Origin of the sequence: uncultured Roseibium sp. (assembly GCF_947494555.1) — a bacterium.
Taxonomy (GTDB): domain Bacteria; phylum Pseudomonadota; class Alphaproteobacteria; order Rhizobiales; family Stappiaceae; genus Roseibium.
Genome location: NZ_CANLVF010000002.1, coordinates 401,068 through 458,738 on the forward strand (window position 1 = coordinate 401,068; position 57,671 = coordinate 458,738).

Annotated in this window: 48 protein-coding genes (2 of these 48 only partly in view); 22 read left to right on the plus strand and 26 right to left on the minus strand. The window is 56.2% G+C overall.

Annotated features, from left to right (window positions below; all coding sequences use genetic code 11):
• From Q0915_RS10395 to Q0915_RS10425, 7 genes are all read right to left on the minus strand, one after another.
• Nucleotides 1–271 carry the start of a nitrilase-related carbon-nitrogen hydrolase gene (locus Q0915_RS10395; RefSeq protein WP_299471059.1) on the minus strand. Its footprint begins 647 nt before the window's first position, so only the first 271 of its 918 coding nucleotides appear in the window; it begins with the start codon at nucleotides 269–271; its stop codon lies off the left edge, out of view.
• 81 nt (nucleotides 272–352) lie between these two features.
• Nucleotides 353–544 carry a hypothetical protein gene (locus Q0915_RS10400; RefSeq protein ID WP_299471061.1) on the minus strand — a complete coding sequence of 64 codons (192 nt, stop codon included), beginning with the start codon at nucleotides 542–544 and terminating at the stop codon, nucleotides 353–355.
• 84 nt (nucleotides 545–628) lie between these two features.
• Nucleotides 629–2,446 (minus strand): single-stranded-DNA-specific exonuclease RecJ, encoded by a 1,818-nt coding sequence (recJ, locus tag Q0915_RS10405; protein ID WP_299471063.1) that lies wholly within the window; start codon nucleotides 2,444–2,446, stop codon nucleotides 629–631.
• Between the two features lie 23 nt (nucleotides 2,447–2,469).
• Entirely contained in the window at nucleotides 2,470–3,465 is a 996-nt protein-coding gene (glpX, locus tag Q0915_RS10410; protein ID WP_299471065.1) for a class II fructose-bisphosphatase, read from the minus strand.
• 50 nt (nucleotides 3,466–3,515) lie between these two features.
• Nucleotides 3,516–4,838, minus strand: a complete 1,323-nt coding sequence (locus Q0915_RS10415) for a homoserine dehydrogenase (RefSeq protein WP_299471067.1) — start codon at nucleotides 4,836–4,838, stop codon at nucleotides 3,516–3,518.
• 27 nt (nucleotides 4,839–4,865) lie between these two features.
• Nucleotides 4,866–6,083, minus strand: coding sequence for an LL-diaminopimelate aminotransferase (locus Q0915_RS10420; RefSeq protein WP_299471069.1), 1,218 nt, complete (start codon nucleotides 6,081–6,083; stop codon nucleotides 4,866–4,868).
• A gap of 298 nt (nucleotides 6,084–6,381) precedes the next feature.
• Complete coding sequence (locus Q0915_RS10425; RefSeq protein ID WP_299471072.1) at nucleotides 6,382–6,624, minus strand: hypothetical protein; 243 nt, start codon at nucleotides 6,622–6,624, stop codon at nucleotides 6,382–6,384.
• A 349-nt stretch (nucleotides 6,625–6,973) separates the two neighbouring features.
• On the opposite strand from Q0915_RS10425, the gene phaC reads away from it, so the two are divergent.
• Nucleotides 6,974–8,779, plus strand: a complete 1,806-nt coding sequence (gene phaC, locus Q0915_RS10430; RefSeq protein ID WP_299471074.1) for a class I poly(R)-hydroxyalkanoic acid synthase — start codon at nucleotides 6,974–6,976, stop codon at nucleotides 8,777–8,779.
• A gap of 72 nt (nucleotides 8,780–8,851) precedes the next feature.
• Nucleotides 8,852–9,397, plus strand: a complete 546-nt coding sequence (locus tag Q0915_RS10435; RefSeq protein WP_299544270.1) for a hypothetical protein — start codon at nucleotides 8,852–8,854, stop codon at nucleotides 9,395–9,397.
• A 30-nt stretch (nucleotides 9,398–9,427) separates the two neighbouring features.
• Here Q0915_RS10435 and Q0915_RS10440 read toward each other — a convergent pair whose 3' ends face one another.
• Entirely contained in the window at nucleotides 9,428–11,749 is a 2,322-nt protein-coding gene (locus tag Q0915_RS10440) for an EAL domain-containing protein (protein ID WP_299471078.1), read from the minus strand.
• 317 nt (nucleotides 11,750–12,066) lie between these two features.
• Here Q0915_RS10440 and Q0915_RS10445 point away from each other — a divergent pair, with 317 nt between their 5' ends.
• The gene (locus tag Q0915_RS10445; protein ID WP_299471080.1) at nucleotides 12,067–12,672 is read left to right on the plus strand and encodes a DUF6653 family protein; all 606 of its coding nucleotides are present in this window, start codon (nucleotides 12,067–12,069) and stop codon (nucleotides 12,670–12,672) included.
• 59 nt (nucleotides 12,673–12,731) lie between these two features.
• Here the strand turns inward: Q0915_RS10445 and speB are convergent, their stop codons facing one another.
• Complete coding sequence (gene speB / locus Q0915_RS10450) at nucleotides 12,732–13,679, minus strand: agmatinase (RefSeq protein WP_299471082.1); 948 nt, start codon at nucleotides 13,677–13,679, stop codon at nucleotides 12,732–12,734.
• 290 nt (nucleotides 13,680–13,969) lie between these two features.
• Here speB and guaD point away from each other — a divergent pair, with 290 nt between their 5' ends.
• Nucleotides 13,970–15,295, plus strand: coding sequence for a guanine deaminase (guaD, locus tag Q0915_RS10455; protein WP_299471084.1), 1,326 nt, complete (start codon nucleotides 13,970–13,972; stop codon nucleotides 15,293–15,295).
• Nucleotides 15,296–15,300: 5 nt separating this feature from the next.
• Here guaD and Q0915_RS10460 read toward each other — a convergent pair whose 3' ends face one another.
• Entirely contained in the window at nucleotides 15,301–16,518 is a 1,218-nt protein-coding gene (locus tag Q0915_RS10460) for an MFS transporter (protein ID WP_299471085.1), read from the minus strand.
• Between the two features lie 67 nt (nucleotides 16,519–16,585).
• Here Q0915_RS10460 and Q0915_RS10465 point away from each other — a divergent pair, with 67 nt between their 5' ends.
• The gene (locus tag Q0915_RS10465; protein ID WP_299471087.1) at nucleotides 16,586–17,023 is read left to right on the plus strand and encodes a helix-turn-helix domain-containing protein; all 438 of its coding nucleotides are present in this window, start codon (nucleotides 16,586–16,588) and stop codon (nucleotides 17,021–17,023) included.
• Nucleotides 17,024–17,188: 165 nt separating this feature from the next.
• Entirely contained in the window at nucleotides 17,189–17,665 is a 477-nt protein-coding gene (locus Q0915_RS10470) for a hypothetical protein (RefSeq protein ID WP_299471089.1), read from the plus strand.
• A gap of 17 nt (nucleotides 17,666–17,682) precedes the next feature.
• Here the strand turns inward: Q0915_RS10470 and Q0915_RS10475 are convergent, their stop codons facing one another.
• The 5 genes from Q0915_RS10475 to Q0915_RS10495 form a co-directional block, all read right to left on the minus strand.
• Nucleotides 17,683–19,080, minus strand: a complete 1,398-nt coding sequence (locus Q0915_RS10475) for an MATE family efflux transporter (protein WP_299471091.1) — start codon at nucleotides 19,078–19,080, stop codon at nucleotides 17,683–17,685.
• A gap of 200 nt (nucleotides 19,081–19,280) precedes the next feature.
• A complete protein-coding gene (gene rpsI / locus Q0915_RS10480; protein WP_299471093.1) occupies nucleotides 19,281–19,757 on the minus strand; it encodes a 30S ribosomal protein S9 in 477 nt (158 codons plus the stop codon).
• A 2-nt stretch (nucleotides 19,758–19,759) separates the two neighbouring features.
• Complete coding sequence (rplM, locus tag Q0915_RS10485; RefSeq protein WP_299471094.1) at nucleotides 19,760–20,227, minus strand: 50S ribosomal protein L13; 468 nt, start codon at nucleotides 20,225–20,227, stop codon at nucleotides 19,760–19,762.
• Between the two features lie 237 nt (nucleotides 20,228–20,464).
• The gene (locus Q0915_RS10490) at nucleotides 20,465–20,890 is read right to left on the minus strand and encodes a PaaI family thioesterase (RefSeq protein WP_299472305.1); all 426 of its coding nucleotides are present in this window, start codon (nucleotides 20,888–20,890) and stop codon (nucleotides 20,465–20,467) included.
• Nucleotides 20,891–20,991: 101 nt separating this feature from the next.
• Nucleotides 20,992–22,335 (minus strand): ferredoxin reductase family protein, encoded by a 1,344-nt coding sequence (locus tag Q0915_RS10495; RefSeq protein ID WP_299471095.1) that lies wholly within the window; start codon nucleotides 22,333–22,335, stop codon nucleotides 20,992–20,994.
• A gap of 425 nt (nucleotides 22,336–22,760) precedes the next feature.
• Between Q0915_RS10495 and Q0915_RS10500 the strand changes: the two genes are divergently transcribed.
• A complete protein-coding gene (locus Q0915_RS10500) occupies nucleotides 22,761–23,258 on the plus strand; it encodes a hypothetical protein (protein WP_299471097.1) in 498 nt (165 codons plus the stop codon).
• Between the two features lie 66 nt (nucleotides 23,259–23,324).
• On the opposite strand, the gene bmt is transcribed toward Q0915_RS10500, so the two are convergent.
• Both bmt and Q0915_RS10510 read right to left on the minus strand, forming a co-directional pair.
• On the minus strand, nucleotides 23,325–24,356 hold the full coding sequence (bmt, locus tag Q0915_RS10505; RefSeq protein ID WP_299471098.1) for a betaine--homocysteine S-methyltransferase: 1,032 nt from the start codon (nucleotides 24,354–24,356) through the stop codon (nucleotides 23,325–23,327).
• A gap of 141 nt (nucleotides 24,357–24,497) precedes the next feature.
• Nucleotides 24,498–27,059: an FAD-dependent oxidoreductase gene (locus tag Q0915_RS10510; protein ID WP_299471100.1), complete on the minus strand. Its 2,562-nt coding sequence runs from the start codon at nucleotides 27,057–27,059 to the stop codon at nucleotides 24,498–24,500.
• Nucleotides 27,060–27,560: 501 nt separating this feature from the next.
• Between Q0915_RS10510 and Q0915_RS10515 the strand changes: the two genes are divergently transcribed.
• From Q0915_RS10515 to Q0915_RS10545, 7 genes are all read left to right on the plus strand, one after another.
• Complete coding sequence (locus Q0915_RS10515) at nucleotides 27,561–29,099, plus strand: trimethylamine methyltransferase family protein (protein ID WP_299471102.1); 1,539 nt, start codon at nucleotides 27,561–27,563, stop codon at nucleotides 29,097–29,099.
• 240 nt (nucleotides 29,100–29,339) lie between these two features.
• Nucleotides 29,340–30,524 (plus strand): AGE family epimerase/isomerase, encoded by a 1,185-nt coding sequence (locus Q0915_RS10520; RefSeq protein ID WP_299471104.1) that lies wholly within the window; start codon nucleotides 29,340–29,342, stop codon nucleotides 30,522–30,524.
• Nucleotides 30,525–30,664: 140 nt separating this feature from the next.
• On the plus strand, nucleotides 30,665–31,576 hold the full coding sequence (gene folD / locus Q0915_RS10525) for a bifunctional methylenetetrahydrofolate dehydrogenase/methenyltetrahydrofolate cyclohydrolase FolD (RefSeq protein WP_299471106.1): 912 nt from the start codon (nucleotides 30,665–30,667) through the stop codon (nucleotides 31,574–31,576).
• 372 nt (nucleotides 31,577–31,948) lie between these two features.
• Nucleotides 31,949–33,853, plus strand: coding sequence for an autotransporter assembly complex family protein (locus tag Q0915_RS10530; protein ID WP_299471108.1), 1,905 nt, complete (start codon nucleotides 31,949–31,951; stop codon nucleotides 33,851–33,853).
• A 138-nt stretch (nucleotides 33,854–33,991) separates the two neighbouring features.
• On the plus strand, nucleotides 33,992–38,341 hold the full coding sequence (locus tag Q0915_RS10535) for a translocation/assembly module TamB domain-containing protein (protein WP_299471110.1): 4,350 nt from the start codon (nucleotides 33,992–33,994) through the stop codon (nucleotides 38,339–38,341).
• 218 nt (nucleotides 38,342–38,559) lie between these two features.
• Nucleotides 38,560–38,913 (plus strand): helix-turn-helix domain-containing protein, encoded by a 354-nt coding sequence (locus tag Q0915_RS10540; RefSeq protein ID WP_299471112.1) that lies wholly within the window; start codon nucleotides 38,560–38,562, stop codon nucleotides 38,911–38,913.
• Between the two features lie 254 nt (nucleotides 38,914–39,167).
• Nucleotides 39,168–40,625 carry an NAD-dependent succinate-semialdehyde dehydrogenase gene (locus Q0915_RS10545; protein WP_299471114.1) on the plus strand — a complete coding sequence of 486 codons (1,458 nt, stop codon included), beginning with the start codon at nucleotides 39,168–39,170 and terminating at the stop codon, nucleotides 40,623–40,625.
• Between the two features lie 60 nt (nucleotides 40,626–40,685).
• Here the strand turns inward: Q0915_RS10545 and Q0915_RS10550 are convergent, their stop codons facing one another.
• The 5 genes from Q0915_RS10550 to Q0915_RS10570 all read right to left on the minus strand — a co-directional run bounded on the left by Q0915_RS10550 (nucleotide 40,686) and on the right by Q0915_RS10570 (nucleotide 47,501).
• Nucleotides 40,686–41,843, minus strand: coding sequence for an MFS transporter (locus Q0915_RS10550; protein ID WP_299471116.1), 1,158 nt, complete (start codon nucleotides 41,841–41,843; stop codon nucleotides 40,686–40,688).
• Nucleotides 41,840–42,643, minus strand: a complete 804-nt coding sequence (locus tag Q0915_RS10555; protein WP_299471118.1) for a DeoR/GlpR family DNA-binding transcription regulator — start codon at nucleotides 42,641–42,643, stop codon at nucleotides 41,840–41,842. Before Q0915_RS10555 ends, Q0915_RS10550 begins: the two co-directional genes overlap by 4 nt.
• Before the next feature lie 135 nt (nucleotides 42,644–42,778).
• A complete protein-coding gene (locus tag Q0915_RS10560; protein ID WP_299471120.1) occupies nucleotides 42,779–45,514 on the minus strand; it encodes an EAL domain-containing protein in 2,736 nt (911 codons plus the stop codon).
• A 98-nt stretch (nucleotides 45,515–45,612) separates the two neighbouring features.
• The gene (locus Q0915_RS10565; protein ID WP_299471122.1) at nucleotides 45,613–46,458 is read right to left on the minus strand and encodes a FecR family protein; all 846 of its coding nucleotides are present in this window, start codon (nucleotides 46,456–46,458) and stop codon (nucleotides 45,613–45,615) included.
• 320 nt (nucleotides 46,459–46,778) lie between these two features.
• Complete coding sequence (locus tag Q0915_RS10570; protein WP_299471124.1) at nucleotides 46,779–47,501, minus strand: glycerophosphodiester phosphodiesterase family protein; 723 nt, start codon at nucleotides 47,499–47,501, stop codon at nucleotides 46,779–46,781.
• A 382-nt stretch (nucleotides 47,502–47,883) separates the two neighbouring features.
• Here Q0915_RS10570 and Q0915_RS10575 point away from each other — a divergent pair, with 382 nt between their 5' ends.
• From Q0915_RS10575 to Q0915_RS10595, 5 genes are all read left to right on the plus strand, one after another.
• Complete coding sequence (locus Q0915_RS10575; RefSeq protein WP_299471126.1) at nucleotides 47,884–48,468, plus strand: YceI family protein; 585 nt, start codon at nucleotides 47,884–47,886, stop codon at nucleotides 48,466–48,468.
• 52 nt (nucleotides 48,469–48,520) lie between these two features.
• Nucleotides 48,521–49,105: a cytochrome b gene (locus Q0915_RS10580; RefSeq protein WP_299471128.1), complete on the plus strand. Its 585-nt coding sequence runs from the start codon at nucleotides 48,521–48,523 to the stop codon at nucleotides 49,103–49,105.
• Nucleotides 49,106–49,129: 24 nt separating this feature from the next.
• A complete protein-coding gene (locus tag Q0915_RS10585; protein WP_299471130.1) occupies nucleotides 49,130–49,687 on the plus strand; it encodes a YceI family protein in 558 nt (185 codons plus the stop codon).
• A gap of 140 nt (nucleotides 49,688–49,827) precedes the next feature.
• Nucleotides 49,828–51,465, plus strand: a complete 1,638-nt coding sequence (locus Q0915_RS10590; RefSeq protein WP_299471132.1) for a fumarate hydratase — start codon at nucleotides 49,828–49,830, stop codon at nucleotides 51,463–51,465.
• Nucleotides 51,466–51,608: 143 nt separating this feature from the next.
• The gene (locus Q0915_RS10595; protein WP_299471134.1) at nucleotides 51,609–53,288 is read left to right on the plus strand and encodes a DUF1963 domain-containing protein; all 1,680 of its coding nucleotides are present in this window, start codon (nucleotides 51,609–51,611) and stop codon (nucleotides 53,286–53,288) included.
• A gap of 15 nt (nucleotides 53,289–53,303) precedes the next feature.
• Here Q0915_RS10595 and Q0915_RS10600 read toward each other — a convergent pair whose 3' ends face one another.
• The gene (locus Q0915_RS10600) at nucleotides 53,304–53,498 is read right to left on the minus strand and encodes a hypothetical protein (protein ID WP_299471136.1); all 195 of its coding nucleotides are present in this window, start codon (nucleotides 53,496–53,498) and stop codon (nucleotides 53,304–53,306) included.
• Nucleotides 53,499–53,635: 137 nt separating this feature from the next.
• On the opposite strand from Q0915_RS10600, the gene Q0915_RS10605 reads away from it, so the two are divergent.
• A complete protein-coding gene (locus Q0915_RS10605; protein WP_299471138.1) occupies nucleotides 53,636–54,229 on the plus strand; it encodes a L,D-transpeptidase in 594 nt (197 codons plus the stop codon).
• A 93-nt stretch (nucleotides 54,230–54,322) separates the two neighbouring features.
• Here the strand turns inward: Q0915_RS10605 and Q0915_RS10610 are convergent, their stop codons facing one another.
• Entirely contained in the window at nucleotides 54,323–54,889 is a 567-nt protein-coding gene (locus Q0915_RS10610) for a TetR family transcriptional regulator (RefSeq protein WP_299471140.1), read from the minus strand.
• A gap of 341 nt (nucleotides 54,890–55,230) precedes the next feature.
• Between Q0915_RS10610 and Q0915_RS10615 the strand changes: the two genes are divergently transcribed.
• Together Q0915_RS10615 and Q0915_RS10620 are read left to right on the plus strand one after the other, a co-directional pair.
• Nucleotides 55,231–55,701, plus strand: coding sequence for a nuclear transport factor 2 family protein (locus Q0915_RS10615; protein ID WP_299471141.1), 471 nt, complete (start codon nucleotides 55,231–55,233; stop codon nucleotides 55,699–55,701).
• A 288-nt stretch (nucleotides 55,702–55,989) separates the two neighbouring features.
• Nucleotides 55,990–56,625, plus strand: a complete 636-nt coding sequence (locus tag Q0915_RS10620) for a pyridoxamine 5'-phosphate oxidase family protein (protein ID WP_299471143.1) — start codon at nucleotides 55,990–55,992, stop codon at nucleotides 56,623–56,625.
• A gap of 49 nt (nucleotides 56,626–56,674) precedes the next feature.
• On the opposite strand, the gene Q0915_RS10625 is transcribed toward Q0915_RS10620, so the two are convergent.
• Nucleotides 56,675–57,382: a DNA helicase gene (locus Q0915_RS10625; RefSeq protein WP_299471145.1), complete on the minus strand. Its 708-nt coding sequence runs from the start codon at nucleotides 57,380–57,382 to the stop codon at nucleotides 56,675–56,677.
• A gap of 181 nt (nucleotides 57,383–57,563) precedes the next feature.
• Nucleotides 57,564–57,671, minus strand: partial view of a DUF971 domain-containing protein gene (locus Q0915_RS10630; RefSeq protein WP_299471147.1) — the 3' portion only. 261 nt of this gene lie beyond the right edge of the window; 108 of the gene's 369 nt are visible here — the last part of the coding sequence; its start codon lies off the right edge, out of view; it ends in the stop codon at nucleotides 57,564–57,566.

Consider the following 57,671-nt stretch of genomic DNA (forward strand, 5'->3'; position numbering starts at 1 on the left):
GCGAGACACCGTATTTCGTCGGCAGGGGCGCCAGAAGGTCCAAGAGCTCCTGGCCGGTTTCAGCAAGAAAATCCATTTCCTGATCCGCCGGCAAACCCTCCGGTTTGAAGGCAAGGCAACACTCGACGAAATATTCGGGAAGCATCAGCAGCTTTGCGCCCTCGTCGGACGCCTTCGCGAGGCCCTGTTCCAGCTCATCTGCAAGCGCGGCAACACTGGCAGGAGCGCGGCTCAGGTTGTAAGACCATAGCGATATTGAATAATTCGTCATGGAATCGATGTTCTCCGCCGATCGTAACACCAGACTTAAGGCGGAGTTTCAGTCAATTTCAAGCGTTTTGTGTTTGTGATTTCAGTCGAGGAAAAAGCCTACAAAGGTGGCGCAGGCAACAAGAAACGCGGTGCCGGGTGCGACGCCTTTTGGGTCAGCCGGGAGAGCCTTGAGTTTTGCCGAGCGCCGCACCTCACGGATGCCACGAAGCGCATTGTCCGTCCGCTTGTCTATCTCCGCAAAATAGGGCGAAAGCTCATTCTGAGCGCGCATGCCTGTTCCTCACGATTCCTTCGTAAGGCAACGCTATGTCAGGACCCTTAGAGTTTGGTTAATGGCGCCTTTCGCGACCGGCACTCAATGCCTGATTTTCTGTGGGTCTGCGACGTCCAGGATCCTCAGCTGAACTTTCGGTGTTCCCTGCCAGGTGTCGATGGAAAGTGTGCCGGCGACATGAAGGTTGCGTCCTCTTCCCTCAAGCAGCATTTTTCCGTGAGGCTTGTCGTCCGCCTTGAAGCAAATGGCTTTCAAAGGCGAACCGTCACCAGAGTTCAACGTTGCGCGGACATGGCCTTTTCCGACCACATCAGCGAATGCGATGCGATGCATAGGAAAGGCAAAGACCGGTTCGGAATGGCCCGCACCATAAGGTCCGGCCTTTTCCAGGAGTTCAAGCAAATCCAAAGTGGCCCCTGTCGCAGTCAAGGCTGCATCAATCTTGATTTCTCTATTTCTGGTAGCGTCTTCGACATCTTTATTAAGAGATTCGTTGAAGAAGTCTTCAAGATCGTCTGTCTTTTCACGACGAACAGTGAGCCCTGCGGCCATCGCGTGACCGCCGCCTTTCTCCAGAAGACCGTTTTCAACCGCCTCGCGGACCGCCCGACCCAGATCGACACCTGGTATGGAGCGCCCTGACCCCGTTCCCTTCCCGCTTGCATCATAAGCGATTGCAAAAGCAGGCCTTCGATGAGCTTCTTTCAAACGGGCCGCGATCAATCCGACGATACCTGGATGCCAGTCGTCGGACCCCGTCAACAGCACGGCGGGATCGCGTGCGTCGATCATTAAACTGGCCTGAGTACCGGCCTCTTCGAGCATATGCGCTTCCATTGCCTGGCGTTCGCTGTTCAGAAGATCGAGCCTTTCGGCGATGGATCGCGCCTCATGGGGATCTTCGGTGGTCAGGAGCCTCGCACCTAGCGCCGCATCGCCAATGCGCCCGCCGGCATTGATCCGCGGGCCGATCAGAAATCCCAGGTGATAGGGAACCGGCTTTCCGTTGACGCGAGCAACATCCGCGAGCGCTGTCAGGCCGTAATTCCTGCGCTGGTGCATAACTGCCAGTCCGCGCGTGACATAGGCACGATTCAGCCCTTGGAGCGGAACGACGTCACAAACGGTACCGAGAGCAACGAGATCCAGAAGCGCCATCAGATCCGGTTGTTGCCTCCCGTCAAACGCACCTCGCCTGCGCAGCTCCCTGTTCAGGCCAACAAGAAAAAGGAATGTGACGCCCACTGCCGCGAGATGTCCCTGTCCGGAAAGATCGTCCTGCCGGTTCGGGTTCACGAGCGCAATCACCTCAGGCAGATCTTCACCGACCTGGTGGTGATCTATGACAACCACATCGAGGTTTAGTTTTCGCGCTGTCTCGAAGGCCTCGAAAGAGGTGCTGCCACAATCCACTGTCACAAGAAGCTCAGCGCCGCTTTCGCGTAGATGTTCGATCGCAGGTCCGTTCGGACCGTACCCTTCGATAATCCTATCCGGGATGTGGATGACAGGTTCCTGTCCCAACCAGTGAAGGTATTTGGCAAGCACAGCTGACGAAGTCGCACCGTCGACATCGTAGTCGCCGAAGATCGCGATTTTCTTGCCTGACTGCAGCGCATCGGCCAGTCTTGTGACCGCCGCATCCATATCCTCCAGGCTGGACGGATCCGGCATCAGGGACTTGAGAGAAGGCTCCAGAAACTCAGGAGCATCGTCCTGGCTCACGCCGCGCGCTGCGAGAACACGTGCCAGAACATCCGGCAATCCGTGAAGTTGGGCGATTGCCATGGCTTTTCGGGACTCGGCAGCGCTCAGCCTCTCGCGCCACGCATTGTCATTTGCGGAACGGGCGACCCCGAGAACGAGCCGCCTACCCTCTTCGTCAGATTTCTCGAGCATTCACAACCCGCCGCATCCGCACCTCAGTCCAGGTGAAACTTTTCCAGATCCGTGCTTTGCGCCTTGATGTAGCGGACGGTACCGGTCGAAGAACGCATCACGACCGTATGCGTCGTGATATGCTCGCGGCCAAAGCGGACGCCTTGCAGGAAATTGCCATCAGTAACGCCCGTCGCGGCGAAGAGCACATCCGGACCCGCCATTTCTTCCAGCGTATACTTTTTCTTGATGTCTTCGATCCCCATCCGGTGTGCCCGCTCAACCTGTTCATCACGCGTGATAACAAGTCGCGACTGCATCTGACCGCCAATGCACCTGAGCGCGGCCGCTGCTAGCACGCCCTCAGGAGCGCCGCCAATTCCGGCATAAATATCGATACCCGTCTCTTCCGAGTCGGTCGTGTGAATGACACCGGCAACATCACCATCACCGATCAGACGAATGGCAGCACCGGTTGCGCGAATGTCCTCGATCAGACGCGCGTGCCTGGGACGATCGAGAACACAGGCCGTCACCTCGTGAACTGCGACGCCCTTTTCCTTTGCAACTGCTGCAATGTTGTCAGCGATCGGTGCATCGAGATCAATGAGATTGTCAGGATAACCAGGACCAATCGCGATCTTGTCCATATAACTGTCGGGAGCGTTCAGGAGGTCTCCTGCCGGAGCAAGTGCAATAACCGCAAGTGAATTCGGCAGGTTCTTGGCGCAGATCGTCGTTCCCTCGAGCGGGTCGAGAGCAATGTCCACCTTTGGTCCCTGCTTCGTTCCGACGTTTTCACCGATATAGAGCATCGGTGCTTCGTCGCGCTCGCCCTCACCAATCACCACGGTTCCGTCGATCGGGAGACGGTTCAATTCTCGCCGCATCGCGTCCACTGCTGCCTGATCAGCTGCCATTTCGTCGCCATGACCGCGCAGCCGTGCTGCAGAAACGGCCGCTCTTTCGCTGACCCTGGCCAGCTCCAGGGTCAAAATCCGGTCCAGTCCACTCGACGGCTGATTTTCGGTATCGGACATCAAAATCTCCAGTCTTTCGCCCTCGCGGTGCAGGGACGAGTCTTAACTTGTCAATTCAACTTCTCAATTCGGATCATGTGAGGCTGTTCAGCAACAACACCCTTGGACATGATCACATCCAATGCTTCCTTGATCGCGACTTCGGTCGTTTCATACGTGATCAAGATGACAGGTTGAGGCAGATCGGCGTCAAATTTTGCTGGTGTCTCTTCCGCCGGGTTTCGCTTTTGAACAATGGACTCCAGCGAGATCCCGGCTTCACCCATGCAGCGCGCGATTTCAGCGAACGCACCGGGACGATCGTACACAGACAGGCGAATGTAATAGCCGCCTTCGTGGAGCCGCATCCTGGCGCGCTCGTATTCCTTCAAATCGGAAGCCGGCATTCCAAGCACATGCGCTTTGTCTCCGCGTGCGATGTCGGTAATATCGGCAACCACCGACGAGGCCGTCGCATTACCGCCGGCGCCGGGGCCGACCAGGACAACTTCGCCGACATAATCGCCATCGACCGCAACTGCGTTCAACACGCCGTCGATCCTTGCGATCGCTGATGACTTGGGCACCATAGTCGGGTGCACGCGCTGCTCTATTCCGGTGTCTGTGCGCTGCGCGACACCCAGAAGCTTGATCCGAAATCCGAGTTCATCCGCCGCCTGAATATCCGCCGTCGTGATGGAGGTAATGCCCTCCATAAAAATGTTGCCGCTGGAGATCTTCGTCCCGAAGGCAAGGCTGGTCAGGATCGCAAGCTTGTGCGCTGTGTCGTTGCCTTCGATATCGAATGTCGGATCCGCTTCGGCGTATCCCAAGCGTTGGGCATCGGCAAGACAGTCTTCGAAACTGATCCCTTCAGCTTCCATACGGGTCAGGATGTAGTTGCAGGTGCCGTTCAGTATCCCGTAAACGCGGCTTATGTCGTTGCCGGTCATGGATTCGCGCAAAGTCTTGACGATTGGAATACCGCCTGCCACGGCCGCCTCATAGTTCAGGCTTGCCCTATGTGCTTCGGCCACTTCCGCAAGATCAACACCGTGGCGCGCGAGGAGCGCCTTGTTCGCGGTAACGACATGGATGCCGCGCCGAAGCGCTGCCCTGACACTGTCTTCCGCTGGCCCCGCGTCCCCGCCGATCAACTCAACAAAGACATCGAGATCCGCATTCTCGGCCAATTCAACCGGATCGGAAAACCATTGAACGGACGATAGGTCGATGCCGCGGTCCCTGGACCGGTCACGTGCACTAACCGCGGTGACCATAATGTCCCGCCCGGTTTTCCGGGTGATTTGTGCACTGTGTTTTTCAAGAAGTTGCACGACGGATGCGCCCACCGTGCCAAGGCCTGCGACGCCAACTTTCAATGCTTCGGCCATTAAATAAATTGTCCAGTTCAGTTCGATTCAGCCGGAGGTCTCCAGCGGGATGACGTTGTGCAGCTTTTGGTCTGCGGTTTCAAGGAAGCGCCGAATATTTCTCGCGGCCTGACGCAGGCGCTGTTCGTTTTCCACCAACCCGATGCGCACAAACTCGTCGCCATGTTCACCAAAGCCGATACCGGGCGCGACCGCGACATCCGCGTGCTCCAGCAGAAGTTTGGAATATTCGAGACTTCCCATGGCTTTGAACTTTTCCGGTATGGGCGCCCAGCAGAACATGCTTGCTTCCGGAGCCGGAACATCCCAGCCCGCGCGCCCGAAGCTGTCGACGACGACGTCCCGGCGCTTCTTGTAGACTGCACGCGTCTCGGCAATGCACGCTTCCGGACCGTTCAAGGCTGCGGTCGCCGCAACCTGGATAGGTGTGAACGCACCATAATCGAGATAGGATTTCACTCTCGCCAATGCTGACACAAGCCGTTCATTGCCGACCGCAAAGCCCATACGCCAGCCCGGCATCGAAAAGGTTTTTGAGAGAGACGTGAATTCAACCGTAACGTCCATAGCGCCCGGGACCTGAAGCACGGAAGGAGGTGGCGTTGCGCCGAAATAGACTTCCGAATAGGCAAGATCAGACAGAATGAAAATGTCATGCTTGCGCGCAAAAGCGACGACGTCCTTGTAAAAATCAAGATCTGCGCAGTAGGCCGTCGGATTTGCCGGGTAGCACAATATGATCGCGATGGGTTTTGGCACGGAGTGAATAACCGCCCTCTCCAAGGCATCAAAAAACGACGGGCCCGGTTCTGCCGGGATGTTCCGGATCGAAGCGCCGGCCATCAGAAAACCGAAAGTGTGGATCGGATAACTCGGATTTGGACTGAGGATCACATCTCCGGGTGCGGAAATGGCCTGTGCCATATTCGCAAACCCTTCCTTGGAACCAAGCGTTGCAATCACTTGCGTATCCGGATCCAGCTTCACGTCGAAGCGACGGGCATAGTAAGCCGCCTGCGCCTTACGCAGACCCTGGATGCCCTTGGAAGCCGAGTATCTGTGGGTTCTCGGGTCCTGCACGACCTCCGTCAGCTTTTCGACGATGTGAGACGGTGTGGGAAGATCCGGGTTTCCCATGCCGAGATCAATAATGTCCGCACCGGCTGCACGCGCTTTTGCCTTCAAGCGGTTGACCTGTTCGAAGACATACGGCGGCAGCCGTTTGATCTTATGGAATTCCTCCATGGTGCAGATCCTTGCGAGTTGGCGATTGGACAGCCCGAACCGGCGCATCGAGCGTTTGGCGGGGCTCTTTTAGCAGCCTCAAACCGATTTCGCATCCGTCTTTACGAAACTAGCCAACTAATTTTGGGATGTTTTTTGAAATGCAATTCCGACAGGTTCAATGACCTTCCGGCTTAAAACGATTTAGCTAAGACAGCAGGCTTTCCGTGTTCGGGTGGCCCTACCCAACTGCAACTTCAAACCGCAATACCGATCTCAATGGGCGCACCTTCAAGGTCTGTGCACCGGAAGCGCCGCACTATTGCTTTGGAGCAAGCGATTCCAAATACGCTTCGGTTTCTTTTCTGTCTTTGGGATTGATGAGACCACTGGATGTTCCGGTGCTGATTGGCGGGCCGTATCCCTTGGGTTTCGGCACATTTCCGGTCAGCTGGGATTGATCGCGCTTCAGCGCGACGATAAGCGGGGTGCCTGGCCCCATGCCGCAGGCCGATAGCGCAAAAGTCAGAACAACGCACAGGACTGCTCGGGTCCTAGACATGTCGAAAGCTCAGCTCCCTTGATCGAACCGCTTGTGACACCGCGGCGTTCTCTTGCAACAATGCTATCAGATCGCGTGACCCTGTGCCGACGGTATCGCCGGTTTTCCCGAGTTTTGAGCAAAATCATGCCACTGGAGAAAAATAATTGGTACATCTCAATGTCACGAATCTCTTCTAGCCAGTGGAAGATCCATCAACCCCAATTGCAATCGACGCCGTCTATTCCATGTGTCATAAATAGACTGCAGGCAAAAATACCGACGACATAATAACGAGATAGCGCACCAAAAAAGCTCTCGGCGCGTGCGACAGCCAGTTGAGCAAAAAACACCGGAGGAACCCCCACCTATGTCTGACGACCGCCCGCATCCGATGTTGCAGTACATCATCAACAATCCGGAGGCGTTCGCTCAAAATCTGGCAAAAACACTGGAACAGGCAGGCAAAGCGCTGGCTGCCTATCTGGAGCCGCGTGAAAAGGGCGAAATAAAGCATGAGTCGACGGACGAACTGACGGGCGTTGTGAAAACCCTGGCACAGGTTGGAGAGTACTGGGTCTCCGACCCTCAAAGAGCGATCGAAGCGCAATCCAGACTGTGGAGCGGGTATATCGATCTTTGGAACTCATCGCTCAAGAGGATGATGGGTGAAGAATCCGAACCAGCGGTCGCAACACCTCCGCGTGACAAGCGTTTCGCCGATCCCGATTGGGAAAACAACCAGTTCTTTGACTTCGTAAAGCAGCTCTACCTCATTACGAGCAAATGGGCTGAAGACATGGTTCACGAAGCCCAGGGCCTCGATGAGCACACAAAGCACAAAGCGGAATTCTACGTCACCCAGATCGCCAACGCAGTGTCACCGTCGAATTTTGTCCTGACAAACCCGGAATTGCTGCGGCTGACCATGGAGAGCAACGGCGAAAACCTCGTGAAAGGCATGCAGCACCTTGTTGAGGATCTCAAGTCGGGGCATGGCGAACTCAAGATCCGGCAGACTGATCCATCGAAGTTCAAGCTCGGCGACAATCTGGGGAACACCCCCGGCAAGGTGATTGCGCAAAACGACGTCTGTCAGGTGATCCAATATACGCCGTCGACAACAGAGGTTCTGAAACGCCCTTTGCTGATCGTGCCGCCCTGGATCAACAAGTTCTACATACTCGACCTCAACCCCGACAAATCCTTCATCAAATGGGCTGTTGATCAGGGACACACGGTGTTCGTCATCTCATGGGTGAACCCGGACGAGCGCCAAGCCCAGAAAAGCTTCGAACACTATATGAAGGAAGGCATCCTCAACACGCTTGACGTCATCAAGCTCGCCACACGGCAGGAAGAGGTCAACGCCATCGGCTACTGCGTCGGAGGCACGTTGCTTGCCGTGACGCTCGCCCATATGGCCCAGACCGGGGATGAGCGCATTAAGACTGCAACCTTCTTCACGACCCAGGTGGATTTTACATTCGCGGGTGATCTGAAGGTGTTTGTCGATGAGGAGCAGATCTCGAACCTGGAAAAAAGGATGGCGGAACAAGGCTATCTTGACGGTTCGAAAATGTCGTCTGCATTCAACATGCTGCGTTCCAACGACCTGATCTGGTCCTATGTCGTCAACAACTATCTGAAGGGCCAGGAGCCCTTCCCGTTCGACCTGCTTTACTGGAATTCCGACTCCACCCGTATGCCGGCAGCAAACCATTCCTTTTATCTGCGCAACTGCTACCTGGAAAACAGGCTCTCCAAGGGAGAAATGGTTGTAGGTGGTGAAACGCTCGACCTCTCTAGGGTGACGATCCCGATATTCAATCTGGCGACGCGCGAGGACCATATTGCGCCACCTAAATCCGTCTTCCTTGGGTCCGGCTGCTTCGGCGGCCCTGTCAGTTACGTGCTTGCCGGTTCGGGTCACATCGCAGGTGTCGTCAATCCGCCCGCCAAGAAGAAATACCAGTTCTGGACCGGTGGAGAAGCAAAGGGAACGCTCGAGAACTGGCTCAAGAACGCGGAGGAACATCCGGGCTCCTGGTGGCCCTACTGGGATGAGTGGATCCGGGAAAACGACGCCGCTGTTGTTAAAGCCCGCAAACCGGGCGCAAACCGGGTGAAGGTCCTGGAAGACGCACCCGGCTCCTACGTCATGCAGAAGGTGTAGTCACAAAAACAGCCTGTTTCAGGTTTTAATCTGAATTGCATCAATCGGTGTTTTGATGCGAGGCAAATTATTGTGCTGAAAGTGTTTTGTCGATTTGTGCGCGGAACAGGATACTTTGTTCTCGCGATGCTGGTTCTTATGAGCCAGTCGGCATTGGCTTGCCAGAACTACCGGGCGGTCAATCTCGCCGACGCCTTGAGTTCTGGCGGGGTATTTATCGGTGAAATCATTGCTGAGTCCAGTATTCAAGACGGCAAAAACAGTTCTATCGAACACAGGCTGCACGTTGACATCAAGGAGATACTCCACAGTCACTCACCTTTGCCGGAGAGCATTGTTCTGCACTTCCACAGCAGGGAAAAACGCGAAGCACTACGCCGCAATGTGAGATACGTTTATGTCGTTTGGTTACTTGACTTTGACCATCCGGCAGGCAGCGGAAACAAGACAAACATTCTTATGACAGCCCTGTGCGGCGGACATGTTCCCTACATTTTCGATGAGGAAAGTGATGCGGGGCGCGCGATCAAACAGATATTCGCCGATGACGGTTTTGATCGCGAAACCAAAGCCAAAATACTATCGAGATTTGTCGGTCTTTACGGCCAGGGTTTTTGACCAGCGTGAAAGAAAATCGCGGTTCTGCCGCTAGCCGTACTGCGCGCTGATCGGTGCAAGGGACATGCCCAGTAGCTTCCCGAGCTTGTCTGCGGACATCGGCTTTCCGAAATGAAAGCCCTGTACGGTTTCGCACCGGCAGCTTGCCAGGAATGCCTGCTGTTTTGCCGTTTCGACACCTTCGGCCACCACGTTCAGACCGAGTTCCCTGCCAAGAGAAATAATGGCGCGAGTGATACTGCGGTCGTTTTCATCCTTTTCCAGATCCCGAATGAAACTCTGATCAATCTTGAGCCGGGTCAGTGGAAAGTTCTTCAGCGCAACAAGGCTCGAATAGCCGGTGCCAAAATCGTCGATAGCCAGTTTCAGGCCGATCTTTCGAAAGTCTTCCATTAAGCGGACGGCCTGCTCGGCATTCTTCATCAGAAGTGTTTCGGTCACCTCCAACTCAAGATAGCTTGCAGAAAGTCCAGTGGATTTAAGAGCTTGACGAACGTCACTCACCAACGCGGCATCGCGAAACTGACGTGGTGACACGTTCACACCGATGGTTATCGGTGGCAGCCCGCTGAGCTGCCATTCCCGGTTCTGCCGGCACGCCTCGTAGAGAACTTTTTGTCCCAATGGGACGATCAGGCCACTTTCTTCTGCAAGCGGAATAAAATCATCCGGCATCAACCATCCAAGTGCCGGATGACGCCAGCGTGCAAGAGCTTCAGCGCCGACAATCCTTCCACTAAAGAGTTCTATCTGGGGCTGGTACTGGAGATGAAACTCACCCTTGTCTATGCCGCTGCGCATTTCTTCCAGCAGTGTCAGCCGGTTGATCGACTTCTCAGGTCTCGCGTGTTCGTAGATTTTGAAACCGTCCCGCCCTTGAGACTTGGCCTCAAACATCGCCTTGTCTGCATTTCTAAGCAGCTCTTCGGCGTTCCCGGCGTCATAGGGATAGCACGCCGCGCCGATGCTGCAGGTGACATGAAAGGACAAGTCGCCAATTGAAATGGTTCTGGTTATTTCATCACGCAGTTTTACCATGAGGTCGACGAGTGCATTCGTTTGAGCATGCACGCCCTCAACTATGAGCACGAATTCGTCGCCGCCGAAGCGGATAGACTCGTGTTTTCCGTTATGAACCGCGAGGATCCTTTCCGCGACAATCATCAATACCTGGTCGCCGACGGCATGTCCGAAACTGTCGTTGACGACTTTGAAGTTGTCGAGATCGACGAACAGAACGGCTACTGGTTCACCCGAGACGGTGCTTGCTTCCAGCTTTTCACCCAATTTGGCCTTGAACTCCTGACGGTTGGGCAAACCTGTCAGGACGTCGTGATTGGCCAGAAACCGGATTTCCGTTTCAGCCCGTTCGCGCTCCACGGCGATCGATGCCAGCCGTGCCGCCTCTACCGCAAGTCTTTGTTCGTGCTCTGTCGGGCTCCGCACCTCATTGGAATACAGACCGAAAGTCCCGAGAACCCTGGAATCTTTTCCGAAAAAGGGTACCGACCAGCAGGATTGCAAATTGAAAGGGCGGATGACCTCCCTGAAGTCCTGCCAAAGCTCGTGTTCCATGATGTTGTCGACAAAGACGCTTTCCCGCCGATAAACCGCCGTGCCGCACGAGCCAACTTTCGGGCCGACCGGTATGCCGTCGCAAAGTGCGATGTAGTCTTTGGGAAGATGCGGGGCGACCCCTGCCACAAGGTTTTCGCCATTTTCGCTGACCAGCATGACAGAGCCCATCACGCCATCCATCTGACTTTCGATCGTCAGAACCAGCGTTTCAAGAACCTGATGCAGCGATTTGGCCGTCGCGATGTCCTGCAGAACCTTGTTCTGTCCCTGCTGAAGCAGGTCGGCTTTCTTGCGCTCAGTTATGTCGCGGGAGATTCCAACAAGCCCAACTACCTCTTCCCTGTCATTCAGCACAGGAAACTTTGAGGTAGACAACCAGCGGCGCTTGCCATTTGCCAGGATCGACAATTCTTCGTAGTCGATCCGAGCTTGCCTCGTTTCCATGATCTCGGCCTCAGCGGCTGCAAACATGGCCCCGGTTTCTGCCGGATGCAGTTCCATATCGGTCTTGCCAATGACCTGCGAAGGATCATCCAGGCCAAGGTCGATGGCGACCTGCAGGTTGGCCATGACGAACCTGTGGCCGCGGTCCTTGGCAAAAACATAGTCGGAAACGTTGTTGACAAGTGTCTGAACCCAGTCGGCACTCAGATGCAGCTGATCCTCTTTTGCAAGATGGTCGAGCTGATTGATGCGGTCCAGTTCTTCTGCCAGAGTTTTCCCGCTCGTAAGCAAGCCACCCTGGCCGTCCGCAAGGTTCTTCATATGCGTCATAACCGCCGCCGAATAACCTGATTGGTTTGTCAATTTAGCCAGCCATATTAGGTATTTTCAGGCTAACAAATAATAAACAGCATGCAACTTTGAGAAATGCACAGGTTGCTTACGTAGTGAAATCTAAATTAAACTCTAGATTGAACAAATTATCACACTAACGTCACAAGAAAAAACAAAGAGTGCACAAACGGCGCGGTTTGGGCATTCAGAGGACAATTTCGCGATCACAACACGGTTTGACGGTGCAGTTCCAATTGCCAAATGTCGGGCGCTGGGGGTATGGTTCTTCCTGATCCGTTAGTGCAGCGTTAACCATGCAGTCGAAGCAGCGTCACCAGTATCCAAACGTCCAACCGGCCCGGTTCAGCTCCTACCCGGCAAACTCAGCCATGCTGCACCTGCATCCTGTTGGAAGGTCGCCCAATGGTGCGCTCGCCACATATCTGAAAATAGTGGCACCAGGCCTTCTTGCAGCGGCACTCTGGTCGCACATCTGGTGGGGCCTGCTGACAGCCGCTCTATTGACGATTGGCCTGAGCATCGGCCTGGTCGCGCTGCAGCGGCTCCGCATCGGAAACTATGGAAGCCTGAGCTGGGCAAGAACGATTGGTTTTGGCGAAAGGATCTGGCTCAACAGGATTTTTGTTCCCGTGCCAGAGCAACTTGGCGCAAGGATCACGACACTTTACGTTGTTTTCTGGCTTGGTGCGGCAATCGCGCTTTTGGGAGGTGCGACGGCTTCCGGGTTGCTGACGGCAAGCGGGTTGGTCGTTGCCTTTTGCGCGCAACTTGTCTGCTTTCGAAATCTGGTCGAGCTGTTTCACCAGATGAAGAGCAAAACGCCCCTTTATCACTTCTGGTCCACTGCTCCGGTCAACGACAACACAAAGCCCGTGCGGACGGAACTAACCCGCGCCTGATCCGAACCAAAGCATTGTCGCGGACTGGTCTAAAATATCGTGTTACCCGCCACCTGATTTCATTTCGCCGCAAGAAGACCGATGTAGGTCAACGCCACGCTCGCTCCGGCAATGGATGTGATATCGGCATGGTCATATGCCGGCGCGACCTCAACGACATCACCGCCGACGAAATTCAGGTCTCCTAGCCCCTTCAGGATTGACAAAGCTTCCCGCGAAGACAGCCCGCCGGAAACCGGTGTTCCCGTGCCAGGAGCAAAGGCGGGGTCCAGACAGTCAATGTCGAACGTCATATAGGCCGGGCCGGAACCGGCGCGGGCCCGCACGCGCTCGATCACACCGGAAATTCCGATCTCGTCCAGCTCGTGGCCAAAGATAATTTCGAGACCACAGGTTTCCGGGGCGTGCGTCCGGATGCCGATCTGGATGGATTTTTCCGGATCGATCAGCCCTTCCCTGACTGCCCTGCCGGTAAACGTTCCATGGTCTATCCTGTCACCTTCGTCGGGCCAGGTATCCTGATGCGCATCAAATTGAACCAGCGCCAGAGGCCCATGTTTTTCTGCGTGCGCTCGCAGCAACGGGTAGGTGACGAAGTGATCCCCGCCAATGGAAAAGAGATGTGTGCCGGTTGACAGAATGTCGGCTGCCTGAGCCTGAATAAGTCCGGGAATGTCCGTTGTGCGACCGTAGTCGAAGACACAGTCTCCGTAGTCGACGCAGGCAAGATTTTCAAATGGATCCATGTGAAAGGGATACTGCGGGTCGCCGTCGAATATCGCGGATGCCCGGCGGACCCCCTGAGGACCAAAGCGGGCGCCCGGGCGGTTGGAAACGGAGGCATCAAATGGAATGCCCCAGACTGCCAGGTCGACACCGCTCAGATCACGGCTGTAGCGCCGGCGCATGAAAGACAATGTGCCGGCGTAAGTCGGTTCGTGAGAACCGCCCTTCAGCGAGGAGCCGAGAAAGGCATTGTCTGTCGGGCGAGGCAAATCTGCGGACATTTTGTCGTTCCCTGGATCCGGTGACACTTCTAAGAATTTATGGCTTTCGCGCCGGTCTTTGATGCCACAACCTTTGTTGGAAAGTTCGCCCGGTTTTATCAGAGGTCCTCTGCCGCTGTCACCTGAAACGAACCTTGGACAATCGCCAACGGCGGGTGTGCTGCGCGCGCAGTTGAGGATCTCTCAAAGTTCAACAGGCGGAATACAAACCGTTGTTTCGAACGGTTTGCAGGATTAAGACTGCACTGCTTCTCAACAGTAAACTCGCGAACCGATCAAGGATCTCAGGCGTGGCGGACAAAACAACAAGAATCCTGCGCGGCAGACTGCTGACCTTTCATGGAGCCCCTTCGGGTCCGGATGACGGTGACGCCTACAGCTATATTGAAGATGGCGCTCTCTTGCTTCAAAACGGCCTCATTGCGGCCAGGGGCGAATTTTCAGAAGTTGAAGCACAGGCTCCAACCGAAACTGTGGTCACGGACCACCGCCCTCACCTGATCCTGCCTGGCTTCATAGACACGCATATTCACTTTCCCCAGGCGCAGGTAATTGCGTCGTGGGCGGACCAGCTTCTGGACTGGTTGAACGACTACACGTTCCCGGCGGAACTGAAATTCGCAGACAAGGCGCATGCCGACCGCATTGCCAAGGGGTTTTACGACGCGCTTCTCGCGCATGGCACGACAACGGCCGTCGCGTATTGCTCCAGCCATCCCAACTCTGTCGACGCCTATTTCCAGGAGGCAGAGCGCCGCGGCATGATGATGCTCGGCGGCAAGACGATGATGGATCGCAACGCCCCTGAGGCCCTGTGCGACACCGCGCAAAGTTCCTATGATGATAGCAAACGGCTGCTTGCCAAATGGCATGAGAATGGACGCGCGCGGTACGTCATCACACCTCGCTTTGCAATCACCTCTACGCCGGATCAGCTTGAGGCTGCCGGGAGTCTCCTGAAGGAATTTCCCGAGTGCCATCTGCAGACCCACATCAACGAAAACCACAATGAAATCGCGTATACACGCGAGCTCTATCCTGATGCTGCGCACTACCTCGGGGTCTATGAAAGCTTTGATCTCCTGGGGCCAAGAACATTGCTCGGCCATTGCATTCACATGAGTGGACACGAGCTCCAGGTCATGCGCGAAACCGGTTCCGTTGCCGTCTTCTGCCCGACTTCCAATCTTTTCCTCGGCAGCGGTCTTTTCGACAAGTCAGGCCTTGAAAGCGCAGGCATTCGCACGGCAATCGCCACGGATGTCGGCGGTGGAACAAACTACTCCATGCTGCGTACGCTCGACGAAGGCTACAAGATCCTGCAGCTTCAGCGTCAGCGCATGCATCCGCTCACGAGTTTCTACTGGATCACCCTGGGCAATGCTGAAGCGCTGCAACTGGCAGACAGGATCGGCACGCTCGAAGCGGGAACCGACGCAGATATTGTGGTGCTTGATGCAAACGCAACGCCGGCAAAGGCGCTGCGCATGGAAACGGTCGAAACGCTCTCGGAAGAACTGTTCCTGCTGCAAACGCTCGGAGACGACCGCTGTGTCGTGGAAACCTATGTTGCGGGTACACCGCAGAAAGACAGGATTTCCTCCGTGGGCGGCTGATCCAGTCAGGCCTCCGCATTCCTGGAGGGGTTGAAAAGCATTACGGCAAACGCCCCCAGGGCCAGGACTGCAAACAAACCTGCCGCCGCCAGAAAGACAGGCCTAAACCCGGATTGTTGCAGCCAGGCTGTGAAAAGCAATGGCGAGATAACCTGTCCGGCAAACATGGCTGTCGTTACCAGTCCCGAAACGCTGCCTCTGCGATTGCCCGGCGCGACTTTCAGAGCCAACACGAAAAATCCTGGCTGCACGAAAGAATAGCCGGCACCGATCAATGCAGCGCCGGGCAGAATAAGTGTCCAGACCGGGTAGGACACGATGACCGCGAACCCGGCCGCCATCGTCGCGAAGCCGGCTGCAAAGACTACGGCAAGACCGAACATTTCACTTGCACGCTTGAACAGCATTGCAGTTGTGCCACCGGAAAGCATCAGGACGCCCAGGGTGACGGCTGTTCCCGATGCGGGCTCGAAACCACTTTCCAACAGATAGAACGGTATCTGGCTCGGCATCAGGAAGAACAGCATTACTGTGCTCATCGTCAGCCCGCAAATGGCGGCTGCCGAACCGAGCCATGATCTTGCCGCGCCTGTCTCATGACCGCGTGACTTTTCACTCTCTGCCGCCGCCACCTTGCGCTCTTGCTGGCGTATTCTTGCCAGGAACGGCAGAAGCAAGACCGGCAACAGATAAACGAGAAACGGGAGCCTCGGCGATACACCCGCAAGTATCCCGGCCAGGCCAATGAATATCAATCCACTGAAGTTGATCGCAACCGTCTGCCATCCTAGGAAAGCGTTGCGCCGCGGACCATCGAACAAGTCGCCGACCAGAGCGACCTGAGCCGTCATTGTCAGCGCAACGGCCGCACCGAGTGCGAACCGGCTTATCAGAATGGATTGCAGATCAGGCAGGTATGCACCCGCGCTTCCAGCCAGGACGAACAGAACGACACCGCTGATCAAGAGCCCCCCTTTTCCAATCCGGTCGGCAAGCAGGCCAGCCACCGGCGCAACGAGAATGACGGTCAGCGACGGTGCGGCGACCAGGAAGCGCGTGAGATATGCAGCATTGGGAACGCCGGTAAAGCTCGCCTCCAGCGCCGGCAGCGCAGGACTGATCGTTGCATTCGCCATGATTTTCAAGGTGGCGGTCAGAAGAAGGCCGATGGCCGCGACATTCAACCAGGTCAACCTGAGAGAAGTTTCGTGAATATGGCGCATTGGTTTTCCTTGCAATTCGAATAGGATCGCGCCACGCTAACAATTCAAGTCGACTTTAGGTCAAGACATGAAATTACTGGATATTTCCGAAGTCTCCTATCAAACCGGCATTGCTGCCTCAGCGATACGTCACTACGAGGAAAAGGGTCTTCTGACCTCCGTGGGACGGCGGGGCTTAAAACGCCTCTTCGGACCCGAGGTGCTCGATCAACTGGCCCTCATCACGCTCGGGAAAACCGCCGGTTTTTCACTCGATGAGATCAGGGACATGTTCGGGGCCGACGGTCGCCCCGATATCTCACTTGAAAAACTGACCAAAAAAGCAGATGAACTTGACGAACAGATCCGGCACCTTGCAAGCCTCAGAGACATGATCCGTCATGTCGCTGTGTGTTCCGCTCCTTCTCACATGGAATGCCCGCGTTTCAGGAAGTTGTTGCGCGTGGGAGGCAGATCGCGAAAGAAAGCCGCGACTGTTGGCTGGAACAAGAAGTTGATTGGCTGAGGTGGAGCCGCACTCCAAACGAGTGCGCCCGTGACCAAAGCTTGCAGATAGCCAAGTCCAGCTTAAGTTAGAAGATGGTTCTAATTACACTTTGGTTGCATGTCCTGGTTCAGTCGTTTTTTCGGTCACAAAAAACCTCCACAGATCTATCTTGGCGACGTCCAGATGCAGTTGGACTGGAATCTCTTGAGCGCGATTTGCGACGATCTGGACTACACATGGGAGCCGATGCCTGGCCCTCATATCCTGCGGGAGCACTTTTCCAGTTTTCTCGGGCTGCAAAAATACGACACCGCTGTTGCTTCTGATCGCGGCGACCGATTGTTTCATTTAGCCATTACCGACCTGCGTCATGGACACTTCAATGTCGTCCAGGGCGGAGACTACTGGACGCCCTTGTTTTTGCGACCGTCCGTGACAGTTCAAGGCTACCTTCTCGACATCGACACCGGTGATTTGCTCGCCGAAGAAAGGTGGACACAAAAACCCGGATGGGTGCGTTATCGCAACCCCCGTATTCTCGCCCCGAAGCTCCTGTTCGGAGCTGATCCTGCCGGTGCCGAGCTGGACCCACCGATGTGCGAAACGGCTGCGGCAAAGGTGCTGTTGCGCCTGAAACGACAGGCTGACGGCAAGACGTGAGCGCCTCCGGTTCGCGCCTACCTTCTGGAAAAGAACAGGATCACCTGACGCGCCTGGCGCTGGAAGACGCCGGGGCCCTTCGGCTGAACCGGGTGTTTTTCAACGTCCCTCACCACCTGCCGCACCAGAACAAGCGCGAGCAGCCCGAAGACGATGCCGCCGGCCGCCTGCCCGATCAGCACGCCTGGCGCGCCGAGATACGTGCCACCGAGCCAGACAAACGGAATGGTGCCGAGCGTATGACGACCCCAGTTCATCCAGGTGGAAAGAAACGGTCGCCCGAGATTGTTGAAGAAGGCATTCGACACAAAGAGGATGCCGTTGAAGAAGAACACCAGCGCGAGCGGACCGCAAAAGAGATAGATCAGCGTGAGCGCCATACCGTCCGCATCGAACAGCCGCACGATCGGTTCGCGCAGCATGTAGAGCGTCAACGCGGCAACGCCGACAACAAGCGCGGTGAACAACAGCGCATCGCGCAGGGTTTCGCGGACACGGTCGAACTGTCCTGCGCCGTAGTTCTGACCGGCAATCGGGCCGACGGCACCGGAAAGAGCGAAAATGGTCGCAAACGCCAGCGGTGTCATGCGTCCGATGACGGCCATTCCGGCAACAGCGTCCTCACCGAACTCGGCCATGGACCGCGTGACCCAGGCCTGTCCGACAGGGGTCGCCAACTGGGTCAGGATGGCCGGAAACGCAATGGCGGAAACCGGCGGCAGGTCCTTGAACAGCTGAAGTGGCCGCGGCAGGCTGAGGCCACCGTGATAGCGCAGGATCGGCGCGAGCGCGAAAACCGCGATTGCAACACGCGATATGGCGCTGGCGAGCGCCGCTCCGGTCAGTTCCAGGTCGAGACCGAAGATCAGGATCGGATCGAGAACAGCATTGACCATGCCGCCGATGATGGTCGACATCATGGCACGCCGCGCATCGCCATGTGCACGCAGGATGGCGCCGCCCGCCATCCCGAGCAGCAATATGGGAAGCGTCGGAACGATAATCGCGAGGTAAAGCACTGCAAGTTCATGGGTGACGCCGCTCGCCCCGATTAGGGTGACAAGTTCGTCCAGCAAGAGCCAAACGCCGAGTGCGAACACGGCCGCAAACAGGAAGCCTGCCACCAGCGCGTTCGACGCCCGTTGGCGCGCCCGTTCCTTGTCCCCTGCCCCAAGCGCCTGCGCGACGAGAGCACCGGCGGCAATGGCGACCCCAATGTTGAAGGACGTCGTAAAGAAGAGGATCGCGCCCGCATAGCCGATCGCCGCTGCCAGTTCATCCTTGCCGAGCATGGATATGAAGATCATGTCGACAAAATCGACCGCAAAGATCGCCATCAGGCCGATGGATGACGTCAGCGACATCACCGTGACATGGCGAAACAGATTGCCTTCGAGAAACCGTGCCTGGGACATTAAGACCTGATCGGTGCCAGAGCACTGATCCGACCGAGATCAGCGTCAATGAACGAATGAATTTCAGCTGAGATCAGCTCTAGCTGAATTCTTCGCAAGACTGAAGCGACACGGCGCGGACCACTTTCAAATCCAAACAAAAAACCCGCCGGATTTCTCCAGCGGGTTTTTCAAGTCTTTCAGACCAGTTTGTCCGGCGATTAACGCTTGGAGAACTGGAACGACCGGCGGGCCTTGCGCTTACCGAACTTCTTACGCTCAACGACGCGGGCGTCGCGGGTGAGGAAGCCGTTTTTCTTCAGGATGCCGCGCAGTTCCGGCTCGTAATGCGTGAGAGCCTTGGAAAGGCCGTGGCGCACGGCGCCGGCCTGTCCGGAAAGTCCACCACCCGTGACGGTGGCAATGACGTCGTACTGGCCATCACGGTCAGTCAGCATGATCGGCTGACGCAGGATCATCTGCAGGACAGGACGCGCGAAATATTCAGTGAAGTCCTTGCCGTTGACGGAGATCTTGCCGGTGCCCGGCTTGATCCAGACGCGGGCAATCGCGTCTTTACGCTTGCCTGTTGCGTATGCGCGGCCCTGTGCGTCCAGTTTCTGAACGTGGACAGGTGCCTCGGGGGCTGCGGTTTCGACCGCGCCGCCCAGTTCTTCCAGGGATTGCAGCTCAGCCATTGTTAAGCCCTCTTGCCATCATTCTTTGCGTTGAGGCCCTTCACGTCGACCAATTCCGGCGACTGAGCTTCATGCGGGTGGTTCGGACCAGCGTAGACCTTGAGGTTCTTCAGCTGCTTGTTGGAAAGCGGGCCGCCCGGCATCATGCGCTGAACAGCTTTTTCCAGAACGCGCTCCGGAAAACGGCCTTCCATGATACCGCGCGCGGTGCGCTCCTTGATGCCGCCCGGATGTCCGGTGTGCCAGTAGTATTTCTTGTTGTCGTACTTGCGGCCGGTGAGAACCACCTTGTCGGCGTTGATGACGACGATGTTGTCGCCGGTGTCGACATGCGGCGTGTAGGTCGGCAGATGCTTGCCGCGCAGATGATTGGCAATGTAGGCGGCGAGACGGCCGACAACCATGCCTTCTGCATCGATCAAGATCCACTTTTTCTCGACCTCGGCCGGCTTGGCAGAGAAGGTCTTCATGTGATTGATCCAACTTGGTCGGTTAAAGAAAGGGTCCGCGCGGCGTCAAATGAGCCAGCGAACGGACCCTGAATTCGTTCGAGGCAGCTTATACGCCGGTGCAAAGGGACCGTCAAGATCGAATTTTCTGAAGATAAGCCAATTTCTTTATAATTTTCAATTACTTAAAAAAACGGTATTATGTTACCGCATGAAACTTACCGTTTCGACCATTCAATACAAAGCAGTGAGCTGTCATTACCGGGGCGGAACGGAATAGGTTGCCGTTGCATGGGCAACCAGTTCCTCGTCCCCTTCCCCGGCGATGCCGCACTCAACGACGGCCAATCGCTTGCCGAGTTTCAGGAGGCGGCAGGTGCCGAGCAGGTCGCCTTGCGCGGGCTTGCGCAGAAAATTGATGTTGAAATTGGTCGTGACCGCGAGCGCAACCGGACCAATATGCGCAAGGATCACCACATAGGCCGCCAGATCCGCGAGCGCCATCATGGACGGTCCCGATATCGTACCGCCCGGACGAAGATGCTGGTCGGTTGCCGTTAGCCGCATGACAGCCTCGCCCGGAGAAACGCTCTCGATGGAATAGGCTCGCCCACCGGCATGGATCTGCGGAAACTCCCTGTCGAGGAAACCCGCGATCTCCTGTGCTGACATTACCGGCTGCATCTGCTGCCCCCCTACTTCATTCATAACGCGTCGCTTCCTTGGCTTGCTTTTACGTAAACGTCAAAACAAACAGAATGCAAGTGCAGCTTTTGGGGAACTTGTTATTCGGCCGGTTGGGTGTTGGATGTACGCCGTTTCTCGACCGCGTAGATACTTTTGTCCCAAATCCATGCCGCCAGCGTGCTCAGTCCGATGCCGGTCCGCATTTCAAACTCTTCAAAATGGAAGCGCGAGGCTCGCAGTCCCTTCAGCACGAGGCCGCTTTTGAGAGCCTTCCTCATTGCGACCGGGCCACAGAAAAAGACATGCGCACGTGGTAGCTCTCCACCCAGATCTGCCAAGATACAGTCGGGCGTCAATCGGACGCCTTCTGCGGAGTTGACGATGATCACTTCCAGGTTTGAGACTTGCTCCGCGATGTTTTCAAGTTCAACGGCATAGGGAATGTCGTCGCGTTCGCGGACACAATAATAGAGTTTTACCGGACCGGTTTCTTTCGTCTTGAGGCTCTCGGCGAATCCGAGGAACGGCGTAATGCCGACGCCTGCTCCGACCCAGACCTGCGGATCGCGACCGCGCGGCATGGTGAAGTGACCGAAAGGACCCGAGACCGTCGCCTCCATTCCGACCGTGATCTCGCGGCGCAGCCGGTGTGTGTAGTCGCCGAGTTCCTTGATTGAAAACCGAAGGCTTCGGTCCTCACGAGGTGCACCGCTCAACGTAAAGGGGTGCTCTTCCGACAGGCCGCCACCGGCGATAGAAAGGAACGCAAATTGTCCAGGCTTGTGTTTGAGACCGCGGCCTTTCGGTGCCAGTTCGATTTCCGTGAGACCACCAAGATGCCTGACGGATGACACCTTGTAACCGTGCCCGCGCGGCGCCATCGGCCGGACCAGTGACATCCAGACGTAGCTCGCGATCCCAAGCAGACAAAAGGCCGAAATGTAGAGGCCTAGCGGGTCCATGTTCGAAAACGGCTTTTCGATAAAGAAATAGTGGAACGCCCCCAGGATAAAGAATATCCCGATCAGACGATGGCTCCATTTCCACAGGTGATAGGGAATGAAGGTGATGACGGAGGCAAGCGCCAGGATCAAAAGCCCATAAAGGCTGATTTCACCGACATCTTCAGCAATCCCGGCGAGCGGTCCGCCACGCAGGCCATTCATTTCCGCATCGACGATGTCGTGCAGACCCATGGCAACCATCGCGAAAACACCCAACCACTTGTGAAGGACGTAAATCCGGTCGAGCGGACCGAAGATCGTTTCCAGGCCAGGCATACGCGTCGCAATAAACTGGTTGATGCCCATCACGATCAAAGCGGACGACCCCAGATACTGGCTGAAAAGAGCGACGGCATCGCGGGTGGAGGCAAGCGGCGCGAACCAGATGACCGGCAAAAGTGTTGCGAAAGCGATCAGTCCAAGTCCGGGAATTCTCAATGCACGCTCCAGTTCACGTTGCTGCTTTCTGGTGAAAAACAGTTCAGCGCCGAGGTAACATCGGAACCTTCAAAATCAATAAACTTTCGATTAGTTGGCCAGTTGCTCAGGGCCAATTCGGCGTCTACCGGCCCGTTTTTGCATGCATTCACCGCGCAGAGCATAATTCCCGCCTAAGACGATGAGCGAACTGCCGGCAATTGTGAACATTATCGGAACCGCTCCCCAAAAGAGCCATCCCCAAAGAACAGCAGAGTCTACTCGGGTGTCGGAATTGTTTATGTGCGAAAAACTCCATATGACTTGCCCGAGTGCGACCTTCGCAGTCTTGTCAAAGGCACCAGCCAGTGCTTCCAATAGAAACTGCCGGTCCGCATACTGCCCTGCAGATGGCCGAATGTTGCCACTTTGACGCGGAGAGACTTATGCCAAAGGTCCCCTATTTCACGCTCACGACCCCGGTTCTTGCGCTCGTATTTCTTTGTGCCGTTCCAGGTTTGGCTGCATCACAGCAGTGGACCTATATGGATGACCGGTCCTCGCCGCAGAAGCTGGTCGAGAGCTATTACTACGCAATCAGCAACCGGTACTACGTCCAGGCATACAGCTACTTCCAATCGGGCGCTGCACCTGAAGCCTTCGATAAGTGGTCGCAAGGGTATGCCGATACCAAATCTGTTTCTGTGAAATTCGGCTCAACCGCGCCCGACCCGGGCGCCGGTCAAATCTATTGGGCGCTGCCTGTGGTCATCGAAGCGATCCGGAGCGACGGAACATCCAAGGTCTATACAGGCTGCTACAAAATCCACATGACCAATCTCGGCATGCAGACCGACCCGCCCTATCAGCCGATGGGGATCGTCTCGGCTTCGCTGAAGGAATCGAGCACCTCTTTCAAAGAAACGTCTCCAGGAAGCTGTTGAGCAATGCCAGGCACTTGTACAAAAAAGGCGTCCTCAACGGACGCCTGTTAAGATCTGAGCGAAATACTATGCGCGCCTGCGGCCGCGACGGCGACCGGAAGACGGCGAAGCTTCGCTTTCGGCGCGGGCGGCATCTGCAGCCTTGTTCGGTGGAGATACCAGCGGTCCGATGTCGTTCAACACCTCTTCCAGCGTCGGGCGGTCTCCGGCGGCGTGCGTATCGATCGCGTTTCGCATCGCGGCAAGATGGGCTGCCGACGTGCCGCAGCAGCCACCAATGATCCGGGCACCGGCATTCAGCGCCTTGTGGGTGTATTTCGCCATCAGTTCCGGTGTGCCGGTGTAAACCACCTCGTCGCCCCGGATCTGCGGAATGCCGCAGTTGGCCTTCGCAACAACGATGGCATCCGGATAAGCTTCGGTGATCTCCATGATCGCTGCCAGAAGATCTGACGCGCCGACGCCGCAATTGGATCCGATGGCAACCGGTGTACAGGCAAATTCCGACTGCAGATCACCAAGCCCCTTGGGAGCCAGACCCATCATGGTCTTGCCGGCGGTATCGAAGCTCGCCGTGATCACGAGCGGCAGATCGAAATCCTTGGCCGCCTCGGCAACCGCTTTCATTTCCTCAACAGCGGACATCGTTTCCGCCCAAAGGACGTCGGCACCACCTTCCAGGAGACCTTCAATTTGTTCCCGGAATGCGACTACGCCGTCTTCGTAGCTGAGAGCACCGAGAGGCTGGAAGAGTTCACCGGTCGGGCCAATTGATCCCCCAATCAGGACGTCACGTTCAACGGTATCGGCAACCTCCCGCGCTAGACGGACGCCGGCAATGTTGAGTTCCTTCACCCTGCCCTCAGCCTGATGCAGCTTGAGGCGATGCCGATTGCAGCCGAATGTGTTTGTCAGAATGATGTCGGCGCCCGCGTCCACGAACGATTGATGCAACGCCCGGATCTTGTCGGGCTCGTCCGTATTCCAGAGCTCAGGTGCGTCTCCGGAGACAAGCCCCATATCGAAGAGATTCGTGCCTGTTGCACCATCGGCAAGGAGCGCGCCCTTGCTGGCCAGAAGGTCTTCCAGTTTAGACATGTCGCAGTCTTTCGGTCTAAGGCTTGTGCCTGCAATGGCAGAACCCGCGCGGACGTCCACGCGGGCTTGTTATCTTTGAATTCGGTGATCCCTTTAAGCCGAGTTTGGAGAACACGCAAGCGCAATGGCGGTCACGTCTTGTCAGCTTCGCGGTTTCAGGTTCTCCGGGTCATAAAGCGGCTGATAACCGACGCCTGCGACTTCGACCGGATAGGTCTCGGACATATATTCGACGTTGAGTTTCCGTCCGACCTGGCAATATTCCTCGGGCAGATAGGCCAACGCGATATTCTTGCCGATCGTCGGGCCGTAAGCGACCGAGGTCGTGTAGGAAATGCGTCCGAGACTGTCGACAAGCGCCTTGCCCGTTTCAGGGTCCATGACGGGCATGGCGCCAACCGGATACCGTTTGACCCCCTTGGCATCAGTGTTTTCCGTCATAACCAGCGTGCAGAGCGCAGCGGGCTGCTTGTCCCGGGCGCGATACTCCAGGTGCTTTTCCTTGCCCCGGAAATCGGCCTCCTTGACCTTCGGACGGGCAAGATCCGACTCGTAGAGATTGTATTGGGTCAGGAGGTCCGCGTTCTGCAGGCGCAGGCTCTTTTCCATGCGGCGCGAGTTGGCGTAAGTCTCAACACCGACTGCCATGATGCCTTGTGCGCGCAAGGCGTCCCAGACGGCGAGACCGTCCTCGTATTTCATGTGCAGTTCCCACCCCTGCTCGCCGACATAGGAAAGACGCAGCGCCGAGACCGGCTTGCCAGCAATGTCTAGCTGGCGGATTGCGGCAAAGGGGAAGTTCTCCGGATCAAGTGCCGCGGGATCGGAAACGACTTTCTTCAGGTTTTCACGCGCGTTGGGGCCCCATATTCCGATCGTCGTGAACTGTTCGCTGACGTCGGTCACCGTGACGTCGTAGCCCTTATCCTCGGCGACGCGCTTCACATAGTGGTAGTCACGCGGTCCGGCATCAGCACCATCAACGATGCGGCAGCGGTCTTCCATACGGAAGACGGTCAGATCGGCGCGAACATTGCCTTCGTCGTCCAGGAAATGGGTGTAGATCCCTTTTCCGATATTCTTGTCGCCTCCAATTTTTGCGGCGCACAGCCACTCCATCAGGTCGACATGGTCAGGACCCTCCACGTCGAACATATAGAAATGCGAAAGATTGATGATGCCGCAGTCGTCGCTCAGGGCCAGTTGCTCGGCATTTGAGACACGCCAGAAGTGGCGATTGTCCCACTCGGCTTCGCGCACCGGGACCCTGTTGCCGTATTTTTCAAGAAGATGCTCGTTCGCGGCATAACCGTGGGCGCGCTCCCAACCTCCAAGCTCCATGAAGTGGCCACCGAGTTCCACTTCGCGCTCATAGAAGGGAGAGCGTTTGACACCGCGGCCGCTTGCGTAAGGTTCGCGCGGATGGATCGCCGGGAAGTAAATTTTCTGCGCGGCCTCGTAGCAGCGACCGGCGATGAATTCCTCGGTCATCTGATGCGCATAAAAACGCGAGTAGTCGATTGTCGCGTGATCGATCTCGGTGCGCCCGTCGGTAAGCCAGTCGGCAATAAGCTTGCCGTAACCCGGCCCATCCTTGACCCAGATGGCAACGCAGTACCACAGTCCGCGAACTTTCTGGCTTTCACCGCAGGACGGCCCACCGGCGGCGGACACCTGCAGCAGGCCGTTGTAAGAATGACCTTCGTTGTATCCCAGTTCTCCCAGGATGGGTGTCAATTCCATCGCACGTTCGAGCGGCTCAATCACCTGCTCCATCTCAAGATCGCGCTGCGAGGGTGACAGGCGGGCCTGGTCCTTCTCCAGAAGGTCGCGCGGGTGGCACATGCGGGGCTCGTTCGTCTCGTAGTAACCCCACTCGATCTGCCCGCCTTCCGATGTCTTCGGGTCGCCGGTATCGCGCATGTAGGCCGAGTTGCCCTGGTCGCGCAGCAGCGGATAGCCGATGTCCTTGCCGGTGCCTTCAAACTCATTGAACGGCCCGAAGAATGTTAGCGGGTGGTCGACAGGCATTACGGGAAGATCCTCACCGACCATCTCGGCGATCTGGCGGCCCCATAATCCGGCACAAACGATAACATGATCGGCCATGATGGTGCCGCGATGGGTAACGACGCCCTTGATCCGGCCATCCTCAACGATGAGCGATTTTGCCGGCGTATTGGCAAACGCCTTCAATTTGCCGGTCTGTTCCGCCATGTCGACGAGTTTTCCGGCGACAGTCTGTGAGCGTGGGATAACGAGACCCGCATCGGGATCGAACATTCCCCCTTGAACCATGTCTTCTTCGATGAGCGGAAACAGTTCCTTTATCTCAGACGGATTCACAAGGCGCACATTCGTTCCAAAAGCCTTGCCGGAGGTCACCTTGCGCTTGATCTCCTCCATCCAGGTGTCGTCACCCGCGCGCGCAACTTCCAAACCACCGACACGAGCGTAATGGCCCATTTTGTCAAAGAACTCGATGGAGTATTGCGTCGTCCAGACGGACAGGTAGTCGTGGCTTGTCGTGTAGCAGAAGTCTGAGGCATGAGCTGTCGATCCGATGTCTGTCGGAATGCCGGACTTGTCGATGCCCACAACATCATCCCAACCGCGCTCCAGGAGGTGATGCGCGACCGACGCACCAACTATCCCGCCCAAACCGACGATGACGACCTTTGCCCTGTCAGGAAACGCTGACATGTCCTATTCCTTCTCAAATACGTTGAAGCGGCGTTTCAACTCACCACTTCCGCAAGCCTCCGACCCGCGAAACAGATTGTTGCAACAGACATACGGCTTTTTGTGCGATCAGGCACCCGCCGGAATCTGATCTTCGGCGCGCAGTATCGCGACAGATCGACACCTGAAGTAGCTTGATTGCGTCACGGCAGCATTATCTCAACGACACGGCCGGCGTAAATGACAACAAGCGATTGTGGAAAATCCTTTGCAATGTGACTGTGCGATCACAATGCGCGGAACCGTCGGTCTTTGTCGGCACGATTTATTGAAACCATGCTGTCGGTCCCCGACAAGACTGGTTTTGGAAATCTTTTTGAAGCGAATGGACTTGCGGGATAAACTCCATCAAGTAAGTGACATGACGTATTTATAGCAAAGTGCGACGTATCTGGAGCCGGGTTGATTAAGCGCCTGAGAAAGACTACGCCGAACTTTAAGAACCACCTTTGGAGCTGAATAATGTCAGACGCTGCCACGTCAGGCCGTCGAGGTCGATCCGCCCGCCGCGAACGCAGGCAAGCGGGTCCCGCAGGTCAGGCCGTCCCCTACATTTCCAGAAAACTACCCGTCTACGACGTTCTCAGCGAGGAAGGCGTCGAGAAGATCGAAGCCAACGCCGACCGGATCCTGGCCGAAATCGGGCTTGAATTCCGGGAAGACCCCGAAGTCCTCAATGTCTGGAAAGCCGCAGGGGCAGACGTCGACGGCGAACGCGTCCGTTTTCCCAAAGGAATGCTTCGGGAAATCCTGAAAACCGCGCCGTCGCAGTTCACGCAGCATGCGCGCAACCCGGCCCGGAATGTCGAAATCGGCGGCAACAATCTGGTGTTCGCCCCGGTCTACGGCCCACCTTTCGTGACCGATCTGGATCAGGGGCGCCGGTACGGCACGATTGAGGACTTCCGCAATTTCGTCAAACTCGCCTACATGTCGCCGTGGATGCATCATTCGGGGGGCACGGTCTGCGAGCCGGTGGATCTGCCGGTGAACAAACGCCATTTCGATATGGTCTATTCCCATATCAAATACAGCGACAAACCATTCATGGGCTCGGTGACCGCACCTGAGCGTGCGGAAGATTCCGTCAAAATGGCGCAAATCGCTTTCGGCGAGGAATTCGTCGACCAGAATTGCGTGATGATCCAGCTGATCAACGCCAACTCCCCTCTGGTCTTCGATGCGACCATGCTCGGCGCGCTGAAGGTTTATGCGCGCAACAATCAGGCCTGCATCGTGTCGCCCTTCATTCTTGCAGGTGCCATGAGCCCGGTCACCGTGGCAGGCACACTGTCGCAGGTCCTGTGCGAAGCCATGGCAGGTTGCGCATTGACACAGCTGATCCGCCCAGGCGCACCCGTCGTTTTCGGTGCCTTCGTCAGCTCCATCTCCATGCAGTCGGGCGCACCCACATTCGGCAGCCCTGAAGGGTCCCTGCTCCTGAACGGTGCCGCCAAACTCGCCCGTCGTCTCAACTTGCCATTCCGGTCGGGTGGGTCGTTCACAGCGTCCAAACTGCCGGACGCGCAATCGGCGCAGGAATCGGCGCAGACGATCCTGGCGACACTCCAATCAGGGGTAAACTTCGCGCTCCACTCTGCAGGCTGGCTGGAGGGAGGCCTCTGCTCGTCTTACGAGAAGTTCGTCATGGACGCGGACCAGCTAGGCATGATGCATGTTCTGGCAAAAGGTATCGATGTGTCGGACGAAACACTTGCCATGGACGCGTTGCAGGAAGTCGGACCTGGTGGACACTTTCTCGGCGCGGCACACACGCAGCGCAACTTCGAAAGCGCGTTCTACCGCTCTTCGATCGCCGACAACAATTCCTATGAGCAATGGCTCGCCGACGGCGAACTGGATGCGGCCCGGCGGGCGAACGGCAAATGGAAGGAAATGCTCAGATCCTATACCGGGCCGGAACTCGATCCCGCCATTGACGACGCTCTGCAGGCTTACATTACCGAGCGCAAAGCGTCCTTCCCGGACAGCAACGTCTAACACTGCCACAAAAAACAGATGCTCCGGGATATCCGGAGCATCGCATGTCGGTTCCCCGCTGCCGAATTCCAGTCTCTGTGTCGGTGGGGCCGAGCTGATCTTCCGGGTACGACTACGTTCACCGTTACACTCTTTTTGCCGTCAAGGGTCCCTTTTGCGGAAGATTGCCGTTAGAACGGCCACGTATTGATGGCACAGAATCGATCCGTACCGTCGTCACCGCAGACAATGAGGAATTCGATGGCAGATCCGCATCAAAGCACAGACGCTCATATGCTGCGCCCGCTGTCTGACGAACTGGCCCACTGGCTTACTGAGAAAGCACTGCCGCTTTGGCAATCGCACGGTATTGACATTGCCAAGGGAGAATGTTTCGAAGCGATTGATATCGTTGATATAACCACCATCAATTCCGCGCGGCGCGCGCGCGTCGTGCCGCGCCAGATTTATTCCTTCCTGAAAGGAGCGAAGCTCGGGTGGCAGGGTCCTGCGCACAAGATAGCAACGGGACTTTTCGACTGGTTCCTGCGCACCTATCTGACGAAACAGGGATACGCAGCGGCGGCGGTCGACCTTGATAACAAGATCGTCGACGACACCTTCGACCTCTATAATCAGGCTTTTGCCCTGTTTGCGTTCGCACAGGTTTCCGCCGCAATACCAGACCGGAAATCCGAGGCTGTCGAGTGCGCCGCCAATCTCTTGAACTACCTTTTGGAACACTACAAACATCCTGAAGCAGGTTTTCGCGAAGCCAATCCGGACAAACGCCCGCTTTGTTCCAACCCTCATATGCACCTCTTCGAGGCCTGTCTTGCGTGGGAAGACGTGTCCGATGACCCTGCATGGTCGGATCTGGCGGACGAGATCGCCGAACTCGCACTGAACAGGTTCATCGACCCCGTATCTGGCGGCCTGAGAGAGTTCTTCGACCTCGACTGGACGCCTCTTCCCGGGGATAAGGGCCGCATCATGGAGCCTGGACATCAGTTCGAGTGGGCATGGCTGCTGTGCCGGTGGGGCCGTTCGCGCGGCGATGCCGGTGCCTTGCTTGCCGCCCGCCGGCTCTACGATATCGGCTGGACCTATGGCATAGACGAGAACCGCGGTGTCACATTCATGGCGCTCAACGATGATTTCACGGTTCAAAACCCTTTGGCGCGGCTTTGGGGCCAGACCGAGTGGATCAAGGCTGCCATTGCCTTGGCCGAAATATCAAGCGGACCGGAACGCGACGCCTATTTCACCGATATTCCCGCGGCCGTCGCAGCGCTCCGCGTCTTTTTCAAGGATGCGCCGGACGGGCTTTATCTCGACAAACTGGCTCCGGACGGCTCGTTTGCGAATGAACCGGCTCCGGCAAGCTCGCTGTATCATATTGTTTGCGCAATTTCGGAATTGGACAGGTTCACCAAATCAGGTTGAACATCTGCCCTCGCCGCAACCTCACAATGGCGAAACCAGAGTAGGAAACGACGCAATCTGCCTTTTTCAAATCTGCTCCTCACTCTATAGCTTGTCGCCGGATTCGATGGAAACAACCCGATCAGCGACAAGGAGGCTGAATGCCCCAGGCTCAAATTATTGATGGCAAAGCCATTGCAGAATCTGTTCGTGACGAGATCACCCGCCGTGCGGCGGCGCTGCTTGAAGCGAGCGGCAAGCGCCCCGGTCTTGCCGTTGTGCTTGTCGGGGAAGACCCTGCAAGCCAAGTCTATGTGCGAAACAAGGACCGTGCCGCGGAAGCCTGTGGGTTTCACTCCGTCAAGCACACACTTTCAGCAGATGCCAGCGAGGCGGACGTTCTGGCACTTGTGGAACAGCTGAACAACGATCCGGAAATTCACGGAATTCTGGTCCAGCTTCCTCTTCCCGGCCATATCGACGAAAGCAAGGTTCTTCGCCTGATCCGTCCGGAAAAAGATGTCGACGGGTTTCATCCAGTCAATGTAGGTCTGCTAACGGCGGGTGAACGCGACAGCGCCCTCGTTCCGTGCACGCCGGCCGGAAGCCTCGTGCTTCTGAAGCGTACGCTTGGCGACACGCTCTCCGGAAAATCTGCAGTGGTCGTCGGACGGTCCAACATCGTCGGCAAGCCGATGGCCAGCCTGCTGCTCCAGGAAAGCTGCACCGTCACGATCGCGCACAGCCGCACCCGGGATCTTCCCGATGTGGTTCGTGCAGCCGACATCGTCGTGGCGGCTGTCGGACGTCCGGAAATGGTCAAGGGTGACTGGATCAAGGACGGTGCAACGCTGATCGACGTCGGCATCAACAGGATACCAGCGCCTGAACGCGGAGAAGGCAAATCACGCCTCGTCGGCGACGTCGCCTTTGACGAAGCCGTGGGTCATGCCGGGGCCATCACGCCGGTACCTGGCGGCGTTGGCCCGATGACAATCGCGATGCTGATGGTCAATACGCTGACCGCAGCGCGACGCCTCATGGGACTTCCGGAAGAAGAACCGCTTTTTTGAACCGCATTCATGAGTTTTTTGAATGAAACGCGCCGGCAATTGTCGGCGCGTTTGTTTTGAGGCCAGCAATTTTTGCTTTTGAACGCGAGTTATTCCTTCTCAACAGTTTCCGGCAAACCATTGACCTCTCTTGGCTCTTGCTTTCAACTAAGGGTCATGGTCTATCGAGATTCAACAAGATTTAACCATGGCAAACTAGTTTGTCTTACGTAGGGGCTTTTGAGCAGTCGGGCTAATGCGCAATTCAACGTCTTGACGCGCGGGCCGGGCCAACCCGTCAGGCGGCAGTAAGTGAAGGGTCTACCGTCTTGCTTCTCCGGTCTTTGCCGGAGCGCGGGTCGTACCGCAGGTAAAAGGCTGGCTGCCTTCAAAGTGGCTGGCCCTTTGGGTGTTTTAAGACCTGCAATCGTCGCCAGTTTGGTTCTGTTTCCGGTTTCAGCCGCGGTCATTCCTGCATATGCCTTTGAGATTTTCGGTTGGAAGCCATTTGGCGGATCCGAGGAAGAAGAAGGCGAAGCAGTTCCGAACCCCCTGCCCTACGAAGCGGAAATCGCCGTCTCAACGGGTGACGAAGAGCTTACGAAGGATCTCAAGAGCGCGTCCCTGCTGATCCAGCAACAGGACAAACCGCCTTCGGGCGAAGCCGGATTGATCTCTCGAGCCCTGTCGGATCGTGAAAGGCTCGTTGCAAAGCTTTACGCGGATGGGCGCTATGGAGGCACGGTTTCCATAACACTCGCAGGCATTCCGCTGGAAACGGCCCTGGAACTCAGCGACTTGCCGGACACCCGGCCGATCAAGGTCGCCATCCTGATCAATCCCGGGCCGGTTTTCACCTTCGGCAACGTCTCGGTCTCTTCCACTGGCGGTGACCTTTCCACTGATCCGTCTTTCTGGGGCCTGGCGCCCGGTGATGTTGCCGGATCGGGCAAAATACTTTCCGCCGAAGGGCGTATTGTCTCTGTGCTCCGCGGACGCGGTTATCCAAAAGCGAAAATCGCCGAGCGGCGCATTACCGCTGATCACAGCACAAACAAGCTCGACGTCAGACTTGTTGCCGATGCAGGGCCGCGGGCAAGGTTCGGAACTGTATCCGTAAACGGCACCGAGGTTACGGAGCCGGGCTTCGTCAAACAACAGGCCATGTTGCCCGAAGGCGGCATCTATTCGCCCGAAGATATCGCCCGCGCCCGAAAACGGCTGAACGATCTGGGTATCTTTTCGTCCATAAGGTTTGTCGAGGGCGACATAGCGGGCCCCGACGGCAACTTGCCGATTACAATCGAGGTCAGTGAAAGAAAACGTCACGTAATCGGTGCTGGCGCTTCCTGGTCCAGCACGGAAGGATTCGGCGTCGAAGCCTATTGGCGGCGCAGAAACCTTTTCGGACGCGGTGAATTGCTCTCGGTCGAAGGGTCCATTGGCCGGATCGGGACCGAAAGCTTTGAGAATCAGGAATATTCCGCGCGGATCGCTTTTGAAAAACCGGGTGTTTTCGGTCCGTTGACGAGTTTTTCAACCAGTCTGGAAGCCCGACAGGAAAACCCGGACGCCTACAAAAGCAGAACCGTCACCTACAACGCTTTCCTGAACCGTGAGTTCTCTGAAAAACTGAAAGGCAGAGCCGGTGCCGAAGTGTTCTTTGCGGATGAGGAAGACGCCTTTGGTGACGACGAGTACCTGCTTGTCGGTCTCCCGGCGGATCTTGTCTTCGATAACAGAGACGACAAACTCAATCCGTCAAAAGGTGTCTTTGCAGCCGTGTTCGGCGAACCTGCCTATGACACGCTCAACTCGAATGCCATGGGGTTTATCAAGGGCACCGTTTCGAGCTATTACGCACTTGACCAGGCGAATCGGTTCATCCTGGCCGGCAGGGTTTCGGTCGGATCAATCCTTGCCCCCTCAGTCGAATCGGTCCCGGCCAGCCGCCGGTTCATAGCGGGCGGTGGTGGGTCGATAAGGGGCTACGCCTACCGGAATGTCGGCCCCAGGGTGGATGGCGAGGTTGTCGGTGGCCGTTCGCTTGTCGAACTGTCCGGGGAAGTCCGCGTTCGTGTGACAGAGACAATCGGCATTGTCGGTTTTGTCGATGCCGGCAATGCGTACGAAGACAGTGTTCCGGATTTCTCGGAAGAACTGAAAGTCGGCGTTGGCGCCGGCCTTCGTTATTTTACACCGATCGGACCGCTGCGCATCGATGCTGCGATCCCACTTGATCCTGGCAATGACGATCCCGATTTTGCGCTTTATGTCGGCTTAAGTCAGGCGTTTTAGAAGCCTTTCAGTCGCGCGGCATAAAAAGAAGCGCTTCACTCAGGGCGTCCAACTGGTGCCCAAATGCCCTGTTAAAAACACTGAAACTCAACACTTTTTTGTTGCATACTACCCGGTGACGGACAGACGTTGGTCCAAATGCGTTTCTTGAGCCTTACATTGCGGATTCTTGGGTTTCTGGTTGTGATTGCGATCGCAATACCAGTGCTTGTGATCGCCGCGCTTCAGGTACCGGCCGGCCGCAACCTCGTTTCCAACGTTGTCAGTTCGATTGCTTCCACTGAAACACAGACAGTGAAGGTCGAAGGCTTGTACCTGAGTTTCGGACTGAGCGCGGCTCTGGATATGGTTACGCTCGCTGATACGGAAGGGGTGTGGCTTGAAGCTTCACAGATTGAGCTGGACTGGAAACCGTTGCATCTGTTTTCAGGAGATCTCGACATTGCCTCTGTCAAATCAAAGCAGATCGACCTGAACCGCCTTCCAGTGAGCGAACCTGCCACGCAGTCCGAGTCTTCAGAAGAGGAGCCGACAGAAACCGGTGCAGCCTCTCTGCCCGTGAACATTTCCTTGCAGGATCTCTTGCTTTCGGAAGTCAATCTTGGTCATGAGCTTCTCGATGAACCCATCTCCCTTTCAGTTTCAGGATCAGGTGCATTTGCGTTGGATCCGGCACTCGTCACCGCTGCTCTGGATGTTCATCGCGTGGACGGTGTTGACGCACGGCTGACTGCCAATGGTGAATTCGAGCCTTCGGCCGAAACGCTCACATTCGACCTGGTTTTATCAGAGCCACGCGGCGGGTTGGCCGCACGCCTTCTGGAAATACCGGACCTTCCAGCCATCAGGCTTGACCTTGCGGGAAATGGTCCGCTGACGGACTGGGGTGCAAAACTGGATGTCGCGCTTGACGGCCGCTCGACCGTCACCGGGTCGGCAAAGCTCAAGGAAGAACCCGGAGAACGTCAACTGATGTTCGACCTTGACGGTGATCTGGAACCGCTGGCCCCGCCGCTTGCAAGGTCGTTTTTTCTGGGAACGACAAAGGCATCCGGCAACGCCCGCTTCACAAAAGACTTTGCGCCGCAGGCAGCTGATATCGTCCTGAACACGCAAACCGTTTCGGTCAAGGCAAACGCGACACTTGAAAACGGGCCTATCAGCGCTGCAGGAACGGTGTCCGTCAATGCAGGCGGAGGCGCGCTGGTTGCGCTTGATCTGGGGGAGCGAAGGGTTGCGTTTGGACCGCTAGATGCCGACTTCGCCCTAAGCGGCGACCGGAATGCCGCCGAGTGGTCCGCGAACCTTGACCTGGATGCCCTTCAGACAAACGAAGCCAGAACCGGAAAGATTATTCTGACAGCCTCCGGCAAGGGCGCAAACCTTCAACCCGGCGTCCTGACATCACCATTCGACCTGTCGCTTTCTGTCGAAGAGCTCGATGGATTGACACCACAGACGGAACCGTTGTCGGGAAGTGTTGCGCTCAAGGCTGCAGGTGACATTAACGGCTCCGAACAGTCGGCTACCCTTTCCGACCTCGCGTTCACGTCCGAAGCTGCCGCCCTGACGCTGACAGATACGCTCGCGTCAGCAAGCAAGATTTCCGGTCAGGGACGTCTTTCCGTTCAAGATCTCGACGCGTTCTCAAAACTGGCTAACCGGACGCTCGGCGGCAGCGTTTCCACGTCATTTTCGATCGAACTCGATCCCTCCGACATGTCCGGCTCGGCGACGCTTGCCGCTGCGACGCAAGATCTGGAAACCGGTATCACGCAGGCAGACGCCCTGATGGCAGGCGACACCCAAATCGATGCGGTCGTGGAAATGGCGGGTGCAAACGATATCACGCTCAAGAGCATATCACTGAAAAACGCTGCGATGCGATTTGACGGTGAAGCGCACTACGCGGATACGGCCCTTGCGTCAGACTTTTCAGTCTCTCTTGCCGATCTCGGCAAGGTCGACCCCCAGCTTTCGGGAGCCCTGGAGCTGAAGGCCAAAACATCTGGGCCCGTTGATGCGCTGGAAGTGGAAGCTGATGCGACATCCAAACAGATCATGCTTGCCGGCACACCGCTCGACGATCTCGCATTTTCCGCCATCGCGACAGCCGACATGGCAGCGCCAAGCGCTACTGTGACAACATCTGCCCAACTGAACGGACAACCGATTGCAGTGGATATTGTGCTCAAGAGCACTAATGGCGGCGCCGACATCAACCCGCTTTCGGTCAAGCTGGCAGGCAACACAGTAACAGGCTCGCTCGCCGTCTCCGATCTTCAAAACCCGATCGAAACTTTACAAGGTGATCTGGAAATCGATGCCCCCGATTTGGCGTCGCTTTCACCGCTCATTCTCACGGAAATCGGCGGACAGCTTCAGGGCAGCGTTCTGGCCGATCCGGATAACAAACAACTGGCCGTCGATTTGACCGGTTCTGACATCGATGTTCCTTCGCTCAGCATCGGTCAGATCAAGTTGAAGGCCAACATCGCCGCCCCCTATTCACCGCAATCGGCGTCGGCTGATATTGAGCTTTCGGACCTAATCACGGACGCAACACCGATCCACGCCGTTTCGATCCTTGCCGAGCCTGACAATGGCGGCACTTCCGTGAAGGTTGATGCAAAAATTGACCAGGGAAGCGAAGACGGACTTTCGCTGGTGGGACATGTGTCGCAACCAACCACGAATGCCTATGATGTTGCTCTTCAAGAGCTCTCGATGCGCTATCAAGGGCTTTCAAGCCGCCTGCTGCAACCGACGAGTATCTCTTATGCGGATGGCAATGCCGACATTCAGCCCCTGGAACTTAAACTCGGTAACGGGTCGCTTGCAGTCTCCGGTAAGGCAGGGCAAACCCTTGATCTTTCCGCTGAATTGAAATCCGTTCCGCTCAATCTTGCCAACGCTTTTTTGCCCTCCCTTGGCCTTGGCGGAACCCTTTCCGGGACCGTGAACGCACAGGGAAGTTCGACGTCTCCGGAGGCCAATTGGACAATTTCGGGTGCGGGCCTCACTGCAGCGGAGCTGAAAAACAACGGTCTTGCCGCGCTCAATCTTCAAACTTCAGGGAGCTTGAAGGACAATCAGGTCACTCAGAAAACAACCGCGAGCGACCCCAACGGTTTGACGCTGACCGCGGCGGGAAGCGTTGGGTTGTCTCAGCCCAATCCTCTAGCAATCTCGCTCGATGGCACGATACCGGTGGCTGCATTGAAACGCCCCCTGCTGGAAGCAGGCATTCGCGGTGAAGGGGCAATTTCGCTCAAAGGCAATGTAGGCGGTTCCGCTGCGTCTCCGACCTATCAGATCACAGCAACGCCAGCCGGACTGAAGGTTACCAGCCTATCGACTGGGCTTACGGTGCAGAACATCGGGGGCAGTGCTTCGGTCACACAGGACCAGGCCGCGCTCAATGCGATCACCGGAGAAGTTGCAACCGGCGGCACGCTGTCGGCATCAGGGACCGTTGGAATGAATGACGGTTTTCCCGCGAATCTGGCACTGAAGCTGGACCGCGGCCGGTACGTGGACCCGGGATTGGTAACCGCGGAGGTCGATGCGGACATCAAGATCACCGGACCGCTCGCGTCGCCATCGAATTCCGCCCTTATCGGCGGCACTGTCACGATCAACAAGGCCGACGTCTCCATTCCCGAATATCTCCCCGGCGCGATACCGCCCGTTGAAGTCAGGCACGTGAATGCGCCCCAGGCGATCCGACAACAGGTCGCGGAACTTGGCGGCGAGCCGAAAAAGTCGCAGGCGCAGCAGAAGTCCGTCCCGCCGCGTCTTGATGTCATTTTGTCAGCGCCCGGCCGGATTTTCATTCGCGGACGGGGTCTCGATACCGAATTGCAGGGCAACCTGAAAATCGTTGGAACAACCGCCGACCCTCAGGCAATCGGTGCCTTCTCTCTCAAGCGTGGCCAGCTGGATATCCTGGCGCGTCGTCTGACCTTTTCCCGCGGCAGCGCAACGTTTGACGGGTCCCTGACACCGCTTATCGACTTCGCTGCGACGACTTCAGTGAACAGCACAACGATCACCGTTACAGTGAGCGGTCAGGCGGACGACCCGGAGATCGCTTTCTCCTCCTCTCCCGAACTTCCGCAGGACGAAGTGCTTGCCCTGCTTTTGTTCGGCAAGAGCGTCGGCAACCTGTCGGCGACACAGATTGCAAGCCTTGCGGCGGCCCTCGCAACACTGACTGGTGGCAGCGACAGCGGTCCTCTTGCCACAATCAGAAAATCACTCGGCTTGGACGCCATTGACATCAACACCGATGGTGACGAGGGCCCGTCCGTCGCAGTGGGCAAATACATTAACGACAACATCTACCTTGGTGTCGAACAGGGGACTGGATCCGGCTCAAGCCGGGTCAAGGTCGATATCGATCTTGATCGCGGATTGAAGGTGCGCGGCGAGGTTGGTGCCGACGGCTCTTCAAAGGCCGGGATCTTCTTCGAGCGCGAATACTGAGCCGACTATGCAGCCCGTGATTTTTACCAAGTATTCGGTCCAATCCCGCCCTCTCCCACTCTCAATGCGACAAATCAGCGGGCAGCTGTTGCACTGCACAGGCGGTTCATGCAAGTGTGCGCGCCATGACCCATCCATACAGAAAAAATGTTCCGTTCCTGCCGGACGCAACCGTTCACTTGGTAACGGATTCAGCCGGGGGCGACGGGAGTTCAATAATGTCGACACGTAGCAGCGAATACACTCTGGGCGAGCGTATCTGCAAGGCGCGCGATGCTTCCGGCCTGTCGACTGCACAGCTTGCACGGCGCCTTGGGATCAAGACTGCGACGATGCAGAGCTGGGAGAGCGATCGCTCCGAACCACGCTCCAACAAACTTGTTCTTCTTGCCGGGGTTCTCAATGTCAGCCCGACGTGGTTGCTCGTTGGCCGTGGGACACCGCCTTTTGCCGAGGAGCATGATGCTGCAGACCTCGACAGCATGAAAGTTGCGCTTGATCGCGTTCAGCGGCAGGCACAGGCGCTCGCGGACGAAATCGCCACGCTTCAGGAACGGATCAGCGGCTCCTGACGCCAACCTCCCTCACCCCGTTCCGGGGTGACCATTCCCTGCTTTCATTTTCGAGCAAACCTGACGTTTCCGCGGCTCCGGTTCAGGAGCCGTGTTGCGTTGACCAGTCTCTTGCACTGTTGCGCCGCATCGCGAGTACCGCTTTGACTTCAAAAGCGCTTGCCAGACGGTTGCGAGGGGCACTATCTGTTTGTGAGCCGGTTCAAAGGATGATTTGACGGCCATTCTTGTCCCATACGCCAGAGGGTTTTGCCATGTCCTTGAACGCCGCGCTTCTAAAGCAACAGGTCTATATCAATGGTGTCTGGGCCGACGCCGACAGTGGCCAGACGATTGCAGTCGTCAATCCCGCAAATGGCGAAAGCCTTGGTGCAATTCCCTATTGCGGCCGATCCGAAACGGCCAGGGCAATCGATGCAGCTCAAGCTGCTTTTCCAGCCTGGAAAGCACTCACCGCTGACGCACGCGCGGACTACATGCACAAACTGTGCGACGCGATCATGGAAAATGTCGACGATCTGGCGGTCTTGTTGACGAGCGAAATGGGCAAGCCGTTGGCGGAGGCCAAGGGCGAGATCACTCTCGGCGTGAAATACATCCGTTTCTTTGCAGAAGAAGGCAAGCGCATCTATGGCGATACCATTCCGTCTCCCTGGGCGGACCGCCGCATATTGGTGACCAAAGAACCGGTCGGCGTCGTTGCCTCCATCACGCCCTGGAACTTCCCGAATTCCATGATCGCGCGAAAACTCGGAGCTGCGCTGGCGTCCGGGTGCACAATGGTCATGAAGCCAGCTGAGTTCACCCCCTATTCCGCGCTCATTTACGGGGTCATGGCGGACAAGGTCGGCCTGCCCGCCGGCGTCGTCAACATCGTGACCGGCGATGCTCCGGCGATTGGCGAGGAAATGTGCGAAAACCCGCACGTGCGCAAGATTACGTTCACCGGCTCCACGCGGGTTGGAAAACTGCTCGCAGCCAATGCCGGCAAGAACATGAAGAAAATCTCCATGGAGCTTGGCGGCAACGCGCCGTTTATCGTTTTCGATGATGCGGATCTCGATAAGGCAGTTATCGGTGCCATCGCCAGTAAGTTCCGCAATTCAGGTCAGACCTGCGTCTGTGCCAACCGGATCTATGTGCAAGCCGGTGTCTACGATGCTTTTGCCGAAAAGCTCAAGACCGCGATGGCCGAGCAGTTGAAGATGGGTGACGGGCTTCAGTCCGGCGTCACACAGGGACCGCTCATCAACGATGCCGCCGTCGATAAGGTTGCTGCGCATGTTCAGGACGCCTTGAGCAAGGGCGGCACCCTTGTCACCGGTGGTCAGCGCGGTGAAGGTGCTGGAACATTTTACGAGCCCACACTGATCACAGGCGCAACGAGCGAAATGAAGGTCGCGCATGAAGAAACGTTCGGCCCGCTTGCGGCGCTCTTTCGTTTCGACAGCGAAACTGACGCCATCAATCTCGCCAACGACACGGAATACGGTCTAGCCTGCTATTTCTATTCGCAGGATCTTGGACGCTGCTTCCGGGTCATGGAAGCACTTCAGTATGGTCTCGTTGGTGTCAACGAAGGGGTCATTACCACCGAAGTCGCACCGTTTGGCGGATTCAAGGAAAGCGGCGTCGGCAACGAGGGATCCAAATACGGTCTCGATGACTATCTGAACATCAAATACAGCTGCCTTGGAGGCCTCGGCCTCTAGAAGGACATTGTCTTCCCAGGGATGTCCCAGAGTTTTGTATCTTTTGCCGAACCCAAAAGATCACACCGGTCTTGCGGTGACGCGAACGGCGAACAATGGGACAAGGCTCATGAGGACGACAAGGGCGACAAAGGCCGCCTGCAGGCTTGTTACATCGGCTAGAAAACCGATCGCTGCCGGACCGAGCAGGATGCCTCCATATCCCGCTGTCGCGACAGCCGCCACTGCCTGACCGCTCGGCATTTGCGTTTGTGAACCGGCGAGGCTGAACAAGACCGGCACAATGTTCGAAGCGCCAAAACCGATCGCCAGAAACCCGATCGCAGAAACGATGATGTGCGGCGCGGCGGTGGCCAACAGCAGACCAACAATCGTGAGCGCTCCTCCCCAGACAAGTGATTGCCTGCTGCCGACCGCGGCGACAAATCTGTCGCCGAACAGTCTCCCGATCGTCATGGCCACGGAAAACAACATGTAGCCGTAGCCACCCATGGCGATTTCGACCAGGCCCTGCCCTGTGACTAGCAGCGCACCCCAATCAAGAATTGCGCCTTCAACCAAAAAGGTCGATGCAGCCAACAAGGCAATCACAAGCACAATTCCTTTCGGGAGCACGATTGCGCCAGCCTCCGCTTCAGCTTCCCCTTTCAACAGGAACGGCCAGGCAACAAGAACCGCAATCATTCCAAGCAGGGCGCAGGCCGAAGCAGACTGCAGCGGTGTTGCACCAAGGGTCAGCAAAAGGATTGCTCCACCTGCGCCGGCGAATCCGCCCACGCTGAAAAGCGCATGAAATCCCGACATGAGCGGTTTTTCCGATCCCCGTTCTACTTCAACGGCGTGCGAATTCATGCCGACTTCCAGAAGACCGAGAAATGCACCGATCCACACCACAACACCGACCATGAGCCAGACAGAACCGGCAACCGCGACGGCTGGAAACATCGCCGTCAGGCCAAGACCTCCCCAGACAATCACTTTTCGTGTTCCGTATCGCGAACACGCAATACCTGCCAACGGCATGGTCACAACGGATCCGATGCCAAGACACAAAAGCAGCAATCCCAGCCCGGCGTCATCCAGTGCAAGCCTTTGCTTGACGTAAGGTATGAGCGGCGACCAGCACCCCAACACAAACCCGGCGACAAAGAACACCAGTCGTGTTGCGTGGTGGGTAGCCGGCCGGTTGCTTGCGGACGTCATTTCCATCTTGTTCATGACGGACCTGCTGTGCGTATATTTTCTCCGCCCGCAAGGAAAACCTCGTTTGCATCCGTCTTGTAGTCTCGCAAGGTCTGGTCGCCCGTGCTGTCTTCGAAGATCAAGACATCGATCCTCTCAAAGGGGACAACCTTATGCGGCTGGTGGGTGCCGAGCTTTTCTTCAGCGACAAGCACGGCGACCCTGCTGCTGCCTCTTGTGGCCGCGCGTTTTACCTCGGCATCTTCGCTGTCAAACGCACTGACGCCTGCCTTCCGGCACAATGCACAAGTCCCCAGAAAAGCCATATCAAAGTGGTAGTTTTGGAGTTCGGCGACGGTCCCGGCCCCTATGGTGCCTCCGACCTGGGAGTTGACCGGACCGCCCAACATGAAGAGCTTCAGTCCGGGGCGTCCCATGAGGGTCATTGCCACTGGGATCGAGTTGGTGACGATCGTCAATTCAAGGTCGGTGGGAAGCATTTCGGCCAACGCCACATTGGTGCTGCTGACGTCCAGAAATACACAGTCTCGGGGTTTCAGTAGCGACAGTGCGCTTCGGGCAAGTGCATCCTTGCGATCGCGGCCCTCCCCGGCGCGGACGGAAAATGGCTGTGCCGCGGGATCGAGCGGCAAGGCTCCGCCATAGACCTTTTCACACAGCCCTTCTCCAGCAAGCTTGCGCAGATCCCGCCGGATCGCGTCTTCGGAAACGGAAAACCGGGCCGCGAGCTTCGCTGCCGACACCGCCTCACCGCGGGCAAGCATCGCCAGTATCGCAGTTCGTCTCTCATCAGGTAAATAGGCAACATTGGACATAAACGTGCAATATCACGCACAAACCTAGATAATCAAGTACAAACGTGCATGATCGTGCAGATTGCCCTCTGGCCATTATCCGGCGCATTTGACGTCAGCTTGCGCGACGGAATATCCAGCGATTTTTAAAGAAGTTCAGGCTGCGGCGACAAGCAGCTCCGAAATACCTGCAGTGTTTGTGGGACGTCCGAAAAAGTATCCCTGACCAAACCTGCATCCGAGTTCCTGGAGCCTGTGGGACTGTTCGTAGGTTTCGATCCCTTCCACGATCACCGACATTCCGTAACCTTCGGCCAGAAGAAGCACTGCCTCGATAACAGCTGTGTCCTGCTGCTGGTCAATGGTTTCGCGCACGAACGAACGGTCGAGTTTGATCTTGGAAAATGGAAACTTAGTGATGTAACCGAGGGACGAGTATCCGGTTCCGAAATCGTCCATCGAAAAGTTGCAGCCTATTGCTTTCAGGTCTTCCATATTGCGCTTCAGATCGGGACCGTCATCGATAAAGAGGGATTCGGTGACTTCGAGATCCAGACGTTCCGCAGGGAACCTCGAACGCTCCAGGGCATCAGTCACCGTTTCCACCAGATTGCCCCGAAAGAATTGAATTGGAGACACATTGACGGACAGGCGTAGTGGAATCGACAGGCTCAATATCTCTTTCATGCCGCGATTTAATGCCCAGGAGCCCAGTTCCTGGATGTAGCCGTTTTCTTCCGCGATCGGGATGAACTCCACAGGCGACACCGGGCCGAATTCGCGGCTGTCCCATCGCAGTAGTGCCTCGACACCGAAGAGAGAACCGTCCTTGAGATTGACCAGCGGTTGATAGTCGAGGCGTAATTCGTCTCGAATAATCGCCTTGAACAGTTCCGTTTCGAGTTTTCTTCGTCTCTGGAGCGCTGTATCCATCTCGGATTCAAAACGAACGATATGACTCTGGCTGTCCCGGCGCGCTTTCGACAAGGCATTGCCGGCGCGTTTCAAGATCGTATCAGCGTCTGTTTCGCCTTCCGATACCACGTAGCCGAATTTCAACTGAACGGAGATGCGCGCGCCGTCTATCGAGTAGTCCTCACCGATTATGCGCTGGATGTCATCGACGATCTGAACGTCCTGGCCACTTCCAAATTTCAAAATGGAGATCCCGGCGAAAACGTCCGCCGTAACAGCGGACCAGGTAATCCCCTGTGCCAGATGGCTTTTGAGGCGCGACGCGATCGACTGACGAACACTATCACCATAGCTGAAGCCAAGCGTTGCAACGATCTGGTCCATGTTCGTGACGGCAAACTGAAACACACAGACTGCTTCGCTCTGCGAGCAGGCATTTTTCGTCTGCCGGAACAATTCCCGCTCAAATCCACCGCGGTTCAAAAGGTCGGTGATCGGGTCGAACCGAGCCAGATATTCAAGCCGCGCGGCAGACTCGCGCTCATCCGTCACATCCCGGCAAGTCAGGCAAGCCAAGGCACGGATTTCCGTCTTGTTCGCATGCGCCCCGTGCGCCAGCGTTTTTTCGGCTTTCGTGACGACATACTCAATGAAGCGCCGCTTGGTGCCTTCCTGAGCCAGAACAAGTATCTGAGGAATTGGCTCTCCTCTGTCAGAGACCTGCAGAACGGCAATCGCCTCTTCAACCAGCGCATTGGGTAGAACCGCGCGCGCCGGGCTTCCAGCGAGCGTATCGCTTGAAAACAGCTTCCGCGCGGTCTGATTAGCTGCTGTTATCCGGCAATCGCTGTCAATGACGATGATTGCATCGAAACTGTCGTCGAAGACCTGACCAAGCATGCGATCGCTGTTACGCTGCTTGATGTCGGCGATGTGAGCCAGCACCTTGTGCAGGCCGAGTTCGCGCAAGACGATAACCGCTGCGGCCAACACAAAAAGCAGATAGGCGCTTGCGGTTGGAACGAGCATCGGCATCGTTTTTTGAACACTTACCGCAACAACTTCAATCGCAAGAACGGACAAAACGAGAATGCCGAACTTTACCGCCCATCCCTCGATTTTTGTCATCAGCAACAAAAGAAAAATGAGTACCGCGAAGATCAGCGCGTAGCCTTCCCCCGTCGGTTTCAGCGCCCGGTTCTGCAGCAGTGTTTCAGCGCCCAAGGCCTGGATCAGGGCACCTGGAAGAATGCCGTGAACCGGGACTGCAAAAAGATCTCTCAGTTCAAGTGCACTTGCTCCGACAATCACCTTTTTACCTGAGAACGCGCCAAGGTCGGCTGATCCGTTCAACACGTCTATGAGCGGCGTCCGCTTGATGTCGCTGATGGAAATGCCGTAGTCCAAAAAGAACGACCCCGAAGCATCGCCTGTGTGCTCACCCAAAAAGGCAGACGCGGACACTTCCGTGGTTCCGTCGATTTCAAATCCGTAGAGGTTCCGCCAGATACGGCTGTCACCTTCCATCGGAACCATGACGACTACAGGCCATGCGTGATCGCGGAAAGGCTCTATCGGCAGGTTGACGATCACCGCGCCTTCGGAATTTGCCGAAGCCGCTTGTCGGAAGGCAGCAAGGCTGACATTTCCAGCCTTCTCGAGCGCATTCGCGAATATGGCATCATCTTCGGGATTGGAGGCGGCACTGAAATCGATATCGAACACAATGTCCTGCGCGCCGGCATCCGCAAGTTTTTCCGTCAGGTCGGCATAAATCCGGCGCGGCAGCGGCCAGAGCCCGATTTCGTCGAGGGTTCTGGCATCTACATCCACGAATACGATTTCTCCGGAGGCAGGGCGCTGGTCGAGATTGAACCTGGCTTCCCAGAGGTACCGGTCAAAGACGTTGATGAAACTACCTGAGCGTAAAATGAGAACGGCCGCGCTCACCAGGAACGCGACCAGAAGGGCGTTCACGAAACGCCTTCCGAATTTCTCAAACCAAGTCTTCACCCCACCTCACCCGCTCAAGTCATCTCCAGCGTTATACCGGCAAATCGTCAGCATTTCGTAACTCAGTCGTCGTCGTCGTCACCGCCATTGCCATTGCCATTCGAATTACCATTGCCGTTACCGTTCGAATTACCATTGCCGTTGCCGTTCGAATTACCGTTGCCGTTGCCGTTCGAATTGCCATTGCCATTGCCATTCGAATTGCCGTTGCCGTTGCCATTCGAGTTGCCGTTGCCGTTGCCGTTCGAATTGCCGTTGCCATTCGAATTGCCGTTGCTGTTGCCATTCGAGTTGCCGTTGCCGTTACCAAACAGCCCGCCGAACAAACCGCCTCTGTTTTTGACGGCCTTTTGTTGCTTCTGAGGAGTAGCCGCGACATCCGGCAATCCAACCTTCGGCGCGCGTTTCGGACCCTTGCGTACGGTTGGCTTGGTGCGACCGCCCACACTCAGGCCTGCGTCGCCGGATCGCGTGCTTGCCGCGTTCTGTCCGGCGCCCAGATCGGCACGGTCTCCGGACTTGAAGTCTTGCACCCCGACGACACCGCGTTCAACGGAAACCTTTGTCTGGCGATTGTTTACCAAGACATCAAAACGCGTGCCTTTTACAACCGCGGCCAGAAACGGGGTTTCGACAAAGAAATGGGGACGTTCACGCTTTGCGACGTCGACAGTTACTTTTCCCTTGCGCTGAAGCACAGTCGTTTTGGTTCGGTTACTCTGATATTTTGATATTGCGAAGGTCGTGTTCGGACCGACTGATATCGTTTCCTCTCCGCGCACGATCAACGCCCGGCCACCAGCGCGCGTTCCCATGGTAAAGCCTTTTTCGAAGACCATACCCTTCTTGACACGGTAGGCTTCGACGCCAGGCGATACGAAGTACACGATGCCGGAGACACGTTTCACCACCCATTCGGTCGCACTAGCGGTGCTTACGGATGCAGAAAGAAAGAACGGTATTAAGAAAAACGCAGCAAAAAAACCTGCCAAACCACGTTTTAAATATGACCTAGATAGTGAAAATCGCACTTTTTGCAACAATTTCAAGTTGCATTTCAAGTTTTCGACAATCATAGCTAAATCACCTCGCAGGTAAAACTTAGCTTTTGTCTTATTCTTTCAATATTAACTCGAGGTAAAACTATTAATACAAGAAAGATATTTACAAATCAGAGTTTCTGAAAAGTAAACACTGTGGTGAAATTTTTAACAGACGAAAATTGAAGCTACGCAGCTGGTGACAGAATGTCCTGCTCGACTTCCCGGAACAATTCCACATCGTCAATGTTCATTTGTTCGACACCGCAACGCACCGCGTTTTCAAACACCTTACGGTCGCTTCCAGCGTAAAACATCTGCGTCACAAGGCTCGCCGCCATGGCTTCGCGAACAAGGTGATCTTGTAGGTTTTCCTCGTGAAACTCGATGATGTGCGCATCTTGCGCAACGGCGCGCTCAACCGATCCGACGTGGGTAAAGAGCACCATGCGCCGCAGGTCAGGCACTTTTGCACGCGCTTCTGCCCGTATTGCCTGGTCGAACGAGAACGTCCACGCTTCATTGAGCATGCCACGTACGGCAAGCATGTCGCGTATTTCAGCCGGATCACCTTCCTTTATCTCGACATAGGTTCCGATGCGGCCGCGGCAGGCATCGAGGAACGCTTCCAGACGCGGGACCCGCTCGCCGGCAAATTCAGGCGCGAACCAGGCGCCAGCATCGAGTTGGTCAACATCCGTAGACGTCAACTCCGATATGCGCCCTGCTCCGTCGGTCGTCCGGTCTACAGTCGCGTCGTGAAGGACATAGAGGACGCCATCTCTGGAGGGCCTGACGTCAAGTTCCACGACATCAGCTCCAAGATCGATCGCTTTTTCAAGCGAAGCGAACGTGTTTTCCGGAGCGCATCTGCAAGCTCCGCGATGGGACACAATGAGCGCTTGTTTCACGTTAAAACTCCTTTGCCTCCACAGCTCATGCCTGGAGTCTTCCGGGCCTCCGTTGCCCCCGACCTGATGGAAGTTTCCAAATGCGTGCCTGACTTTCTTGATGTATTGATGACAGTCGGTTTAATTTCACGTTTTCAGATACTTACCCTTCGCCTCGTGATCGGAAGAACCTGAAAAGGAACATCTTGCGCTCTGACGGGCGGGCTGATTCTATTGAATCCACAAAATTGCATGGGCTTTGATCTGATTGCCGCAACATGGACAATATTGTTCATTCAATTCGAACGGTCAGTCAAATTGCACTGCGGCATTTCTTCCCTATCTTCCAGCATGCAGCGTTCATGAGCGAACGCTCTTTGACCAATCGACACGAGGTTTGATCATGATCCGTTTTGCCACCTCCGCTCTGGCCCTGACCCTTCTGGCCGCGCCCGCTCTTGCGGAACCCGTTGCCTATGATTTCGACAAGTCACACGCGAATCTTTCCTTCACGTACAATCACCTCGGCTACTCCACCACCGACGGCCGTTTCGGCGACTGGGACGGAAAGCTGCTTATCGATGAAGGCGCACCGGCGAACTCATCGGTCGAGTTCACGATCAACATCGACAGCCTCGATACGTTTTGGGCAGATCGCGACACACACTTGAAAAGCCCGGACTTCTTCGACGCCGCCAAATATCCGCAGGCGGTGTTCAAAAGCACCAATGTTGAACAAACAGGCGAAAAACAGCTGGAAGTGACGGGCGACCTCACACTCAGAGGCATCACCAAACCTGTGACACTTACAGTAGACGTCACCGCCCTGGGTGAACATCCGATGGCGAAAAAACCTGCCGCCGGATTTGCGGCAACAACAGTGCTCAAGCGCTCCGACTTTGGCATGGACAAGTTCGTGCCCTATGTCGGTGATGAAGTCACCGTGACATTCCATGCTGAAACGCTGAAGTCCGAAGCGACCAACTGAAGCCATACACAGGAGGCCGGTTCAATCGGCCTCTTTCTTCAAGGAGCCGGCCATGCTGCGCAATACTTCGACAGGATACGGACGCGTCGCAATCGCATTCCACTGGACGATGGCCATTCTGATCATCGCAATGCTGGCCTTCGGCCTCTACATGACAACACTGCCGCCGACGGACCCGGCAACGTTCCAGCTCTTTCAGCTACACAAGTCCATCGGATTCGTTGTGCTGACACTGGCAGTGCTGCGCCTAGTCTGGCGGCTGATCAATCCGTCTCCGAAATTGCCAGATGGCATGCACCCGCTCGAGAAGCTGGCAGCTCATCTGGGGCATATCGGGCTTTACGTACTCATCTTCGCGATGCCTGTTACGGGATGGTTCATGGTCTCCGCATCGCCATGGGGCATACCGACCGTACTCTTCAACATACAGCCCGTGCCTCATCTGCCGGTTCCCGAGGCTTTGGGCACGAAAGAACAGGCGGAAGCTTTCTTCAAGCTGCTTCATGAATATGGGGCCTACCTTCTCATCGCCCTGGTCATTGTCCACATCGCAGCGGCCATGAAGCACCATTTCATCGCGCGGGACGACACGCTCAAGCGGATGGTTTCGACAGGACCAGCCAAGTCCGGTTCTTAAGCTCTCACATCAGGATTTCAGTTTATGCCCATGAAAAATCTTGCGATTGCGTTCACTTGTGCGCTGGCTTTAACCGCAATTGCGCCTGCCAGCGCCGATACCTGGACCGTCAATCCGGATCAGAGCAAGCTATCGTTTGAGGTCCAGCAGGGCGACGGAGCCCTGACCGGGGAGTTTCAGACCTGGCAGGCGAGCATCGATTTTGATGTAAACGCGCCCGGATCTGCGAAAATATCTGCCCGTATCAATCCGGCGAGCGCCGCGACAGGCAACCCGCAGTTCGACACGACCTTGCCGGCCAAAGACTGGTTTGACGTCGAAGGGTTTCCCGAAGCGGAATTCACCGCAGAAGGCGCCTCGATTGTCGAAGGAAACAGCTACACGGCCGACGGCACCCTTACGATCAAGGGTGTTTCGCATCCGGTCACGCTCGATTTCACACTTGAGATCGACGGCGATACCGCAAAAGCAAAAGGGACCGCCAAGCTGAACCGGCTTGATTATGCAATCGGGCCCGGCGTCGGCGCGGATACAGTTGGCGATATTGTTACGGTATCCCTGGATCTGACCGCAACGCGCTGATCTCAACCGCTACGCAACGTCCAAAATAGCAGGCCGCGGGACTTGGCGTCCGCGGCTTTTTTGCCGTAAGAGAACACCTTGAAAGTTCCAGCGCATCCGGCAATCGACAGCCGAGGCAGCCAGATCAGGAAAGATGCCCCATGAACGCTCCCGTCACGCCTCCAGAATATCAGCACAGCGCATTGTTCCCGCAAGGCGAAGACCCGACACCGTTCCGAAAACTCAGTTCCGACTTCGTCAGCACGGCAGAATTCAACGGCGAGGAAGTGCTGATGGTCGATCCCGAGGGGCTGCGACTGCTTGCGGAAGAAGCTTTCAAGGATATCAACCATTATCTGCGCCCGGGCCATCTGGAGCAGCTCAAGAAAATCCTCGATGATCCGGAAGCAACCGAAAACGACAAGTTCGTTGCCTTCGACCTGCTCAAGAACGCCAATATTGCCTCGCACGGTGTATTGCCGATGTGCCAGGACACCGGAACCGCAATCATCATGGGCAAGAAAGGCCGGCGGATCTGGACCAATGGCAGCGACGAGGCTGCACTCGGCGAAGGCGCCCGGGACGCTTATTTCAAAAAGAACCTGCGCTATTCCCAGCTTGCGCCGATTTCCATGTTTGAGGAAAAGAACACCAAGAGCAATATGCCTGCGCAAATCGAGCTCTATGCCGAGGGCGAAGACGCATACAAGTTTCTCTTCATGGCCAAAGGTGGCGGATCGGCGAACAAGACCTTCCTGTTTCAGGGAACCCCGTCCCTTCTGACCCATGACCGCATGATCGATTTCCTGAAGGAAAAAATCCTCACATTGGGGACAGCCGCGTGTCCGCCTTACCATCTTGCGATCGTTATCGGCGGAACTTCTGCGGAAATGAACCTCAAGACGGCCAAACTCGCATCTGCGCGTTATCTGGACGGACTGCCGAGCGAAGGCTCTGAAAGCGGCCACGCCTTCCGAGATCTGGCTATGGAAGAAGAGATCCACAAGTTGACACAGGCAACTGGTGTCGGAGCGCAGTTTGGCGGCAAGTATTTCTGCCACGACGTGCGCGTGATCCGCCTGCCGCGCCACGGAGCGTCGCTTCCCATTGGCCTGGCGGTGTCATGTTCAGCCGACCGGCAGGCGGTCGGCAAGATCACGAAAGACGGTATTTTCCTGGAGCAACTGGAGACGCAACCGGAAAAGTATCTTCCTGAGGTAACCGACGAATCTCTTTCAGACAATGTCGTCAAGATCGATCTCACCCGTCCGATGTCCGAGATCCTGGGTGAACTCAGCAAACACCCGATCAAGACCCGGCTTTCGCTCACCGGTCCGCTGATTGTGGCGCGGGACCTGGCTCATTCCAAGCTGAGGGACCGCCTGGAAAGCGGCGAGCCCCTGCCCGACTATTTCAAAAATCATCCGATTTACTATGCGGGTCCGGCGAAGACACCCGAAGGCATGCCGTCCGGGTCATTCGGGCCGACTACAGCGGGACGCATGGATGCCTATGTCGATCAGTTCCAGGCTGCGGGCGGTTCCATGGTCATGCTGGCAAAGGGCAATCGTTCAGCGCAGGTGCGCCGGGCATGCCAGGCTCATGGCGGATTTTATCTGGGCTCCATCGGCGGCCCCGCGGCACGCCTTGCCCAGGATTGCATCAAGAAAGTTGAAGTTGTCGAGTTTGAAGAACTCGGCATGGAAGCAATCTGGAAAATCGACGTTGAAGATTTCCCGGCCTTTATTGTCATAGATGACAAGGGAAACGACTTCTTCAAGGAGCTCAATCTGAGCTGAGTTTCTATGAAAGAGTAATAAAAAGGCGGCGATTGCCGCCTTTTTTGTGTCTGGCAGTTTGTATTTGCCTTAAAAACTTTACCTGATCTTTATCCCATGCAGGCAAAAAATGAGACTGGCAACTCAACGTCACAGATGTCTTTATGGTCAAATTCGCCCTTTACCTTCTCGTCCTCGTGATTTTTGCGTATGGCAGTCTGAAACTCGGTCTGCCGAAACTTCATTTTGTGTTCCTGGTCGCGATCCTCGGAAGCGTGGCCGGTATGGTGATGTGGCCCCTTTTCCGACCGGTCCTAAGCTCAATCGGTTCTCTCTTGCCGACCAGCGCGAACAGGAACCAGGATGCCGAACCCCAGGACATCAACGAGGGCAGATTTCAAAAGGTCCTGACCAAAGAGGTAAAGAAGACCCCCGAACCGCGCGTTGAGCCAGAACCGAAACCCGAAACGGCAACCGTCTCGAAAGAAGAAATCGCACCGGAGCTCCCCAGCGGGCCGACGCCGGGCGCCGATTCCTCGTTTGAAGCGCTGCGTGCAGATTTTGCGCGAAGTGCCGTTTACGCGTTCCGGCCTTATCCGCCGCACCGGGCACAAAACGGGCGGAGCAAGATCGGCGGGCTGCCGGACCTGCCAAAGGGCGTTGCCTGGCCGACGGCACCAGGACATGGCGATCAGATCAAGCCGGATCTACCGCTGCACTTCCTGGCCCAGATCGACCTCGCCGACCTGCCGTGGCGCCCGAAGGACATTCCCAACGCCGGAATGCTGCTCTTTTTCGGACGTTTCGATGAAAATCTCTCTTGGGCTGAATCAGATGTTGCCCCCGAAAACGACATCAGGGTTATCTTCGATCCTGATTACACGGGCACAGAAACGCCAATCCCGAAAAGTCTTCCACCGCTCCGGGACGGCAACTATCATTTCGACTTGCTGTTCGGTCTCCCCGGCGATGAAAAAACACGTTCCTTTCCGGAATGGCCACTTGCTTTTGTAACTGCAGAAACAATGCCGCAAAGCAGCGCGCTGCCGTTTGACGCGCCTGAAGGCTATGACGCTGCGCATAAGCACATGCTCACCGAACAACTTAAGGCAGCATTCGGCACACTCGAAACCGACAATGTTGAACATAGGGAGTTCCACCTGTTTCAGCCAAGAACCGAGCAGGAGCGCGCCGAAGGCAAACCAATCGTTGTCAGGCCGCATTCGGAAACCGGGTTTCCATTTGCTCCGAGGGGCATCGCGCTTATCTGCCGGATCCTTCGCAACCGGCATGCGGCCAAGCTTGAGGAAACGAGCTTCGATACCTGCTTCGAAGACTGGCAGGGTCAGGCAGAGGGTTCGAACGCAAACAGCATCGATCAGCGCATGGTCAATGCGTTTATTGAAGACCTGAACGACTTTCTCGCGCGGGCCGCGGACAAGAATTACGGCACCTATTTGAAATCAGACATAGAACGTGCGTTGCACCGCCTCGTGACAGAGGCTGGCTCCAACCCCGATCTGGCAAAGCATCTTCCCGAAGCGCTCTACGTTGCCGCAGCAGACAGGCATCCGGTTTTCTTGAAAGACGCCAGCAACGTCAAATGTCCCGACTATCCAAGGGCAAGGTCAAGCAACAGCTATCACCAACTGTTCGGACATCCCTCTTCAGCTCAGCTCAACCTGTCACCAAACGGTCCGGATCAGCTCCTGTTCCAGCTATTCAGCGACTGGGGTGCAGAAATGAGCATGGGTGATGGCGGTGAATTCCACTTCATGATCAATGAGAGCGATCTCAACGCTCAGGTATTCGAAAACGTTTCAGCCGCTCACTGTGCCAGATAATTCCAAACCGGCGTCCTAGGCAGAAATTGCAAGTTTTTCCAAAGCCCGCGCGCCGATTCCGTCGAAGTCACTATTTCTGCGCGGTAAAAAATCGTGATTGATCTGCTCCAAGGGGGCGACAATCATTGCAATCCAAAGGCGAACTCCTGCAGGATAACCCTCATCAAGGTTATTTCCCGTTGCAATTTCAGCACAATTGATCGGTGTCACGCCCGCTCACATCATCGTGAGATTCCCTTTCCTCCAAAATTAGGCCATGATTGTTAAGAGTGCGGCAAGGAGATTTTCCTAACGTAACCTTCGAAGCGAAGCGCCGTGAGATGGGCAGGCGCTGAAGGGGGATAGAGATGAAGAGATATTTTTACGCAGTAATTGCAATTGTGGCAGGATCCTTCCTGCTGCCGGCTGAAGTGTCAGCACGCGCCGGCTACTTCGACCACAGCACCAACACCTGGGTGACCCCGAAATATCATCCGGGCGGCAAGTCGCCTGTGAGACGCAAGAAGGTCAGTTATGATGGACCGTATTCCGCGGGCACCATCGTCATTGATACATCCGAGCGCCGTCTTTATCACGTCCTGCCGAACGGCAAGGCCATGAGGTACGGTGTGGGCGTCGGCAAGGAAGGCTTCCAGTGGGCCGGTACGCACCGCGTCACCCGCAAAGCCGAGTGGCCGAGCTGGACACCGCCTGCACAGATGCGCGCCCGCGAGCGCAGGAAAGGCCGGATCCTGCCGACCTACATGCCGGGTGGCCCGAACAACCCGATGGGTGCACGCGCACTTTACATCGGTTCGACCCTCTACCGCATTCACGGTACGACCGAGCCGTGGACCATCGGTTCTGAGGTTTCTTCCGGCTGCATTCGCATGGCAAACGAAGATGTGATCCACCTCTACAAAAGCGTCAGCGTTGGCGCCAAGATCGTGGTCAAGCGCTAAGCGCTTTTGATATCAAACACATAGGCCGGACCTGAGCGTCCGGCCTTTTTTATTGGCAGTCGAACTTTTCTGCGGCTCAGCTCGATGGCAGTTTCATTGGGCTGTATCTATCGCGACAAGACTTTCAGCAGCAGTTTTTGCTGCCCCCGCAGGGTCCGGATCGAAACCCATATGCGCCGCAACGATCGCGCCTTCTTTGAGAATCAACAATTGTCTGGCGAGTTGAGCAGGATTTTGCACTTCCGCCTCCCTGCACATTCTGGTGAGTGCCGTCAGCAGAAGACGCTTGTGCTCTGCCGACTGCACATAGGCAGGATGTTCCGGATCCTGAAATTCGGCCGACGCCTTAATAAACATGCAGCCCCTGAAGCCAGGTTCCGAGAACCATTCCTTCAACACGTCAAACAGGGCAAGCAGGCGCTCGCGCGGGGGCAGCCCCGTTTCGTCCAGCCTGCGAAACAACCAATTCCGGAACGTTTCGTCCCTGTGGCGTAGAACCGCCAAGATCAGGTCGTCCTTCGTCCGGAAATGCTTGAACATGGTTGTCTTGGAAATGCCGGTCTCCGAAACCAGGGCATCCATGCCTGTAGCGTGAAATCCCTCACGGTAAAAAACCGGAAGAACCTTCCTGACCAGCTCGTCTCGTTTGCTTGGGCGCATACTGCATCTTTCTGTACTGATCTGTAGGTAGTCCATTCCCTACTAATTCTCAAGCAATGTGGGAATTTTTTGAACGCACAGGCTTAACGGGGCTTGAATATATGTACCGATCTGTACATATTGGAATCGTAACTGAACAGATCGGTACAATCAGAAAGCTGAAGGTTCGCGATGAACAGGTTGAAACCCGCATATCCGCGTAGTTTCTACGCAGTTGGTGCCTTTGCGTTTGTGACCCTCATGCTGGTAGCACTTGTCCAACCAGCACCAGAAAGCACTCGGCACGAAAACGCACCGATCCAGACGTCATCTCCCCAAATGCTTGCCATGGATCTCACGCAATGACCGAACAAAGACCACCGCTGCCACCCTTCACCCGGGAAACCGCGATCAAAAAAGTCAGGGCTGCCGAAGACGGATGGAATGGCCAGAGCCCTGAAAAAGTCGCCTTGGCCTACACGCCCGACACGATTTGGCGTAACCGCTCTGAGTTTCCGGTCGGCCGGGAACAGGTCGTCGAGTTCCTGACCCACAAGTGGAAACGCGAACTCGACTACCGGCTGATAAAAGAGCTATGGACCTTTGAGGACACCAGAATAGCCGTGCGTTTCGCCTATGAATGGCACAATGGCGATGGCCAATGGTTTCGCTCATACGGGAATGAAAACTGGGAGTTTGCCCCGAACGGGCTGATGCACCGCCGGTTCGCAAGCATAAATGACCTCGCCATTGCCGAGAACGAGCGCAAGTTCCACTGGACCAGTGGGCCGCGCCCGCTTGATCATCCAAGTCTCAGCGATCTGGGACTTTAGGGTACGGACCCATAAATGAAGCTGATTTGGCGGCAGAAATGGCGAATTCTCGCGAGGAAACGAGCAAAGAGCGGGCTTTGTGCCCGGTCAAGCACGTTGACGCTGCGAGGTGAAGCCATTTTGCCGTCCTTCGGATTTGGCCGTTTTGGCCACCTGTCGCGTCGCGAAAGGCTTGAAAATGAACCACATTTCCTGCGCTTTCGCTCCTTTCATCTGGCCAAAACGATTCAAACCAAATCAACTTCATTTGTGGGTCCGTACCCTAGACCCGTTTGACCGGAGGACCGAATGGCCCGTGCATTTTCAGAAATCGCATTCACCCGGACGGTTCGCGACCGCCAGTCGGACCTAGGGTCGCGGGACGGCTATGCCGCCCTGGACTCAGACGACGTTGATCGGGGCGACCAACTGGGGCCGAGCGAAATCGGCTTTATCCAGGCGCGGGACGGTTTCTATCAGGCAACCGTTTCCGAGACGGGCTGGCCCTACGTCCAGTTTCGGGGCGGACCGGCGGGTTTCCTCAAGGTTCTCGATCAAACGACGCTCGCCTATGCGGACTTTCGGGGCAACAGGCAATACATAAGTCACGGTAACCTTGAGACGAATGAGAAGGTGTCCCTGATCTTGATGGACTATCCGAGCAGGACCCGTCTAAAGATCTGGGCGCTGGCGCAGCAACTGGCCTTGAAGGGAAATGAGGCGCTGGCAGAAGCGGTCTCCCTGCCCGGTTACCGGGCACTGCCAGAGCGGATCGTCAAGCTCTCTGTAAAAGCTTTTGATTGGAACTGCCCGCAACACATTCCGCAACGCTTCTCATTGGCAGAACTCGCGCCGGATCTGAACCGGCTTCAAAAGCGAATTCAGGATCTAGAGGAGGAAAACGCGGAATTGAAAGCTTTCCTCGGATCGGACAGCCGGAGCTAGTGGATTTGCCGGTCCGCGCGGCGCAGACCGGCATCCCCTTCAGGCCCACTCAGTTCGTTCTGATGGCCATCTCGCCTTCATGAAGAAAGCAGCCCTTGTCGAACAGAGACAGATCCAGTGGATTTGGAAGGCGAATGTCAGACCAGTCCGGCACATCTTTGACGGTCGGGTCGAACGAGCGATGTATTTGCGACAAAAACACCAGACGGACCCTTCGCGTTTTTGCAAATCGTTTCAGCGTCCGAATCTGAGCCGACAGTTCCGGCGCCGTACGCATCTGATCAAGGATCTGGAGATAGTCGATGACGCCGATGGCTCCCTCCGGGGCGTTCGAAAGGACTTCGACCACCGCATCGGCATTCAGCGAATCCGTCAATACGGTTTCAAAACGTTCGGATTTCTCTTTCGTTCGCCCCCCAAATGCCAATGCCGATCTGACATCCTGCGCCGAACACTCGGACGACAGAAAGAAAGACCGGTCTCCCCGCTTGGCGGCATCAAAACCCAATTGCAGCCCCAGTACAGTCTTTCCTTGCCCAGGCCTTGCGGCCAGAAGGAGCATCTGGCCGGGTTGAAGCTCACGAAGAAGAGAGTCTTCGGGACCATTTCGACGATAGGAACTTGCAAGCAGGCCCCAATTGGCGAAACCTTCCGAGCAAGCGATACGGTCCAGCGCAGAAATCAACGGAATTTTCTCTTGCCTGGCGATTGCCTTGGCTTTGCGTTTCAAACGGAAAATCGGGGCAGATAATTTCATCGCGACCTCCAGAACCAGGTGCGAAATTCGCAGTCCCTCCTTATGCGCGCGCACATGAAACCAATGCTGTCACGAATGGCCCTGCAGGTCAGCTGCTGCTCCAAATGGAGGGGGACGGCTCGGGTCAAGCCAGGCTTAACGATAACAGATTCGATGGACCACCTTCCAGCCGGTTCATTCCTCAATGGTCGCGGCTAAGGCCCTTTTCCTTCAATTCGCGGAGATAGACTTCCCAGTGCTGCTCGGGGTTCTCGCCGAGATCAAGAAAATACCGCCAAGAGTATATTCC

Excerpts from the sequence above, each read along its gene's own strand:
- Q0915_RS10400 (WP_299471061.1), bottom strand. The coding sequence starts at position 544 with ATGCGCGCTCAGAATGAGCTTTCGCCCTATTTTGCGGAGATAGACAAG.
- recJ (WP_299471063.1), bottom strand. The coding sequence starts at position 2,446 with ATGCTCGAGAAATCTGACGAAGAGGGTAGGCGGCTCGTTCTCGGGGTC.
- glpX (WP_299471065.1), bottom strand. The coding sequence starts at position 3,465 with ATGTCCGATACCGAAAATCAGCCGTCGAGTGGACTGGACCGGATTTTG.
- Q0915_RS10415 (WP_299471067.1), bottom strand. The coding sequence starts at position 4,838 with ATGGCCGAAGCATTGAAAGTTGGCGTCGCAGGCCTTGGCACGGTGGGC.
- Q0915_RS10420 (WP_299471069.1), bottom strand. The coding sequence starts at position 6,083 with ATGGAGGAATTCCATAAGATCAAACGGCTGCCGCCGTATGTCTTCGAA.
- Q0915_RS10425 (WP_299471072.1), bottom strand. The coding sequence starts at position 6,624 with ATGTCTAGGACCCGAGCAGTCCTGTGCGTTGTTCTGACTTTTGCGCTA.
- phaC (WP_299471074.1), top strand. The coding sequence starts at position 6,974 with ATGTCTGACGACCGCCCGCATCCGATGTTGCAGTACATCATCAACAAT.
- Q0915_RS10440 (WP_299471078.1), bottom strand. The coding sequence starts at position 11,749 with ATGACGCATATGAAGAACCTTGCGGACGGCCAGGGTGGCTTGCTTACG.
- Q0915_RS10445 (WP_299471080.1), top strand. The coding sequence starts at position 12,067 with ATGCAGTCGAAGCAGCGTCACCAGTATCCAAACGTCCAACCGGCCCGG.
- speB (WP_299471082.1), bottom strand. The coding sequence starts at position 13,679 with ATGTCCGCAGATTTGCCTCGCCCGACAGACAATGCCTTTCTCGGCTCC.
- Q0915_RS10460 (WP_299471085.1), bottom strand. The coding sequence starts at position 16,518 with ATGCGCCATATTCACGAAACTTCTCTCAGGTTGACCTGGTTGAATGTC.
- Q0915_RS10465 (WP_299471087.1), top strand. The coding sequence starts at position 16,586 with ATGAAATTACTGGATATTTCCGAAGTCTCCTATCAAACCGGCATTGCT.
- Q0915_RS10470 (WP_299471089.1), top strand. The coding sequence starts at position 17,189 with ATGCAGTTGGACTGGAATCTCTTGAGCGCGATTTGCGACGATCTGGAC.
- Q0915_RS10475 (WP_299471091.1), bottom strand. The coding sequence starts at position 19,080 with ATGTCCCAGGCACGGTTTCTCGAAGGCAATCTGTTTCGCCATGTCACG.
- rpsI (WP_299471093.1), bottom strand. The coding sequence starts at position 19,757 with ATGGCTGAGCTGCAATCCCTGGAAGAACTGGGCGGCGCGGTCGAAACC.
- rplM (WP_299471094.1), bottom strand. The coding sequence starts at position 20,227 with ATGAAGACCTTCTCTGCCAAGCCGGCCGAGGTCGAGAAAAAGTGGATC.
- Q0915_RS10490 (WP_299472305.1), bottom strand. The coding sequence starts at position 20,890 with ATGCAGCCGGTAATGTCAGCACAGGAGATCGCGGGTTTCCTCGACAGG.
- Q0915_RS10500 (WP_299471097.1), top strand. The coding sequence starts at position 22,761 with ATGCCAAAGGTCCCCTATTTCACGCTCACGACCCCGGTTCTTGCGCTC.
- bmt (WP_299471098.1), bottom strand. The coding sequence starts at position 24,356 with ATGTCTAAACTGGAAGACCTTCTGGCCAGCAAGGGCGCGCTCCTTGCC.
- Q0915_RS10510 (WP_299471100.1), bottom strand. The coding sequence starts at position 27,059 with ATGTCAGCGTTTCCTGACAGGGCAAAGGTCGTCATCGTCGGTTTGGGC.
- Q0915_RS10515 (WP_299471102.1), top strand. The coding sequence starts at position 27,561 with ATGTCAGACGCTGCCACGTCAGGCCGTCGAGGTCGATCCGCCCGCCGC.
- Q0915_RS10520 (WP_299471104.1), top strand. The coding sequence starts at position 29,340 with ATGGCAGATCCGCATCAAAGCACAGACGCTCATATGCTGCGCCCGCTG.
- folD (WP_299471106.1), top strand. The coding sequence starts at position 30,665 with ATGCCCCAGGCTCAAATTATTGATGGCAAAGCCATTGCAGAATCTGTT.
- Q0915_RS10535 (WP_299471110.1), top strand. The coding sequence starts at position 33,992 with ATGCGTTTCTTGAGCCTTACATTGCGGATTCTTGGGTTTCTGGTTGTG.
- Q0915_RS10540 (WP_299471112.1), top strand. The coding sequence starts at position 38,560 with ATGTCGACACGTAGCAGCGAATACACTCTGGGCGAGCGTATCTGCAAG.
- Q0915_RS10545 (WP_299471114.1), top strand. The coding sequence starts at position 39,168 with ATGTCCTTGAACGCCGCGCTTCTAAAGCAACAGGTCTATATCAATGGT.
- Q0915_RS10550 (WP_299471116.1), bottom strand. The coding sequence starts at position 41,843 with ATGAACAAGATGGAAATGACGTCCGCAAGCAACCGGCCGGCTACCCAC.
- Q0915_RS10555 (WP_299471118.1), bottom strand. The coding sequence starts at position 42,643 with ATGTCCAATGTTGCCTATTTACCTGATGAGAGACGAACTGCGATACTG.
- Q0915_RS10575 (WP_299471126.1), top strand. The coding sequence starts at position 47,884 with ATGATCCGTTTTGCCACCTCCGCTCTGGCCCTGACCCTTCTGGCCGCG.
- Q0915_RS10580 (WP_299471128.1), top strand. The coding sequence starts at position 48,521 with ATGCTGCGCAATACTTCGACAGGATACGGACGCGTCGCAATCGCATTC.
- Q0915_RS10585 (WP_299471130.1), top strand. The coding sequence starts at position 49,130 with ATGCCCATGAAAAATCTTGCGATTGCGTTCACTTGTGCGCTGGCTTTA.
- Q0915_RS10590 (WP_299471132.1), top strand. The coding sequence starts at position 49,828 with ATGAACGCTCCCGTCACGCCTCCAGAATATCAGCACAGCGCATTGTTC.
- Q0915_RS10595 (WP_299471134.1), top strand. The coding sequence starts at position 51,609 with ATGGTCAAATTCGCCCTTTACCTTCTCGTCCTCGTGATTTTTGCGTAT.
- Q0915_RS10605 (WP_299471138.1), top strand. The coding sequence starts at position 53,636 with ATGAAGAGATATTTTTACGCAGTAATTGCAATTGTGGCAGGATCCTTC.
- Q0915_RS10610 (WP_299471140.1), bottom strand. The coding sequence starts at position 54,889 with ATGCGCCCAAGCAAACGAGACGAGCTGGTCAGGAAGGTTCTTCCGGTT.
- Q0915_RS10615 (WP_299471141.1), top strand. The coding sequence starts at position 55,231 with ATGACCGAACAAAGACCACCGCTGCCACCCTTCACCCGGGAAACCGCG.
- Q0915_RS10620 (WP_299471143.1), top strand. The coding sequence starts at position 55,990 with ATGGCCCGTGCATTTTCAGAAATCGCATTCACCCGGACGGTTCGCGAC.
- Q0915_RS10625 (WP_299471145.1), bottom strand. The coding sequence starts at position 57,382 with ATGAAATTATCTGCCCCGATTTTCCGTTTGAAACGCAAAGCCAAGGCA.